This window comes from Alteromonas infernus (assembly GCF_902705815.1).
In genome coordinates, this window is record NZ_CACSIG010000034.1 from 1 (window position 1) to 50,910 (window position 50,910).

Annotated in this window: 50 protein-coding genes, 1 tRNA gene and 2 rRNA genes; 22 read left to right on the forward strand and 31 right to left on the reverse strand. The window is 44.7% G+C overall.

Annotation, left to right across the window (positions count from 1 at the left end):
* Positions 1-99: 99 nt before the first annotated feature.
* Genes ACX5J7_RS09770 through ACX5J7_RS09780 form a run of 3 tightly spaced genes read right to left on the reverse strand, consistent with a single transcriptional unit; the run spans position 100 to position 3,450 of the window.
* The gene (locus ACX5J7_RS09770) at positions 100-1,773 is read right to left on the reverse strand and encodes a bifunctional protein tyrosine phosphatase family protein/NAD(P)/FAD-dependent oxidoreductase (RefSeq protein WP_498707003.1); all 1,674 of its coding nucleotides are present in this window, start codon (positions 1,771-1,773) and stop codon (positions 100-102) included.
* An 11-nt stretch (positions 1,774-1,784) separates the two neighbouring features.
* Positions 1,785-2,639, reverse strand: a complete 855-nt coding sequence (locus tag ACX5J7_RS09775) for an MBL fold metallo-hydrolase (protein WP_012516607.1) — start codon at positions 2,637-2,639, stop codon at positions 1,785-1,787.
* 10 nt (positions 2,640-2,649) lie between these two features.
* On the reverse strand, positions 2,650-3,450 hold the full coding sequence (locus ACX5J7_RS09780; protein WP_485165384.1) for a sulfite exporter TauE/SafE family protein: 801 nt from the start codon (positions 3,448-3,450) through the stop codon (positions 2,650-2,652).
* Between the two features lie 129 nt (positions 3,451-3,579).
* On the opposite strand from ACX5J7_RS09780, the gene ACX5J7_RS09785 reads away from it, so the two are divergent.
* From ACX5J7_RS09785 to ACX5J7_RS09795, 3 genes are all read left to right on the forward strand, one after another.
* The gene (locus tag ACX5J7_RS09785) at positions 3,580-4,032 is read left to right on the forward strand and encodes an RrF2 family transcriptional regulator (protein WP_071950432.1); all 453 of its coding nucleotides are present in this window, start codon (positions 3,580-3,582) and stop codon (positions 4,030-4,032) included.
* 89 nt (positions 4,033-4,121) lie between these two features.
* Complete coding sequence (locus ACX5J7_RS09790) at positions 4,122-4,550, forward strand: YeeE/YedE family protein (protein ID WP_498707007.1); 429 nt, start codon at positions 4,122-4,124, stop codon at positions 4,548-4,550.
* Positions 4,551-4,570: 20 nt separating this feature from the next.
* Positions 4,571-4,990, forward strand: a complete 420-nt coding sequence (locus ACX5J7_RS09795) for a YeeE/YedE family protein (RefSeq protein WP_012516603.1) — start codon at positions 4,571-4,573, stop codon at positions 4,988-4,990.
* A gap of 105 nt (positions 4,991-5,095) precedes the next feature.
* Here ACX5J7_RS09795 and nhaC read toward each other — a convergent pair whose 3' ends face one another.
* Positions 5,096-6,493 carry a Na+/H+ antiporter NhaC gene (gene nhaC / locus ACX5J7_RS09800; RefSeq protein WP_278384372.1) on the reverse strand — a complete coding sequence of 466 codons (1,398 nt, stop codon included), beginning with the start codon at positions 6,491-6,493 and terminating at the stop codon, positions 5,096-5,098.
* Between the two features lie 301 nt (positions 6,494-6,794).
* On the opposite strand from nhaC, the gene ACX5J7_RS09805 reads away from it, so the two are divergent.
* Positions 6,795-7,085, forward strand: coding sequence for a helix-turn-helix domain-containing protein (locus ACX5J7_RS09805; RefSeq protein ID WP_012516600.1), 291 nt, complete (start codon positions 6,795-6,797; stop codon positions 7,083-7,085).
* A 189-nt stretch (positions 7,086-7,274) separates the two neighbouring features.
* The gene (locus tag ACX5J7_RS09810) at positions 7,275-8,267 is read left to right on the forward strand and encodes a type II toxin-antitoxin system HipA family toxin (protein WP_498707010.1); all 993 of its coding nucleotides are present in this window, start codon (positions 7,275-7,277) and stop codon (positions 8,265-8,267) included.
* Between the two features lie 17 nt (positions 8,268-8,284).
* Here the strand turns inward: ACX5J7_RS09810 and ACX5J7_RS09815 are convergent.
* Positions 8,285-8,361 (reverse strand) — tRNA-Arg (locus ACX5J7_RS09815).
* 280 nt (positions 8,362-8,641) lie between these two features.
* On the opposite strand from ACX5J7_RS09815, the gene ACX5J7_RS09820 reads away from it, so the two are divergent.
* Positions 8,642-9,049 carry a c-type cytochrome gene (locus ACX5J7_RS09820; RefSeq protein WP_012516598.1) on the forward strand — a complete coding sequence of 136 codons (408 nt, stop codon included), beginning with the start codon at positions 8,642-8,644 and terminating at the stop codon, positions 9,047-9,049.
* Between the two features lie 103 nt (positions 9,050-9,152).
* Positions 9,153-11,753: a sensor domain-containing phosphodiesterase gene (locus tag ACX5J7_RS09825; protein ID WP_015065864.1), complete on the forward strand. Its 2,601-nt coding sequence runs from the start codon at positions 9,153-9,155 to the stop codon at positions 11,751-11,753.
* Between the two features lie 43 nt (positions 11,754-11,796).
* On the opposite strand, the gene rep is transcribed toward ACX5J7_RS09825, so the two are convergent.
* Positions 11,797-13,812, reverse strand: a complete 2,016-nt coding sequence (gene rep / locus ACX5J7_RS09830; protein ID WP_474370022.1) for a DNA helicase Rep — start codon at positions 13,810-13,812, stop codon at positions 11,797-11,799.
* Between the two features lie 111 nt (positions 13,813-13,923).
* Here rep and ubiK point away from each other — a divergent pair, with 111 nt between their 5' ends.
* Positions 13,924-14,175: a ubiquinone biosynthesis accessory factor UbiK gene (gene ubiK, locus ACX5J7_RS09835; protein WP_012516595.1), complete on the forward strand. Its 252-nt coding sequence runs from the start codon at positions 13,924-13,926 to the stop codon at positions 14,173-14,175.
* Positions 14,176-14,285: 110 nt separating this feature from the next.
* Here ubiK and ACX5J7_RS09840 read toward each other — a convergent pair whose 3' ends face one another.
* The 4 genes from ACX5J7_RS09840 to ACX5J7_RS09855 form a co-directional block, all read right to left on the reverse strand.
* A complete protein-coding gene (locus ACX5J7_RS09840) occupies positions 14,286-14,591 on the reverse strand; it encodes a helix-turn-helix domain-containing protein (protein WP_012516594.1) in 306 nt (101 codons plus the stop codon).
* Position 14,592: 1 nt separating this feature from the next.
* Positions 14,593-14,967 carry a type II toxin-antitoxin system RelE/ParE family toxin gene (locus ACX5J7_RS09845; protein ID WP_012516593.1) on the reverse strand — a complete coding sequence of 125 codons (375 nt, stop codon included), beginning with the start codon at positions 14,965-14,967 and terminating at the stop codon, positions 14,593-14,595.
* 194 nt (positions 14,968-15,161) lie between these two features.
* Complete coding sequence (ubiA, locus tag ACX5J7_RS09850; RefSeq protein WP_012516592.1) at positions 15,162-16,022, reverse strand: 4-hydroxybenzoate octaprenyltransferase; 861 nt, start codon at positions 16,020-16,022, stop codon at positions 15,162-15,164.
* Entirely contained in the window at positions 16,019-16,588 is a 570-nt protein-coding gene (locus tag ACX5J7_RS09855; protein WP_015065863.1) for a chorismate--pyruvate lyase family protein, read from the reverse strand. The genes ubiA and ACX5J7_RS09855 overlap by 4 nt, the downstream gene beginning before the upstream one ends.
* A gap of 148 nt (positions 16,589-16,736) precedes the next feature.
* Between ACX5J7_RS09855 and ACX5J7_RS09860 the strand changes: the two genes are divergently transcribed.
* The gene (locus ACX5J7_RS09860; protein WP_012516590.1) at positions 16,737-17,150 is read left to right on the forward strand and encodes a flagellar basal body-associated protein FliL; all 414 of its coding nucleotides are present in this window, start codon (positions 16,737-16,739) and stop codon (positions 17,148-17,150) included.
* Positions 17,151-17,270: 120 nt separating this feature from the next.
* Here the strand turns inward: ACX5J7_RS09860 and glpG are convergent, their stop codons facing one another.
* The 8 genes from glpG to ACX5J7_RS09900 form a co-directional block, all read right to left on the reverse strand.
* Positions 17,271-18,134 carry a rhomboid family intramembrane serine protease GlpG gene (gene glpG, locus ACX5J7_RS09865; RefSeq protein WP_012516589.1) on the reverse strand — a complete coding sequence of 288 codons (864 nt, stop codon included), beginning with the start codon at positions 18,132-18,134 and terminating at the stop codon, positions 17,271-17,273.
* A gap of 172 nt (positions 18,135-18,306) precedes the next feature.
* Positions 18,307-18,618, reverse strand: a complete 312-nt coding sequence (glpE, locus tag ACX5J7_RS09870; RefSeq protein ID WP_012516588.1) for a thiosulfate sulfurtransferase GlpE — start codon at positions 18,616-18,618, stop codon at positions 18,307-18,309.
* Complete coding sequence (gene tdh / locus ACX5J7_RS09875; protein ID WP_498707016.1) at positions 18,618-19,643, reverse strand: L-threonine 3-dehydrogenase; 1,026 nt, start codon at positions 19,641-19,643, stop codon at positions 18,618-18,620. Before tdh ends, glpE begins: the two co-directional genes overlap by 1 nt.
* A complete protein-coding gene (locus ACX5J7_RS09880) occupies positions 19,640-20,836 on the reverse strand; it encodes a glycine C-acetyltransferase (RefSeq protein ID WP_012516586.1) in 1,197 nt (398 codons plus the stop codon). Before ACX5J7_RS09880 ends, tdh begins: the two co-directional genes overlap by 4 nt.
* Before the next feature lie 158 nt (positions 20,837-20,994).
* Complete coding sequence (locus tag ACX5J7_RS09885; protein ID WP_020742591.1) at positions 20,995-23,439, reverse strand: putative bifunctional diguanylate cyclase/phosphodiesterase; 2,445 nt, start codon at positions 23,437-23,439, stop codon at positions 20,995-20,997.
* A gap of 9 nt (positions 23,440-23,448) precedes the next feature.
* On the reverse strand, positions 23,449-24,624 hold the full coding sequence (locus tag ACX5J7_RS09890) for a TonB-dependent receptor (protein ID WP_462835243.1): 1,176 nt from the start codon (positions 24,622-24,624) through the stop codon (positions 23,449-23,451).
* Complete coding sequence (locus ACX5J7_RS09895; RefSeq protein WP_012516583.1) at positions 24,621-25,094, reverse strand: hypothetical protein; 474 nt, start codon at positions 25,092-25,094, stop codon at positions 24,621-24,623. The genes ACX5J7_RS09890 and ACX5J7_RS09895 overlap by 4 nt, the downstream gene beginning before the upstream one ends.
* 89 nt (positions 25,095-25,183) lie before the next feature.
* The gene (locus ACX5J7_RS09900) at positions 25,184-26,188 is read right to left on the reverse strand and encodes a glycosyltransferase family 9 protein (RefSeq protein WP_012516582.1); all 1,005 of its coding nucleotides are present in this window, start codon (positions 26,186-26,188) and stop codon (positions 25,184-25,186) included.
* A 93-nt stretch (positions 26,189-26,281) separates the two neighbouring features.
* Between ACX5J7_RS09900 and ACX5J7_RS09905 the strand changes: the two genes are divergently transcribed.
* Together ACX5J7_RS09905 and coaD are read left to right on the forward strand one after the other, a co-directional pair.
* The gene (locus tag ACX5J7_RS09905; RefSeq protein ID WP_012516581.1) at positions 26,282-27,007 is read left to right on the forward strand and encodes a 3-deoxy-D-manno-octulosonic acid kinase; all 726 of its coding nucleotides are present in this window, start codon (positions 26,282-26,284) and stop codon (positions 27,005-27,007) included.
* Positions 27,008-27,112: 105 nt separating this feature from the next.
* A complete protein-coding gene (gene coaD / locus ACX5J7_RS09910; RefSeq protein ID WP_012516580.1) occupies positions 27,113-27,601 on the forward strand; it encodes a pantetheine-phosphate adenylyltransferase in 489 nt (162 codons plus the stop codon).
* A gap of 26 nt (positions 27,602-27,627) precedes the next feature.
* Here coaD and mutM read toward each other — a convergent pair whose 3' ends face one another.
* From mutM to radC, 9 genes are all read right to left on the reverse strand, one after another.
* Positions 27,628-28,437, reverse strand: coding sequence for a bifunctional DNA-formamidopyrimidine glycosylase/DNA-(apurinic or apyrimidinic site) lyase (gene mutM, locus ACX5J7_RS09915; protein ID WP_012516579.1), 810 nt, complete (start codon positions 28,435-28,437; stop codon positions 27,628-27,630).
* Positions 28,438-28,902 (reverse strand): hypothetical protein, encoded by a 465-nt coding sequence (locus tag ACX5J7_RS09920; protein ID WP_015065859.1) that lies wholly within the window; start codon positions 28,900-28,902, stop codon positions 28,438-28,440.
* 265 nt (positions 28,903-29,167) lie between these two features.
* Complete coding sequence (rpmG, locus tag ACX5J7_RS09925) at positions 29,168-29,323, reverse strand: 50S ribosomal protein L33 (RefSeq protein WP_012516577.1); 156 nt, start codon at positions 29,321-29,323, stop codon at positions 29,168-29,170.
* Between the two features lie 11 nt (positions 29,324-29,334).
* Complete coding sequence (gene rpmB / locus ACX5J7_RS09930) at positions 29,335-29,571, reverse strand: 50S ribosomal protein L28 (RefSeq protein WP_012516576.1); 237 nt, start codon at positions 29,569-29,571, stop codon at positions 29,335-29,337.
* 327 nt (positions 29,572-29,898) lie between these two features.
* On the reverse strand, positions 29,899-32,001 hold the full coding sequence (locus tag ACX5J7_RS09935) for a YjbH domain-containing protein (protein WP_015065858.1): 2,103 nt from the start codon (positions 31,999-32,001) through the stop codon (positions 29,899-29,901).
* The gene (locus ACX5J7_RS09940; protein ID WP_015065857.1) at positions 31,998-32,747 is read right to left on the reverse strand and encodes a capsule biosynthesis GfcC family protein; all 750 of its coding nucleotides are present in this window, start codon (positions 32,745-32,747) and stop codon (positions 31,998-32,000) included. The genes ACX5J7_RS09935 and ACX5J7_RS09940 overlap by 4 nt, the downstream gene beginning before the upstream one ends.
* Entirely contained in the window at positions 32,747-33,436 is a 690-nt protein-coding gene (locus tag ACX5J7_RS09945) for a YjbF family lipoprotein (RefSeq protein ID WP_015065856.1), read from the reverse strand. Before ACX5J7_RS09945 ends, ACX5J7_RS09940 begins: the two co-directional genes overlap by 1 nt.
* A 93-nt stretch (positions 33,437-33,529) precedes the next feature.
* Positions 33,530-33,889: a hypothetical protein gene (locus ACX5J7_RS09950; RefSeq protein WP_012516571.1), complete on the reverse strand. Its 360-nt coding sequence runs from the start codon at positions 33,887-33,889 to the stop codon at positions 33,530-33,532.
* A gap of 92 nt (positions 33,890-33,981) precedes the next feature.
* On the reverse strand, positions 33,982-34,659 hold the full coding sequence (gene radC, locus ACX5J7_RS09955) for a RadC family protein (RefSeq protein ID WP_012516570.1): 678 nt from the start codon (positions 34,657-34,659) through the stop codon (positions 33,982-33,984).
* Positions 34,660-34,864: 205 nt separating this feature from the next.
* On the opposite strand from radC, the gene coaBC reads away from it, so the two are divergent.
* The gene (coaBC, locus tag ACX5J7_RS09960; protein ID WP_012516569.1) at positions 34,865-36,088 is read left to right on the forward strand and encodes a bifunctional phosphopantothenoylcysteine decarboxylase/phosphopantothenate--cysteine ligase CoaBC; all 1,224 of its coding nucleotides are present in this window, start codon (positions 34,865-34,867) and stop codon (positions 36,086-36,088) included.
* A 121-nt stretch (positions 36,089-36,209) separates the two neighbouring features.
* Positions 36,210-36,797, forward strand: a complete 588-nt coding sequence (gene slmA / locus ACX5J7_RS09965; RefSeq protein ID WP_012516568.1) for a nucleoid occlusion factor SlmA — start codon at positions 36,210-36,212, stop codon at positions 36,795-36,797.
* Positions 36,798-36,908: 111 nt separating this feature from the next.
* On the opposite strand, the gene ACX5J7_RS09970 is transcribed toward slmA, so the two are convergent.
* Both ACX5J7_RS09970 and ACX5J7_RS09975 read right to left on the reverse strand, forming a co-directional pair.
* Complete coding sequence (locus ACX5J7_RS09970) at positions 36,909-37,676, reverse strand: glycosyltransferase family 2 protein (protein ID WP_012516567.1); 768 nt, start codon at positions 37,674-37,676, stop codon at positions 36,909-36,911.
* 289 nt (positions 37,677-37,965) lie between these two features.
* On the reverse strand, positions 37,966-39,603 hold the full coding sequence (locus ACX5J7_RS09975) for a M28 family metallopeptidase (RefSeq protein WP_278384394.1): 1,638 nt from the start codon (positions 39,601-39,603) through the stop codon (positions 37,966-37,968).
* A gap of 188 nt (positions 39,604-39,791) precedes the next feature.
* Here ACX5J7_RS09975 and ACX5J7_RS09980 point away from each other — a divergent pair, with 188 nt between their 5' ends.
* From ACX5J7_RS09980 to ACX5J7_RS10020, 9 genes are all read left to right on the forward strand, one after another.
* Positions 39,792-40,127, forward strand: coding sequence for a DUF1820 family protein (locus tag ACX5J7_RS09980; protein ID WP_020742584.1), 336 nt, complete (start codon positions 39,792-39,794; stop codon positions 40,125-40,127).
* A 39-nt stretch (positions 40,128-40,166) separates the two neighbouring features.
* On the forward strand, positions 40,167-41,918 hold the full coding sequence (locus ACX5J7_RS09985) for a DUF885 domain-containing protein (RefSeq protein ID WP_012516564.1): 1,752 nt from the start codon (positions 40,167-40,169) through the stop codon (positions 41,916-41,918).
* Positions 41,919-41,920: 2 nt separating this feature from the next.
* The gene (locus ACX5J7_RS09990; protein ID WP_278384395.1) at positions 41,921-42,433 is read left to right on the forward strand and encodes a hypothetical protein; all 513 of its coding nucleotides are present in this window, start codon (positions 41,921-41,923) and stop codon (positions 42,431-42,433) included.
* 249 nt (positions 42,434-42,682) lie between these two features.
* Complete coding sequence (locus ACX5J7_RS09995; RefSeq protein WP_015065854.1) at positions 42,683-43,387, forward strand: recombinase A; 705 nt, start codon at positions 42,683-42,685, stop codon at positions 43,385-43,387.
* Positions 43,333-44,844, forward strand: a complete 1,512-nt coding sequence (locus tag ACX5J7_RS10000; RefSeq protein ID WP_278384397.1) for a Y-family DNA polymerase — start codon at positions 43,333-43,335, stop codon at positions 44,842-44,844. Before ACX5J7_RS09995 ends, ACX5J7_RS10000 begins: the two co-directional genes overlap by 55 nt.
* A 28-nt stretch (positions 44,845-44,872) precedes the next feature.
* Entirely contained in the window at positions 44,873-47,962 is a 3,090-nt protein-coding gene (locus ACX5J7_RS10005; protein ID WP_474376258.1) for an error-prone DNA polymerase, read from the forward strand.
* A gap of 140 nt (positions 47,963-48,102) precedes the next feature.
* A complete protein-coding gene (locus ACX5J7_RS10010) occupies positions 48,103-48,894 on the forward strand; it encodes a transporter substrate-binding domain-containing protein (RefSeq protein WP_015065850.1) in 792 nt (263 codons plus the stop codon).
* 1 nt (position 48,895) lies between these two features.
* Positions 48,896-49,705 carry a substrate-binding periplasmic protein gene (locus ACX5J7_RS10015; RefSeq protein ID WP_012516557.1) on the forward strand — a complete coding sequence of 270 codons (810 nt, stop codon included), beginning with the start codon at positions 48,896-48,898 and terminating at the stop codon, positions 49,703-49,705.
* A gap of 133 nt (positions 49,706-49,838) precedes the next feature.
* Entirely contained in the window at positions 49,839-50,369 is a 531-nt protein-coding gene (locus tag ACX5J7_RS10020; RefSeq protein WP_012516556.1) for an acyloxyacyl hydrolase, read from the forward strand.
* A gap of 91 nt (positions 50,370-50,460) precedes the next feature.
* Here the strand turns inward: ACX5J7_RS10020 and rrf (ACX5J7_RS10025) are convergent.
* Together rrf (ACX5J7_RS10025) and rrf (ACX5J7_RS10030) are read right to left on the reverse strand one after the other, a co-directional pair.
* Positions 50,461-50,576 (reverse strand): 5S ribosomal RNA (gene rrf, locus ACX5J7_RS10025).
* A gap of 142 nt (positions 50,577-50,718) precedes the next feature.
* Positions 50,719-50,834, reverse strand: a 5S ribosomal RNA gene (gene rrf, locus ACX5J7_RS10030).
* Between the last annotated feature and the right edge of the window lie 76 nt (positions 50,835-50,910).

Here is a 50,910-nt window from a genome sequence, read left to right on the forward strand (position 1 = left end):
GTTTCTTTCAACCTGACGGGTTTGCCAGCTTCGCTGGGCAAACAAAAAAGCTTTAGCCTTTCTAACGGGCTAAAGCTTCCTGTCGAATTTAATGGCGAGTTACTTATTAATATGCTGAGTTTCTGGTTTAACCAGCCATTCTCTGCCTTTCAGCATACCTTCCCAATAAATGGGGGGCAGCAACTTTTCTTTTAAATACCATGCTAGGCGTGACGGCTTCGTGCCATCGAGTACCCACGTTGGCATGCTGTTAAGTATTTTCCCGCCATAGCCAAATTCGGCTAATATCACTTTACCTCGCTCTACAGTTAGCGGGCAGCTGCCATAACCGTTGTAAATGGCTTTATCTGTTTGTACACCACGCTCGTAAAGCAAGTTGTTGGCAACCACCGGCGCTTGCATACGCGCAGCTGCCGCCGTTTTTGCATTAGGGGCGTTTATTGCGTCACCGAGGGCAAAGATGTTTGGGAACGACTTGTGTTGTAGCGTTGACTGGTCGACATCAATCCAGCCATTAGCATCTACAATAGGGCTGACTTTAATGAAGTCAGGCGGAGACTGGGGCGGAACCGCGTGCAGCATGTCGAACTCAGTTTCAACAAGCGGTGCGTCTGGGTCTGCCACCTTCTTGAATGAAGCCACTTTTGCTTTGCCATCAACCTTTACCAACTGGTGTTCAAAGTTAAGGTTTGCGTGGTACTTCTTAATGTATTCCATAAGTGCAGGCACGTATTCTTTTACACCAAAAAGTACGGCACCCGTGTTGTAGAATTCAACGTTAATATTATCTAGCACGCCTTCTTTAAACCAGTGGTCGCAAGACATATACATGGCTTTTTGCGGCGCACCTGCACACTTAATTGGCATTGGCGGTTGTGTAAATACTGCCTTCCCTTTTTTAAGGTTTTTCACCAATTCCCATGTGTATGGCGCCAAGTCAAAACGGTAGTTTGATGTCACACCATTTTCGCCTAGGGTTTCGCTTAAGCCTTCCACCTTATTCCAATCAAGCTTAATACCTGGGCATACCACTAAGTGTTCGTATTTAATGGTGCGGCAGCCGTCTACCACTATCATGTTTTCTTTTGGCGCAAAGGCTGCTACGCCGGCTTTAATCCATTTAACATCATTAGGAATAATGGAAGCCACGGTGCGCACCGTGTCGTTGGCGTTAAATACGCCCCCGCCTACTAGCGTCCAGCCTGGCTGGTAGTAGTGCACTTCGTTAGGCTCTACTATGGCAATATCTAAATCTGGGCATCGCGATTTCAAACTTGATGCTACAGCAACACCACCCGCGCCCGCCCCTACTATCACTACAGCATGAGAGTGATCGGCATGATCACTGGGCGTTTCGCCGCCGTTTTTTAGGCGTCGCACTACCCCGCTTAGGTCGTAGCCGGCTTTTTGTGAAAGACCGAGTATCTCTTCATAAGAAAGGGTTTTGGTTGCGGTCATTGCCCATAGCGTAATAGAGCGCGTGCCTGTTCTGCAGTAGGCAAATACCGGGCCTTCTAACTTTTGTAAGTTCGCTTCAAATTTTATTGCGTCTTGCTGAGTTACTTTTCCGCTAACTACTGGCTGATACACGCAGGGCATGCCCAATGAGGATGCTTTTGCTTCTATTTCAGCAAAGGTGGGCTGGTCTGCACCTTCACCGTCAGGGCGGTTACAAATAATAGATTTGAACCCTGCTGCTTTTATTGCCTCAAGCTCATCCACTGAGATTTGAGGGCAGACAGATAGCTGTTGTGTTACGTTGGCGTATTGCATAACTCACCCCTTCAAATGGCATTTACAGGAATTTTAATGAACTGCTTACCGCCTTCAGATTTCTCGCCAAACTGGCCGTTTCGAAGGTTTGCTTGAATAGCGGGTAACAGTAGTTTGGGTACCGCAAGGGTTGCATCTCTTGCCTCGCGTTTTTCCACATATTCCTGAAGCGTAACTTCTGGGCGAATTTGCTTGTTCGTTTCCTTGGCTTCTTTGATAGATACTGTTGATAGCGGCGCTGTACCTTCTTTGGGATAGTCGTGACCAAGATAAACAGTGGTGTCGTCAGGCAGGGTGAAGAAGCGCTGAATGGTGTTGTAAAGTTGCTCTGCACTGCCACCCGGGAAGTCGCATCGTGCTGTACCTAAGTTGGGGGCAAACATGGTGTCGCCCACAAATATTTTGCCGTCTACTAAGAAGCTTGCACAGGCTGGGGTATGCCCCGGCGTATGCCATACTGTCACTTCATATTCGCCGATATTGAACGTGTCGCCTTCTTCGAACAGCACATCGAACTGACTGCCATCGCTTGGCGTGTCGTTGGCCGTTTCAAATACATCTAGCCAGGTATTTAGCACCGTTTTAATACCTGAGCCAATACCAATTTTGCCGCCAATTTTAGACTTTAAGTAGTGCGCAGCCGTAATGTGGTCGGCGTGTACGTGGGTTTCTAGAATCCACTTATTAGTAAGCTGTTTTTGGTTGATGAAGTCGATAACCTTGTCGGCGCTTTCCATTGACGCGCGACCCGAAAAGATATCGTAGTCAGCAACCGAGTCTATCACGCCACACTCTTTGGAAGCGGGGTCGAATAGCACGTAGGTAAACGTGGCCGTTTTGTTATCGTAAAATGTTTCAACGTTCATGGGTGTTCTCCTAAAGAAGCTCTTTGGTCATGATAAAAACGGCAATAACTAGAGTGAAAAATGCAAAGAACTTCTGCAAAGCTGCACCATCTAGTTTTCCCGCTACCTTCGTGGAGACTGCCATCCCAATAAACGTGGCTACCAACATAAGCGGCAGCAAAGGCATCTCCAATTGAATTCCGGTTTGTAGGTCGCCTACGAAGCCAAGCAACGACTTTAAGGCGATAATGAATAAAGACGCGCCCACCGCGTTTTTCATGGGCATGCCTAAAATAAGTACCAAAGCAGGTATGATAAGAAAGCCCCCACCCGCGCCGAGTATGCCGGTGATAATTCCCACCACTGCGCCTTCAATAACTATCAACCCTACGTTAGGTTGTTTTTTCTCAACGACATCTGCTACCGGGCCCGATTTGCTATAAGCCTTTTTCAACATCATGGCGGCCGAGGCCAACATCAGTGCAGCAAAGAGCACCATGATGCCCAGGTTCTTATCTATGGTTAGCGATTGAAAAGAAATAGTTTCGGGAATGGCGGGCATTAGGTAGGCCCTTGAAAGATAAACAGCAATGATGGAAGGCACGGCAAATAAAATAGACGCTTTAACGTCTACTAGACCTTCTTTGAAATACCTTACTGCGCCGAATGCGGCTGTGGCACCCACAATAAGCAAAGAATAGCCGGTAGCGATATCAGGCGTGACGCCCATTAAGTAAACGAGGATAGGCACGGTGAGGATAGAACCCCCTCCACCTATTACGCCTAAAACCATTCCCATAAGAACAGCAGCGATGTAGCCAAGAATAATCATATCGACACCTTATTTCATTTTGTTATATGATAGAACAAAATATACAATAAAGTATATTCCAAATATATATTTAATTTTCAGGGTGCTGTAAAATTGCTAGATTACGTTAATCGTTTTTTTAGATATCCCATGAAAATCAATACTTTTACTAATTTAGCGTTTCGCGTTTTGATCTATCTCGCGCTACGCAAAAACCAAACTGTAAAGACCAGTGAAATAGCAGACGCGTACTTTGTGTCTTTCAATCACTTAAAAAAGGTCATCACTTTGCTAATTGACCAGGGATATATCATTGGTACGAAAGGGCGCGGTGGCGGCATTCGGTTGGCGAAAGAAGCCAACCTAATAAACATAGGCGAGGTTTTTAGATTAACTGTTGAAGATGTAGCGTTAGCTGAGTGTTTTGCATCGCCAACGAATAAATGTGTTATTTCGCCAACATGTCGCTTGAAGACAATTCTTCAAGACGCTGCGGATAAATTTATAAGCGAGCTTGATCAATTTACGCTTCATGATTTGGTAAAAGACAGAGAAGGTGCATTAGCGATGCACCTTGCCATCGATTTTATAGAAGTTGAGTAGAAGTTTTTTAAGGCTTCTATTTGTACTGTGTTTATTCGCGATAGCGTCATTTAACTTGGGCATCGCACGGGTAGATTTAGGAGAGAAAATTGGAAAACTGGACGACAACACCCTTTGAGCCGTTAGGCGGTTTGGCCGGCGGACTGCTTATTGGTGCGTCAGTGGTATTGCTGCTATATACCCTTGGTCGTATTGCAGGCATATCAGGTATTGCAGCAGGCGCGATGACGCAACAAGGTTCAGAGCGTTACTGGCGGCTGGCCTTTTTAGCAGGCATTGTTTTGTCTGCCGTGCTTTATATTGCCTTTACCGGCGGTATGCAGGTACAAACTCAAATGGGGTCGGCGTGGTTGGTAGTAGCGGGCTTATTAGTAGGCTTCGGTACACGCCTTGGCTGTGGCTGTACGTCGGGCCATGGCGTGGCAGGCTTATCGCGATTATCCCCCCGCTCTATTGTGGCAACGCTTACCTTTATGGGTGCGGCAATTATTACCACCACAATTATCAGACACCTGTAAGTTAACTGAGGAGACAACCTATGAGAGTAATTATCGCCTCGCTAATTTGTGGGCTTTTATTTGGCTTTGGCCTTCTTATATCGGGTATGAGCAACCCTGCCCGCGTGCTTAACTTTTTAGATTTCAGTTCAAATTGGGATGCCACATTAGCGTTTGTAATGGGCGGCGCTATTTTAGTTGCAGCGCCAGGTATGTATTGGGTGCGCAAGCGCAACAAGCCTTTGTTTGCCGATAAGTTTGATATTCCAACCAGCACAACTATCGACGCTAAGTTAATTTTAGGCTCTGCGGCTTTTGGTATTGGCTGGGGTATTAGCGGCTTTTGCCCAGGCCCCGCCGTGGTTGCCATCGCGTCGCTTCAAACTGATGTGCTGTTGTTTGTAGGTGCTATGGTTGTTGGCATGTTGGCGCAGCATTGGCTGAAGCCAAAAGCGGCTTAAAGCATAACTGCCTTTGCGGCTTTATCCCCTAGTGGGTATAAAGTCGTAATTATCCCTTTAAGGGGATAAACGTGGCAGCCACTCACAAAAGTGAAAATAGCTCATTTAACGATTTGCAGTTTTTCCTTTCAATAAACCTACCCCCAGTGCGGCCATGATCACTGCAATAACGCCGTTTAGGTAATTGAAAAAAGCATAGGGCGCGTAATCGAGCACGTCAACGCCTAGGGTAGCAGAGTAGAACGCTCCGGCGGTTGTCCACGGAATAAGCCCTGTGGTCATGGTTGCGCCTTCTTCTACCGACCTTGATAGCACGGCAGGGTCAAGGTTCTGCTGTTCATATTTTGGTTTAAATAGTTGGCAGTTTAAGATGATTGAGATGTAGGCTTCGCCCATAGCCACATTGCCCAAAAAGCCAGAAGCTATGGTTACCGCTATTAAGCTTGCTGTTCGCTTCACCTTGTCGATAATGCCTGCCAGTAAAGCAGCTAAAAAACCTGCGCCGTGCAATATGCCGCCTAGTGCGATTGCCATTAGGGCAAGGAACAGCGTCCAACTCATGCTGCTGATGCCGCCCCTACCTAAAAGCGCATCTAAGTTTTCGATACCCGTGTTTTGTGGGGTGTTTTCCCACAGTACATTGAGAACGCTAATGGTGTTGGTATCTTGGTAAAAAATAGCGATGATTACGGCAAGCAAAATGCTGCACGACATGGTTACTTCAGCAGGTACTTTTTTGATGCTTAGCACTGTAAGCAATACCAAGGGTAACAGTGTTATGTAGGGTGCAAGGTTATAGTGGCTGGCAAGCGCGGCTTTAATTTCAACTACATGTTCCACATTTAAATTCTGGTTTGCGTAACTGAACCCTAATGCCAAGAAAATAACGAAGGTGAGAAGAAAGCTAGGCAGTGTAGTTAACAACATGGCGTACATATGCCGATAAAGGTTAGTGCCCGCACTCATGGCCGCAAGGTTGGTAGTATCAGAAACCGGTGACATTTTATCGCCAAAGGTTGCACCGCATACCACCATGGCCGCCACAATGGGCAGTGGTATGTTCATGGCTTCGCCAATGCCCATTAGCACTACGCCCATAGTCCCCACCGTACCCCACGATGTACCCGTTGACACCGACATTATCGCACACAGTATTAATCCCACCGCTAGAAACACACTGGGATTTAGCCAACTTAACCCATAATAAATGAGGGTTGAAATAGTGCCGCTTTGCATAAAGCTGGCGATAACCATACCAATTAAAATGAAGATATAAATTGCCGGCATCGCCCGCGTTAATGCGCTTGTCATTAATTCGCGAATTTGCAGGTACGTGTACCCCAAACTAAAGGCATTACCCCCAGCCCAAAGCAGACACAGGAAAATTAATGCATGTAAGCTTATGCCTAAGCCAAACAGACCGCCTGCTATTAGCGCGACAATAACGCTAAAACAAAGCAGTGACTGAGCAAAACTGGGGGTATTCGATGGTTGAGGCGACATGAAAGACCTGTTGAACCGCTTTAAAAATGAAAGTAGTGAAAAACAGTATAGCGACTTTGCTATGCGTTGGTATGACTTTGATGTTGCATTAGATTGGAAAGCGCACTGAGTATTAGAAAGAAATAGTCCTTCGGTCAATAAGTGCTGCCTAGAGGAGGAAAGTGAAGGTTCTGACCGCAATCAATACATCAAATTTGGAACTTTATTACTTTAAACACCATATATGATTAGTTAATTGACATTTATGATTAAATAGCCATACTTAAAGAATTACGTCACTAATAGCTATATTTGGTGTTTTATGAGTAAAGTTGAATACACGAAAAAACTACTCGGCAACCTCGTAAAGCAAGCGAGAGCCGCTTCTATGGATCAAGAAGAGTTAGCGCTTAGAACCGGCACAAGCAAAAATACCATTAGCAGGTTAGAGCGAGGAAAAGGCATTAATTCCGATACATTGTTTACCGTGTTAGATCAACTCGAAGTGCTTGACCCCCTTATTGAAACTATTGAGAAAGAGTACGAGTTAGTAAGCAATAACCCGTTGAGAAAAAGCTCACTCGTAGAAAAGGAACTGCCTAATGACTTCTAGAGCTTATGTCTTTATCGATGGACTCGAAAATAACCCGGTTATATGTGGCGTTGTTGAGTTAGATCCGAAGACTAATATCGGGAAGTTTCGATATGGACAAAGCTACCTACAAAGGGATGATGCATTCCCTCTAGATCCACTTCCCTTCCCCTACTTAGCAATCAGTTTATTACTAGAGTAAATAAAGGAATGTTTGGCGCTATCTTAGATGCTGGTGCAGATAGCTGGGGTAAAAGGCTTATTTTGTCACTGCACTCAACTAAGCCTAACAATGACCTAGAACTCGTTCTGGCTGGTTCTGGGATGGGTGTTGGCGCACTTACTTTTAGCTTATCTAGAAGTGCAAGTAAGCCAAAGAAGAATAAGAATACGCTTGGCGATATCCCTATGCTTTTGCAGGGAAAGAGGGCAATTTTAAAAAATGAAGACATTCCTAAGGAAGTCAAAAAAGCATTTGAATACGGGTCCAGTATGGGTGGCGCCCGACCTAAAACACTGGTTGAAGACAGTGGTATAAATTACTTAGCGAAATTCAACCGTCCAGATGATTTATACAACGTATGTTTAGTAGAACATGCAACAATGACAATGCTAGAAGAACTGGACGTTAGAGTTGCAGCCACGTCTATAGTGAACAGCCAACAAGAAGACATATTATTAGTAGAGCGCTTCGACTGTGACGCTGATAGACCAACACACCATTTCTTAAGTGCTAATTCCCTAATCAACCAAGAAAAGTTGACGAATCAGGCATTAACTGAGAATTATAGTTATGGTGCTTTGGCAGAGTTTATAATGAAGCATGGAGCAGAGCCGAGAGATGCCCATGAACTGTACACACGCATGGTTTTTAACATCTTAATGGGTAACACTGATGACCATTCCAGAAATCATGCGTTCTTGTATTCCTTCTCAGATAAAAACTGGCGCTTATCTCCAGCCTACGACGTATTGCCGATAAACAATTCCCGCCAACATGGAATTGGAATAGGGATTCACGGCAGAGAAGGAACGCTTGAAAATGCGCTGTCTCAATCTAAAAGGTTTGGACTTTCTCAAGCAAAAGCCAAAACAATCATTTCTAGTGTGCAAGCGTTAACTAATGAATGGATATCTTATTTTACCGAGGCTGGTGTACCCGATACCGATATAGAAACGCTTAAGGGGATTATTCCTTTATAGGTCATTAGAAAAGGTAATGGCCCGCCCTAGAGGATTCGAACCTCTGACCTCGGCCTCCGGAGGGCCGCGCTCTATCCAGCTGAGCTAAGGGCGGTTTGTAGAACCAGTGAGATAATCACCGAGCGTTTACTGTGATGCACTCTTGCATCAAGAGCGCTGCGTCAACACATATGCTGCAAACGGGGCGTAATAATACTTAGGCCAAGGGTTAGCTTCAACTCATTTATTAAAATCTCTTCGGGTAGCTTGGCTTGATTGTTAAAAATCCTTACTTTTTATAGGTAATTGGCTTCAAATAGTTGTTCAGCCCCAATTTACCGTTATAATCTGGCCAGTTATATTTTAAACAAATTCATCATTGCCTGGAGACAGATGTGAAATTAAAGACTTGGTTAACTGTTGCTGCTACTGCGCTAACTGTTTTTGCAGCACAAGCACAAGAAATGAGTAACGATGAAATTGCCGATCGCATTAAGCCGGTAGGTCAGGTACACGTTGCAGGCGCGGCGGCAGAAGGTAGTGCTGGCGCAGCTGGCGGAGCAAAGTCTGGTGAAGACGTTTACAACTCAGCGTGTGTAGCATGTCACGCAGCAGGCGTATTAGGCGCACCTAAGCTTCAAAACGCTGCAGACTGGCAACCTCGTTTGGACGAGCGCGGCCTTGATGGCGTTTGGCAAAACGCACTGAACGGTATTAACGCTATGCCACCTCGTGGTACATGCGGCACCTGTTCTGATGACGAAATTAAAGCGGCTATCGAGTACATGATTGAAGGTATTTAATACCTACACAATCACAACAAGTTGATGGAAAAAGTAGCGTTTTACCTGCTTATCGGGTAATTTAATTGGTTGGGTAAACGTTACTTTTATACTGGCGAGCGGAATGTCACAAGATTCGACGCAACACGAGTTGACGGAAGAAGAACTGCGCGAACTTATACCGCAGCTTCAGCAACTCACCGATAAATATAAGCGCGCTGAACGTGTTCAGAAGGCGCTTTTTGATATTTCCGAGCTTGCCAGTTCCGTAAGTCACCTCAATCGCCTTTATTCTGCCATTCACGAAATCATTGCTGATTTTATGAATGCCGACAACTTCTTTGTTGCCTTCTACGAACCTGAAAACCACGTTGTCGACTTCGCTCATTTTGTAGATGAATTCGACGAGCAAACGGTTCACCAATTGCCCGCCGAGTCGTTAATGGATGGCATGACGGGGTTCATTCTTAGAACCGGTAACCACCTTTTCTACAAACGTGTCGAAGAAGAAATTTTTGCGTCTGAACACGATATTAAATTTATGGGTTCACAACCCTATGAACTTTTAGGCGTACCTTTAAAACGAGGAAGCCAAGTTATCGGGGCGATGGTGGTGCAAACCTACGATGAGGGCGTGCATTACACACAAGAAGATTTAGAAGTTTTGCTTTTTGTCTCTCAGCACATTGTTACCACCGTTGATAGAGTAAAGAACCGAGAACTTACCGAAAGTACCATCCGCGAACGCACCCGCCAACTTCGAAAGATAAACGACGACCTTCAAGAAGAAATTTTAGAACGACAAAAAGTAGAGTCGCTACAGCAAGCACTTTTTGAAATTTCTGAACTCGCCGCCAACCTTGAAGGGGATATGAATGCATTCTATTCGAGCTTGCACGAGATTTTGGCAAGGCTGATAAGCGCACCTAACTGCTACATAGCCATACACAATAAAGAAAAAGACCTTCTTGAGTTTCCTTATTTCAGCGATGCAAAGCAAGACCAGATTAATGCTAGGCCGCTTGGTTTAGGGCTAACTGAGTTTGTATTGCGAACGGGGCAAGCGGAGTTAATAAACCCGCCTAAAGTACTGGAGTTAGCTGAGTCTGGCGATTTGGATGTGTCTGTTGCTCAGAACATGTTAAACAGTGCGAACTCGTGGCTGGGCTCTCCCCTAGTTGTAGACGGCGAAATTGCCGGGGTTATTGCCGTGCAAACTTACGGCAAACACGCAAAGTACAACGCCCGCGACCAAGAGCTTTTACGCTTTGTGTCGCATCATATTGCTGTTGCCATAGAGCGCAAGCGCAATACCGAGTCGATGCAGCGGTATAACGTAGAGCTTGAAGAACGCGTAAAAGAACGCACTGCCGAGCTTAACCGCACAAACAAATTTCTAAAGCAGCAAATTGAAGAGCGTAAAGAGATTGAGCTGAAGCTTATTCACGACGCCCATCACGACTCGTTAACCGACTTACCCAACCGCGCTATGTTTACCAGTCGCTTAGAGCTTGCTATAGCAAGCAAGCAGCGCTACAGCGAAAACATGTTTGCGGTTTTATTCATCGATTTAGATCGCTTTAAAGTTATTAACGACACCCTAGGCCATCATGCTGGCGACGAGTTCTTAATTGAAGTCGCCCGTCGTATTGCTCTTTGTATTCGCGGGCACGACCTGTTGGCCCGTTTAGGCGGCGATGAGTTTGTGGTATTGCTCGACAATTTTGAAGATGAAGACGACGTTGAAGAGGTGGCCAGCCGTATTATTTCATCTATCTCTGAACCCTTCTTATTGGATGGCCGAGAGATGTACTCCGGCGCTAGTGTAGGTATTGCACACATTGAAACCTATTATCGCAGTGCCGATGAAGTACTACGTGATGCTGACGCCGCCATGTATCAAGCGAAAACCCTTGGTCGCGGCCGCTTTGTTATGTTCGATAAGAGCATGCGCGACAGACTTATTGAAGAGCTAGAACTTGAAAATGAGTTTCGACGGGCGCTGCGTGAAGAAGAATTCGACTACTTTTTGCAACCTGTTATTAAACTAGACGATAAAAGTACGCTATATAAAGAAATGTATGTTCGCTGGTCGCACCCAGCTTACGGCAAAATAGCCAGAGAACAGTTTAGGCAAGTGGCTGAGCACAGCGGCTTAACGCTAGATCTCGATTTATTTCAGCTAACCAAAGCTTGTGAACTCATTAACTATTATCAAGGCACCGACGATCCTATTAACAAGATTGCGGTGAATGTGTCGATTAATCATTTGCTACAGGCCTCAATGGTTAATCAAATGATTGATGTTATCGAGTCGGCCGATATAACGCCAAGCCAACTGGTGTTTGAGTTTGATGAGAACGACTTAAACCGCCGTTCACAGTTTATTCTTCCCGCTATTAAAAAGTTAAAACGGGCTGGCGTCACCCTTGTGCTTGATAACTTTGGCAGCGGTTTAGCCTCACTTAGCTATCTGTTCGCCTACCCCTTCGATTTCATAAAGATTGATCACCGCTTCGTTAAATCTATTCCTCGCTCGCAGCGCAATTTAAAACTGATTCAGTCGGTAATGCTTATTTCGGAGCACTTGAAGTTTCAGGTTATTGCAGAGGGCGTAGATTCACAGGCGCAGTTAGACGCGCTTAATGAAATCGAATGCATTTACGGTCAGGGCAAAATACTCAAGCACGCCAAAGTGCTGGATATGACGTCGCTAGCTAGTTAAAAGTAAGTGCTTACTCTTAACGGTAGCGCTTTATATTTAGACTTTACTTCTTTCCCAAAATGCCGCGAAGATTAGCGATGCCCACTTGAGCTTTTTGCTGGCGCTCTTCTTTTGTCGCTTTTGGCTTCTGGTTTTCCCACTGCACGTCATCGGCCGGCAGTTCAAACAAAAAACGACTTGGCTCAGGGCTGATGACTTCACCAAATTGACGGCGCTCTTTGGCTAAGCTGAAGATAAGTTCGCGCTGGGCACGGGTAATACCTACATACGCCAACCTGCGCTCTTCCTCAACGTTGTCTTCATCAACACTGCTTTGGTGGGGTAACAAGCCCTCTTCCATCCCTACTAGGAACACAATCGGGAACTCCAGGCCTTTCGATGCGTGCAAGGTCATTAACTGAACTTGGTCCCCTTCCCCATCATCTTCACCACGCTCCATCATATCGCGCAGAATAAGGCGATTTACCACTTCGGTAAGGGTCATGGGCTGGTCTAGGTCATTGCCCTCAAGCATGTCGTTCACCCAACCAAATAGCGTACTGACGTTAGCCATTGCCATTTCAGCCGCTTTGGGGCTAGCGCTGGTTTCATAAAGCCATTCTTCGTAGCCCATGGTGCGGATCATAGTACGCACGGCGTCTGCTGTATTGCCTCGCTCGGCGTTGTCTGAAAGCTCAACTATCCATCGCGAAAAACTCGAGACTGCGTGAAAGGCTTTATCTGGCAATACGCTGTTTAAGTTAGGGTGCGTGGCCGCTTCAAACATAGACACACCTAAGCTATTAGCAAAGTTGCCCAATTTTTCTAGCGTAGCACGGCCTATACCGCGCCCTGGCGTGTTGATTATGCGAAGTAAGGCATTATCGTCGTCTTGGTTTACCAATAGCCGTAAATAGGCCATAACGTCTTTTACTTCGGCCCGTCCGAAGAAACTCATGCCGCCACTAATTTTGTAGGGAATGCGGTTGCTCATTAGCAGTTTTTCAAAGATACGACTTTGGTGATTACCACGATACAAAATGGCGTAGTCTTTAAACTGGGTGCGGTTCATAAACTTGTGCGCCAGCAGTTCTGCCACTACACGCTCGCCTTCGTGTTCTTCGTTTTTGGCTTCTATTACTTTAAGCGGCTCGCCGTATTGAAGCTCGGAGAACAGGGTTTTATCGAACAAGTGCGGGTTGTTCTGAATAAGAATGTTGGCGCAATGTAGTATGCGCCCCGATGAGCGATAATTTTGCTGTAGCTTAATGACATTTAAGCGCGGAAAATCTTGTTGTAGCAGATGCAGGTTTTGCGGCTTAGCCCCCCGCCATGAGTAGATAGACTGGTCATCGTCGCCAACCACGGTGAAGCGTGCACGCTCCCCTACCAATAGCTTAACTAACTCGTACTGACTGGTGTTGGTATCTTGGTATTCATCCACCAGCAGGTAGCGAATTTTACTTTGCCATTTTGCTCTAATGGCCTCGCTGCTTTTTAAAAGCAGCGTGGGCAGTAAAATAAGGTCGTCAAAATCTAGTGCGTTATAGGCTTTTAGATTGTCTTGGTAGCGCTTATAGGCCTCTGCAAATTCTCGCTCGCCCGTACTGGTTGCCGACTTTAATAAAGCATCGGGCAAGATAAGGTCGTTTTTCCAGTTCGAAATGCAGCTTTGAAGTAGCTGAAGCTGATCTTTATCACCATCGAGTGTGTCAGACGTTAGGTCGTTAAGCAGAGCAAACGAGTCTTTATCATCGAACAGCGAGAACCCGGGCTTTAGACCGAGGTCTTTCACATGCGCTTTGATAATGGTTAAGCCCATGGTGTGAAAAGTTGATACTTTTAACCCGCGCGCTTCGGGCTTACCCAAAGTTTGTGCCACACGCTCTTTCATTTCACGTGCTGCTTTGTTGGTAAAGGTTACCGCTGCAATATAGCGTGCTGGCATATCGCAGTTTCTGACTAAATGAGCAATCTTGTTGGTAATTACACGGGTTTTACCACTGCCCGCCCCTGCCAGCACCAAACATGGGCCCGACACATAGGTTACGGCAGATTCTTGAGCTTCATTTAGTTTCATTTAATTCCTAAAACAACGTACATTTGGGCACAACACGGTTTTCATTGCATGTCGTGTCGATACCGATAGAATAGCTTTCACATTTTGAGCTGCGCATTATAAGGGAATTCCATGTTGGATCCGAAGAAACTCGAAGATTTAGCGAAACAAATTGCTGATGCTGTACCACCAGGCGTTAAAAACATGGCTGAAGAAGCGGAAGGCCGAGTGAAGACGGTTTTGCAATCGCAGCTGTCGAAGCTAGATTTAGTGACTCGCGAAGAGTTCGACATTCAAAGCCAAGTGCTTATTCGCACTCGCGAAAAACTAGACGCAATGGAAAGCCGCATTGCCGAGCTTGAAGCGAAACTAGCAGAAAAGTAGTACTTACTACTTTCAAAAATACAATGCGCCTTTACGGCGCTTTTTTGTTGGGATCGATGAAATAAAGAAATGCTCTTCTGCCTTTGCAAAGGCGCAGAACAAAAGAAACGTTACATCAAGATCTCTAAACCTTTCTGCTCAACAAGACTCAAGAGCTTTAAAGAAGTACCTCGAGGCTTTTTGCTCCCCTGCTCCCACTGCTTAATTGTAGATGGCGTGATGTTTAAATAGGCGGCAAAAACAGCTTGGCTTACTCTTGCTTTCTCACGTATTGCTTTTATCCGCTGTCCATCGTATTGCTTGAGTTTGGGTAAACATAATGCATCGAACTGATGCATAGTCTGCTTATCCATTACTCCGGCTTCGCTTAAATCTTTTGCAGTACTGTGTACCACATCTAAAATGCTTTCTTTCATGTTATCTCACCTCTTCAACACTACCTGAATCAATAGCTTTCTTAAGCTTTTCCTCGCTATAGTTCAGTAGCTCTTTAGCTAGGAGTTTTAAAGACTTCATTTCTTTAACACTAACATTCGAGCGGGCGCTTTTGGAAAAGCCATAAATAAAAAAGGCTTTATTATCCACTTGAAAAGCTATGAGGGTTCTTAAACTTCCACTTTTGCCTTGCCCCAAAAGAGGTATTCGCTTTTTATATACGTTTGCACCTAAATCGGCGTCAACTAACCCCTCTAGCATTTCCGCAACTGCTAATTTTATCAAGCTGTCTGATAAACCTTCTTTATTCGCCCACCTCTTGAACCACTTCAATTTATATATGCGTATAGATTCCATTTGACACCTAAAGTATAACACTTAGTAGCACATTTTGTGCGCGACTTTAAAAACATTTAGTGAGTAAATACTTTAGACTGGCTATAAATAAGTTATAAGGGGACGTGGGTACAGATTGGAGTAGGCTTTTAGTACTGTAATTTCTTAAGGCCATACCAGCGCTAAATAGCTACTAAATTTGCTGTTGGTAAGTTTTACCAAACCAAATAAAAATGCAGCGCCGTACCAAGCGTAATGGCTAAACCAATGTAGTGGTTTTCAATAAACGCGGTGAAACAACCCTCACGCTGACGGCGTTTAATAAGCTGATATTGGCGCACGCATAGCAAAGCGGAAAACAGCACGGCTGTATAGTAAGGCCAGGTAGCATTAATTGTGCAGCCTATACACCACAATATTATTAGCGCGCAGGCCTGCAACAACATCACAATTAGCACGTCGTTTTTACCGAACAATATAGCGGTAGACTTAACGCCTATTTGCAAATCGTCGTCGCGGTCTACCATGGCGTACATGGTGTCGTACGCGACTGTCCATAGTAAGTTAGCAATGAACAACCACCAAGCGTACGTTGGTACAGTTTCTTGCACGGCCATAAAAGCCATAGGTATGGACCAGCCAAACGCTGCGCCTAATACTACCTGCGGCAAGTGCGTATAGCGCTTCATGAAGGGATAGCTTGCTGCAAGCATAAGCGCGACGACAGATAACGCGATAGTTTGCCAGTTAAGAAACAGCACTAAGATAAATGCGATTACGATAAGTGCGCCAAATAACTGTAGCGCTTGTTTTGGTGTAGCTTCTCCTGTTGCCAGCAGGCGCTGTGTAGTGCGTTTTACGCGCCCGTCTACGTTTCTATCAGCATAGTCATTTATAACGCACCCTGCAGAGCGCATAACAACCACACCGGCTACAAAAATTACGGTTATCTCCAATGGCGGTAAACCTTGGGCAGCCATCAATAGTGCCCACAGCGTTGGCCATAGTAGCAAGTAAATACCTACGGGTTTGTCTAGGCGCATAAGTTGCGCGTATGCCTTCCAATTGTGCTTCATAACTGTTTTTCGCTTTCTACTTTACTTGTGACACTTTCGCCATACGCAGGAGATGCAGGAAGAAAAACTTCTGCCACTATCATGCTGTAATTATCTAACGTAAACAACGAACGCCTTCCCCACAAGGTTTGGTTGCCGCCCATACCAAATTGAGAGGCGGGCATAGTACATAATTGAAATGCTGACCGTGTAAACCTAGTGTCGTTAAACAATCTTTTACCTAAAGGCTCTCGACCCAGACCTGAAAGCTCACTATCTACAAACGCTTGAGGAATAATAGAACGGGCAAACACCCACTGCTGATGATCGCCACATAGCAAAATTTCTCGGGCTTGATAGCTGGTTTCACCGTTAGCGTGTAGTAACGATAGTTCGTTATCGTGGGGTATTTGCGTATGCTGGCCTAGTAGCTCTAAAGAGAAGTGATTACTTAAAGACTGCACCCGCTCAGTTAAAGAACCGGTATCAAGCAGCCAGTTTTTCAGCTGCGCATTAGGAATTGTGATGCCAGAAGGTGCTTGCCAGTTAACCGCCAAACCCACTGGAAAAGTGGCATTAAAACTCACACGAAAAGCCCGAATAATAAATCTGTGAGTATGATAACACGTCGTGTTTAAATATTTTCACTCGGTTAAACTTTTGCAGTAGTGTGTTTAATCAGAGTTTTGCTACACTATCCAGTGAATTTATTACTTTGGTGTTTCGGACTTCACTATGCTTAAGCCTTTAGTTTTACGTGTATTTGCGCTTAGCTTCTTTCTTTTTGGTGGAAACTTGGCAGTGGCTCAAGATAACGCCAATTATGCCTATTTAGGTTTAGAACCAGAAATTGTTACCAACTACATTAGCGATAGCGCTCAAAAATTAGGTTACGTACGGGTATCGGTTGAGCTAATGATTCACGATGTGAACGAGCTTGAAATTGCGGAACACCACATGCCATTACTGCGCTCTACCGCCATTGAAATATTTGGCCAACAGCCAGCAGAAAAAGTGAAGTCGCTTACCGGGCGCGAAGATATTCGCCGCGCCATTCTTAAAGCCCTTCAAGAGCATATGCAACAAGAAACCGGTGGTGAAGTTATAAAGAACGTTATCTTTACCAAGTACTTGTATCAGGGCGGCTAGTGCGCTGAGTAACGGGTAAGTAAAAATAGAAAGCGAGCCGGTGTAATGCGCTCGCTTTTTAGTATGAATGGTTCAATGATGTGCTATTAGGCATCCGGCTCTCATTAGAGAGTTTGGTAATTAACGCTTGCCCGAGCCAAGGCTTAATGTTGCCGCCAATAGGCAACCCGAAATCAGTCCTGCGGTATGCGCCGCGTTCGCCATGTTTACCCATAAGATATCGGCATAACCGAGCACCAGCCACACCAGCATAAACCCCACAATAGAGTTAGGTAGCGACAAGCCCCAGCTTGGGCGTAGCCACCCTAACCACCACACAAACCCCATTACAGCGTAAACCACGCCTGACAAGCCGCCAAATAGATACAAGTTACCCTGCACCGGTTCGCTAAAAATAGCCTGAGCCGCATTGGATATAGTTGCCGATACGATAAACACAATGAGCAACATGCTCATGCCAAGGGTCCGTTCAATTTTGGCCCCTAGCATGGCCCACCAAAGCAGGTTAAATATGATGTGTAATGCCGAAAAGTGTATGAACGCCGGACCGAGTAAACGCCACCATTCTTGATTTTGTGCCAAAACAGAAAACGGCTGCATAAGTAAATGCTGGGCAATAGGCGCGAACATGCCAAGTAACGACAAGCCATACACCGCTACGCACAGTATAAACACCACTGACGTGAAAGGCGCTTTGACCGCATCGGTAATAATATTGCCCATAGAAAAGCCGCTGCCTGAGGGCGCAAGCTGCACATTCTTACCGCTGTCCCACGCAGCCTGCTGATACTTAGGGTGAGTAGGATTCGCTAAGAAGTCTTCCGCTATGATTTTTGCGCGGTCGATATGCGCATCTTCGTTAAGTACTACCACGAATTCTTTATCGCTTTGAACAACGTTGGCCGTAATGTTCTGACTGGTTAAGTAGTTAGCGAGAAGGTGCGCTGGACTTTGTTGATTAAACGCAATTAAAGGATGACCCATAGACTTTTTGTTACCCCGAAAGCAGAAAATAGATAAACGCAATGTTACGTATAATGTGGGTGCGGTGCGTAACACCTTTATACTGGAATGTATTAGTTCTGCAAAGCATAAAACAAAGGTGCACCGTGTGCACCTTTGTTATGTTCTTACGTCACATCCTGCATGATGTAACTTATGCCGTTACCACCGGATTCGCCAGTCGCCACGCTTCGAAACCACCGTCCATACTATAAACGCTTTCAAAGCCCTGCTGTGCGATCACTTGTGCTGCCTGTTGGCTACTAACGCCGTGGTAACACACTACAACCACTGGGATGTCTTTGGGCGTTTGTTCGATAAACGCGGCAAAGTTGTCATTGTTTAACGGTGCCGCGTTCGGCATGTGTCCATTAGCGAACGATTGAGGATCGCGTATATCCACAATGGTTACGTCGCCTTGAAAGTTAGCAACGTCGTTGACGCTAATGTGTGAAAATGTTGTCATTATTGCCAGTCCAGAATAACTTTACCTGAGTGTCCTGACCCCATAGTATCAAACCCTTTCTGAAAGTCATCAATAGAAAAGGTATGTGTGATGATAGGCGACAGGTCTAAACCGCTCTGCAGCAAACTTGCCATTTTGTACCAGGTTTCAAACATTTCACGGCCGTAAATACCTTTTATTACCAAGCCTTTGAAAATAACTTGGTTCCAGTCGACAGCCACATCCTGTAGCGGTATACCTAGCATGGCTATTTTGCCGCCGTGGTTCATTTTGTTCAGCATGTCTCTGAAGGCTACCGGCACGCCCGACATTTCTAGGCCTACATCAAAGCCTTCTGACATGCCCAGCTCATCCATAACGTCTTGTAGGTTTTCTTTACTGACATCAACAGTGCGAGTAGCACCCATTTTTTTAGCAAGCTCAAGGCGATAACGGTTGATATCGGTAACCACAACATGACGCGCACCAACGTGCTTGGCGACCGCAGCCGCCATAATGCCGATAGGTCCTGCACCTGTGATAAGTACGTCTTCGCCTACTAAGTCGAAACTTAGCGCGGTATGAACAGCATTACCAAATGGGTCAAATATGGACGCTAGGTCGTCGCTGATATTGTCTGGAATTTTAAACGCGTTGAAGGCAGGAATAACTAAATATTCGGCAAAGGCCCCCGGGCGGTTTACACCCACACCTTCGGTGTTGCGGCACAAATGTACGCGGCCAGCACGGCAGTTTCGGCAATGACCACAGGTAATATGACCTTCACCGGACACACGGTCACCTACTTCGAAGCCTTTTACTTCTTGCCCCATACCCACTACTTCGCCTACGTATTCGTGACCGACGACCATAGGCACGGGAATGGTGTTTTGTGACCATTCATCCCAGTTGTAGATATGCATATCGGTACCGCAAATAGCGGTTTTGCGAATCTTAATCAGCAGGTCGTTGTGCCCGACTTCCGGCTTTGGCGTGTCTTGCAGCCAAATGCCTTTTTCCGCCTTCGCTTTTACTAGCGATTTCATGAAATTACTCCCATTTCACGGCCTACTTCGATAAATGCATCTATGGCTTTATCAACGTGTTCAAGGCTGTGACCTGCCGACATTTGCGTACGAATTCGGGCTTGGCCTTTTGGCACTACAGGGTATGAGAAGCCGATAACGTAAATGCCTTTTTCCAGCAGTTTGTCAGCCATTTCACTGGCTAAGCGAGCGTCGCCTAGCATGACAGGAATGATAGCGTGATCTTTACCCGCAAGGGTGAAACCCGCTTCTTCCATGCGCTTGCGGAAGTGGTTTGCGTTACGCCATAGGTTTGCGCGTAGCTCATCGCCTTCTTTCATCATTTCAAACACCTTAAGTGACGCTGAAACAATAGGTGGCGCAACTGAGTTAGAGAAAAGATAAGGGCGCGAACGCTGACGCAGCCATTCCACTACTTCTTTTTTACCTGACGTATAGCCACCAGACGCACCGCCAAGGGCTTTACCTAAAGTACCGGTGATAATGTCTACACGGCCCATTACGCCGCAGTATTCGTGACTGCCTTTGCCGTTTTCGCCAAGAAAGCCTGTCGCATGACAGTCATCGACCATTACCATAGCGTCGTATTTGTCGGCTAAATCGCAAATAGAAGCGAGGTCGGCAATAACGCCGTCCATTGAAAAAACACCGTCAGTGGCAATGATTTTGAAGCGCGCGCCATCGGCATTGGCCTGCTTAAGCTGCTCTTCTAGCGCCGCCATGTCGTTATTCGCGTAGCGGTAGCGTTTAGCTTTACACAAGCGTACGCCGTCAATGATACTGGCGTGGTTAAGCGCGTCAGAGATGATGGCATCTTCTGGGCCAAGTAGCGTTTCAAACAAGCCCCCGTTGGCGTCGAAGCACGACGGGTAAAGAATAGTATCTTCTGTACCTAAAAAGTCGCTGATTGAGGTTTCTAGCTGCTTGTGGATGTCTTGAGTACCGCAGATGAAACGTACAGATGCTACACCAAAACCATGGCTATCTAGGCCGTTTTTCGCTGCTTCAATTAAGCTTTCGTTATTTGCTAGACCAAGGTAGTTGTTCGCACAAAAATTAATGACGTGTTCGCCGCCAGCAACGCCAATATCAGCTTGCTGTTGTGAGGTAATTACACGCTCTTTTTTGTACAAACCATCTTCTTTCGTGGCTTCAATTTGCGATTGCAAATGAGAAATAAACGCCGCAGACATGCCATTCTCCGAATATAGGTATAAAACGCGTAGTTTAATGAAAGCACATTAAAGGGTACACACCCTTGCGCTGTATTTAATGGGTTTGTCGACCAAGTTTGTAAATTATTCAGCACACTTGCGCGAACAGGGTTTACGGGCAAGGTGTTAACGCATAGCTAGGTGAAGTCTTTCCAGACGTTATATTCCACTTTGTCATTTAACACGTCCCAAATATTAGTTTCTGAAATGGGCTTACTTATAAGGTAGCCTTGTCCGATATGACAGTCGAAATGACACAGCAGTTCGTATTGCTCACTGGTCTCTATGCCTTCGGCTACCACCTGCATTCCCATGTTGCACACCATGGAAATGGTGGAATGAACAATGTTCCTGTCGTCGGCACTGCTAGCAATATTCGCAACAAACGAGCGATCAATTTTAATATAGTCAGCCGGTAGCGATTTTAAATAGCTAAGCGAGGAATAACCGGTTCCGAAGTCATCAATGGCCAGCATACACCCCATTTCTCGAATGGTTCTCATGATGCTCGTTGCACGTTTAATGTCGGACACCAGCACCGTTTCGGTAAGCTCTAGGCAAACTTGGTTGGGCGCTATATCGTTTTTAATGATTTGCTGTTGTAAAAACTCAGGCAAAGTGGGGTCTAAAAACTGCCCGGCTGAGAGATTAATAGCAATCTTAATATCGGGATAACCACTGTTTTTAAAATCGCGAACTATGCGAGTAGAGCGTGCTATCACCCAATAGTCTAGCTCTAGCATAAAAGACGTATTTTCAAGCAGCGGTATAAACTGAGCTGGTGAAATGTGCCCTTTTTTAGGGTGATACCAACGCAGTAACGCTTCAAACCCTATCAGCTTCCCAGTGTGCATTTCGATTTGTGGCTGAAAAGCCAAGCTGAATTGGTTATCCCTTAACGCTTCGCGCGCCTCAGACTCCAACTCAACTTTTTGCATCACTTTTAAGTTCATTGTGGCATTGTAGACCTTAAACGCAGCGCCTTTTTTGGCTTTCGCTTCATACATGGCGATATCTGCATGACGTAACAGTTCTACCGGCGTTGCACGCGAGTGACTAGTGATAGCAATACCGATACTGATAGACACATAAAATGTCACGCCATCCACAATGATTGGATCTATGAATTCATCGATAATTTTTTGTGCGACTTTATCGACGTGCTGTTTACTTTCTATGTTTGATAGCAATATAACGAACTCATCACCGCCGAAACGCGACGCGATATCAGAATCTCTAATGGGACGAGAAATACGCATGGCTGCCGCTTTTAATAACTTATCGCCCACATCGTGGCCGTGGCTGTCGTTAACTTTTTTGAAGTCATCTAAGTCCATGAACATTAACGCCACTAACCTGTCATCGCGGATAGAGCTGGCCAACTGCTTTTCAATTTGAAAAGTCAGCATATTTCGATTGGGCAGGCCAGTAAGCACGTCAAACATAGCCATCTTTTCGAGCTTCGCGGTATTTATTGCCATTTGACCGTCAAAGCTTTCAAGCTGACGAGCTAGGTTATTCGCCGCCTCTTCTACGACATCGAGTTCATCAGTAATCCTAAAAATAGGCGATTTTCTGCGTTTTGCTGCAATAGTATAGAACTCTTTAAATTTATGCTCCGCCAGCATTGGTAAGCGTTCACTTATATTTAATAACCTGATTCGGTATTGATTTAGAAATACGTAAAGCAGTGATGAGAACAGCAGGAATAACCCAATGGCACTTGAAATAACCACATATTGATACTGCTCGTTTTGTCGTACCATAGCCGATACATCTTGTACTATCAGCAAGTAAGGATGATCGCCAGAGGCATGGTCAAAGGGCAATAAGCTTACAAGCAGTTGCTGGTTATCAAGCACTACATTTAAGCCTTTTATCACTAAATCATCGATACGCCATTGCTCTGGCAAGACATCAAAAAGCGATTGCAGATACTGTCGATTTGCCGCAGAAACTTGGCTAGCTACAGCTAGTTTTGTTTCCCCTGCCGGCATTTTTTTAGCTTGGACAATGGCAACTTTATGCACATCTGTTGCGCGGCTGAACAAATACAAAAGCTCACGCATTGATGTGGAAACTACAATGATAGGAATTGTGTCGCTGTCCGCCATAACAGGAATGGAGATGTAGTGTGTACATACATTGTCACAAACCAATAGCGAGCGACTTTCAAACGTTGCTCGTGTTGTATCGACAAGCCGTTCAATTGTGTTGTCTATTGGACGATTTGGTGTGCCTACCACGCCAAACTCATCGAATAATAAAAGCGACTCTACTTGAAAGTTGAGGGTTAAATACTCGCTTAAATTACTCAATGACTGCTGCAGTTCGTTTAGGTTATTGGAATAGGTGCCTTTTTTACGACTAATAACATCAATAAGCGTGATCATACGCCCGTGAAGAATATCTTCGAAAAGCTGAACCCGTCGCTGATTGCTGATTTGGCTTTCCCGCTGCTCGAGCAACACCCGAGCTTCGGACTCTTGGATCAGCACTGTCGAAATGACAATAGCAACGGTTAATACCATCGCCAATAAAATAAGGATGGTTTTGGTGGTAAAAGATACCTGGACCTTCATTTTTTACCCTTAGAACCAGTACATCAGCTGCAGTGACCACATTTCCCAATATTTGTCTGCATGAGATACCACGTCCCGATTTAACAAACTGACCACGCGAGTTGCCCCTTCTACCCAGTGATATTCGCCCTGTAATCGCCATTTTGGCGCGATATCCCATCGCAAGCCTATGGTGTAGGTGTCTTGGTAGCCAAAATAGGCTGGGATCGTTCCACCTGACAGTGCTTCTAACTGTTTGCCCTGTCTGTCTGATACGTCGTTGACGTAGGTATCAAAGCCAATAAGACCACTTAGGTCGTTATTAAATAGATACCTAAACTGTACAAAGCCTCCCTCGCCGCGTCGCTTCTCGGCAAAGTCGGGGGCAAATAGCCCTTTACTGTCTTGGATTTCTCGTAAAACCTCAGCGGACACCTCCCAGTTTTCAGCAAAATACTGCGCAGACAACATTAAACGCTCGATATTCGCCTCGCCAGAAAGACGGTTGTCATTTAATGAAGGCGTATAGCGAAAATCTGAGTTAAGCCAGCTAGCCCCTACTTTCCAGGTGAGTGATGAGGGCTGTAAAAACACGCTCGCTTGGTGCACAAAGTCTTGTTTTATTTTGCCGTTTGCATCGCTCCCTAAAAGAAAGTCTCGCTGGGTGTCGTTGATATGAGAGCGGCCATAGCTCCAGTTTAGATCCCAATTGTAGTGAGAACCTAGGTGAGAAAAGTTTGCTTGGATGCCGTTACTGCCCAAGGCCACGTCGCGAAAACCATCGAAATAAACCGATTGAGGAAGCACCGACGTATAGCGCGTTTGAGGCACATCACGGGTTACTGAGTACAACCAATGCTTGTTTTTATAGCGACCTATATGAATTTGCCCACGCCAATTTTCCGATAAATCCGGTAACTTCCAGTCGACAAATAGATAATCTAGGCGCGCACCTTGTTCAAAGCGATTGCCACCGTCGAGATAATTGATTTGCCCGGCAATAGATACATTTTTAGCTAGTTGATAATAGCCATTTAGGCCGATTTCGGTAAGCTCACCCGTTATTTTATCATCGTCAGTCATAAAGCTACTGCCTTTCGACTGCGTCACGCCTTGCGCAACATAGCCGTGCCATGAGAAGTCAGAGTGGGAGGCTGCGGCGCATGAACTCATTAACCAAAGCGCAAAAGTAATGGTCTTTTTCATTTTAAATCTACCTCTACGCGTCGTAGCTTCACAATATCAGTACGCTCTACATAACCAATTGCACCGGTGGTATTTTCCAATGCGTCAATCAACGCTTGATACGAGGTTACCCTAACAGGCGTGAGGCCCTGTCCAGAGTAGGTTATTTGATCCCACAGACGAGACAATTGATAGGGAAACATTTGGAGTATATCGCGACAAAACTGTTTATGCAGTTCGTCTCTGTCTTGCAGAACAAATACGGTAATTTTTGTGCCGTCGCTCCAATACTGTCTTTGCCCAGTAAAAATCTGACGAAGCTCAGAGCGGCTAAGCTCTGCTACCATCACACTTTCGTTCACCATGACATTAAGTTCTGAAGCCTTTACTTTATGCCCTGCCATAATAGGCCCTGCCAATACTAGCAGTACAAGTGTAAGGCGGTTATAAGCAAGAACTTTGGATAGCCATCGCAAAGCGGGCTTTTTCATTCAGTAACGACTCCCTGTTGTTTCGGAGGTTCACTTAGCAACGCTAAGTGTAGATAATAATTGGTTGTTTTACCTTACAGTAAAATAAATTAAGCGATAAATGGTTCAACTTTTTGCTTTACCATCTCCACAGATATTTTTTCCATTAACTCGCTACCTTTGGCCCGTGTTCCCCATGGCAGGGCTTTCCAAGGCTTTCCTTTTTGCACTTCGATACACTCATCGTAGACTGACACCACCCTTTCAAGGTTGTGATAAGGCCCTGTTCGCCGTGGGTTAGAGTGTGCATAAAGCCCAATAACCGGTGTTCCTACCGTGGTTGCCATGTGGGCCGGCCCTGTATCTGGCGCAATCACCAAGTGAGCATGCTTTAACAACATGAGTAGCTGATGAAGTGACGTTTTCCCAGTGAAGTCTTTCACCGGATGTTTGACCTCTGCTTTAATCGCATCGGCGGTTTTGCGATCTAATTCACCCGGGCCGCCGCATAGTATCACGTTGACGCCAGACTCTTGGATATAGTCAGCAATACTGGCGTATCGCTGCGGTAACCAATTTCTTTCCGCCTTACTGGCAGCTGGTGAAATAACCACATATTTTCCAAGCGCCTTTGCTTGTTCCTCTGCCCACCGCGCATCTTCAGGGGTGACAGGAATATTCCACGTTAACGTGTCAGATTTGGGTACACCCAGTGCATCGGCAAAATCCATGAAACCTTCAAGCACATGTGCGTGCTTTGTCGCAGCAACCCGTTTGTTGGCAAATAGCCAATGCAGCTCTTTACTGCGCGACCAGTCAAACCCAATGCGCTGCTTTGCTTTAATAACGCGCGAGGCCATATTAGCCCGAAGCGCCACCTGCATCATAAGTAACGCGTCGAAGGTTTCACCTGCCACAGCCGCTTTTAGCGATTCAACAGCAGCTTTGCCCTGTGATTTATCGAAAATAATAAACCGCACGTTTGGCATCAGCTTAACGAGCTGATACTCCACTTTTCCGATTACCCATGTAATTTCAGCATCGCGCCACTGTGATTGAATTCGAGTTACCATGGCAACGGCGTGACACACATCACCTATGGCTGATAAGCGCATTAAACAAATCTTTTTTCCCACAGAAGCTCTATCGTTGCTGAAAAACCAAAATAAATCATTAGAATGTGAAATTTACCATAAGTTGTGGGCAACATGGCGACAATACGACGAGACATAGGTGCTGGGCACCATTTTATTTTCGACGACACCTTGGTCAAACAGCCCCACGCGGAAATGTTTAACCCCGAGTTTTGGCAACAGCAAAACAAAATAACAGGTCAAGCGAAAGGACGTGGTACAACCATTTTCATTGAGCATGAAAACCAGCGCTGGGTTTTGCGCCATTTCATGCGTGGCGGCCTAGTTGGAAAGATACTTAGCGACCAATATTTGTTTTTAGGTGTTGAACGTTCACGCCCATTCGAAGAGTTTAGGCTACTTGAACACATGCAATCGCAAGGTTTGCGCGTGCCTGTGCCGGTTGCTGCACGTATTCATCGCAGAGGCCTCATTTATCGGGGCGACCTTATTACCCTAAACATTCCTGACAGCCAAGACCTACACCATGTACTGTGTAACCAGCCTTTGTCTGAAGAAGCGTGGCACAAAGTAGGCCATGCACTTGCTGCTATGCATAATTGCCAAGTTTATCACCACGATGCAAACGTACGAAATATCATGATTGATAGTGATAAAGAGATTTGGCTTATCGATTTTGACCGTTGTTCAAAGCGCCAAGGGGATAGCTGGAAGCAAAGTAACCTTGACCGCTTATTGCGCTCGCTACACAAAGAGAAAGCGAAAAACCCCGTGTTTCATTGGGAAGAAAAGCATTGGGCTTGGTGCATGGACGGCTATCGAAATGCAGTTTCTCGATAGTGGCACACGGGAAGCCTTTGGCAGCCCGCTCTACTTTCGTCATTATTGTGGTACATTAACCTTTGTTGAACACATAAACCCTCTACAACGATAAGATTCGACTTTATGCACACACGAGCACTTTACCCTGGTACTTTCGACCCTATAACAAATGGTCATGCAGACCTTATTGAACGCGCATCTCAGTTATTTTCTCATGTGATTGTTGCTATTGCTTCAAACCCGAGTAAGAAGCCACTATTTACGTTGGAAGAACGGGTAGAAATGATTAAGAAGGTAACGGCAGATTTACCTAATGTCGAAGTTGTGGGTTTTACAGGCCTGTTGGCTGATTTCGCCGATGAGCAAAATGCGACTATTTTGATTCGAGGCCTGCGTGCAGTATCGGACTTTGAATATGAATTTCAATTGGCCAACATGAACCGTCGCTTGAACCCAAAATTAGAAAGCGTGTTCCTCACCCCTGCTGAAGAAAACTCGTTTATTTCTTCAACGCTAGTAAAAGAAGTGGCCCTTCATCGCGGCGCGGTAAGCGGTTTCTGCCACCCTGTAGTAGAGCAAGCGTTAAGAGACAGGTTAGGTAAGAAAAACTAAATGCCTGTAACAGGCATTTATCGGTATTAACGTTGGCAGCGAGTACAAAAGAAGGTATTGCGCTGCCCGATTACTTTGCTTTCTATCGCCTTACCACACGCCTCGCATGGCTCTCCTTTTCGGCCATAGACATTAAGGTGTTGGGCGAAATAGCCAGGCTTGCCATCTGTTTGCGCAAAATCTTTTAACGTAGTGCCGCCCTGTTCAATGGCTTTTGCCAACACTTGCTTTATTGTAGCGGTTAACGACTTGTAGCGGGCTGCACTGATATTACCGGCGGCACGCCTTGGATCGATACCCGCTAAAAATAGCGCTTCGTTTGCATAGATATTTCCAACCCCCACCACAATAGCATTATCCATAATGAAGTTTTTCACTGGGCCTTTGCGGTTGCGTGACAGGGTAAATAAGCGCGTATCGTCAAAATCGTCTGTAAGGGGCTCAGGCCCAAGATTATCAAGCATGGGAATGTGTGTATCTGGCGCTTGATACAGCACGGCACCGAAGCGTCTAGGGTCGTTAAAGCGCAGACATTTACCCGTGCTAAGCACAATGTCCACATGGTCGTGCTTAATCACTGGGGTAGAAGCGTCGATAACCCGTAGTTTACCCGACATGCCCAAGTGTAAAATTAGCGTACCCTGCGCTGTCTCAATCAATAGATATTTAGCGCGGCGCTTTACGGCCGTGACCTTTTGCCCCTCAACCTTGGCCACCTCTTGTGGAATAGGCCAACGCATTCTTCGCTCGCGAACCACAACACGGGTAATCGTGTTGCCAATAAGATGTGGTGAGACGCCCAAACGGCTTACTTCAACTTCGGGTAATTCAGGCATTTACAATGTCCAAGGTAATAAATTATCGATATCTGTATTAGTTAATGTGTACCAGTTATTTTCGAATTTGATCACGGTAGGTCTGGTATTTGGGTAGATAGCGTAAACCAGCCCGTTGCTGTTACCCGCCAGCCAAGCAACCACAATGTAGGGCTGTGTCTGGCTAAGATCGGCCGGCACCTTTGTGACCGGGTTAAGTACACCACGCTGCCAATGAGAAAACTGCACGTCAGGTGTAATGGCAAGGCTTTCGGTATGCCCTTTCTGACGCCACTGTTGCCCTATGCGCTCTAAGCTATGTCCATCGTGCTCAATTTTTAACACATAAGCATTTTCGGGTAGCAAACTGCGGGTTTCCACAACGTTTTTTTGTGGACGTAAGCTATCTAAATTAAACAATGCAATCATGACAAGCATAGCTATGATGACCACGTTATTCATTGCTCGCTGTGAAATTCTAGCCACGTATTATACCCGCGAAATATGAACCCAAAGATAATGCAATATAGTAATACCTCATTCGTGCATTAGCTAATTCAATTCAGTAAAAGGCTATAGGCGTTAAGTAATACACTGACTTACCGTACTGCGATCGTTGAAAAACGTGGGATCATTCATGTATGGCTAGGTGGATCGCGCTAGATCAAAGTCTACGCTTGGGAAGGTAAAAGTATCAAAAAGCAAAAAACCCAGCAAAGGCTGGGTTTTCGTGGAGACAAAAGCAAGCTAATTACTTGATTTTGGCCTCTTTGAACATAACGTGCTTACGCACAACGGGATCATACTTTTTGATCTCCATTTTGCCAGGCATGTTACGCTTGTTTTTATCAGTGGTGTAGAAGAAACCTGTACCTGCTGAAGAAACTAGTTTAATTTTATCACGCATTGTCGGCTTCCTTAGATTTTCTCACCACGGGCACGGATATCAGTTAGTACTGAATCGATACCTTTTTTATCGATGATACGCATGCCTTTAGCAGACAAACGTAGTTTAACAAAACGGCTTTCGCTCTCAACCCAAAAACGGTGTGTTTGAAGGTTTGGTAAAAAGCGACGACGAGTCGCATTTCGTGCGTGTGAACGGTTATTACCAACCGTTGGACGCTTACCTGTTACTTGGCATACTCTTGACATTGTATTTGTCTCCAGAACAACGATAACTGTCGCGTCAGTTAATCCCAAGCGCTCAAACAGTGGTTGGGTCAAATGACGTATTACTATAAATTAGAGGGCGCATTTTATACAGCAAAGGCAGGATCATTTCAATAAGAAAGTACAAAAAGGTTACTTTTACGTACTATTTTTGCGCAAAATACCACCACCCCTCTTTTTTTGCGTGCTGTATTGTACTTTTCCTTTCGCATTTAGGCTATGAATAAATACGCTATTTGAATTTATATTTTAGCGTGGCGGTGCCCAGAAAAAACTAAAAAAACGCCACATGAAGTGGCGTTTATTTCGTTAGTCGTAAAAAGGCGACCTTGTTTCTGTTAAATCAATTAAACGAGATGGCCTGCGAAGCATTTGCCCACCATCACGTGAAATAGGTACCCAAGGGAATAGACCACGGCCTTTCGACGGCTCCAATAGGAACAAGTCGGTAGGAATGGAAATATAGAAACCTTTGGTGAAACTGCCTTCGCCATACTCTTCTGAAGATACATCGGTAAATGCCGCATACGCACCCACGATAATGCCGCTGTCAAAGCGCTTGGCATAGTCGATATTAACGCCTTTGTCTTTCGCCAAAAATTGACCTGCGCTTACCGTAATTTGCGTATCATCAAGAAATTCCGGCTGCCAATACACACTGGCGTGACCGGTTATGGCGTCGTAATCTTCTAACCCTGTTTGGCTATAAGGGTCACGCTGTTTCACGTAATTGATATCTATACCATAGGCGACATTGCTATCTACAGGGCGATAGAGCACTTCGCCCCCCACACCTGCGAACATCGTTTCTAGGTAACCTGCATACGCCTGGAAATACGTATCTTCAGCAACATTGTCTTTGTAATGTAAAAATGCCGTGTCTAACCACACATCGTTTTCAGATACATACTCACGTACTCGGGTACGTACACGCGGTAAGGATACGTCTTCACCGTCTACCAAGTAATTAAACTTATCGAAGTTATCAAGTAGCGTTACTCGCGCGCTACTCATAACCGAGAAGTTTTCATTAAACGCATAGCCGCCGTTTAGCAACAACCCGGTTTGATACAAATAGAAATCTTCGGGGTTACCGAACGACTGGGTGAAGAAGAAATCGGCGCTGTAAAAAAGCCCTGACGTATTTTCAGGGTCATACGCTTCCAATACCTCTTTAGAAGGCGACGTTCTTACGTAGGTTTCGGTTATGTCGGCATCTACTGACTCATAGCGCGCGGCAGAGATAAATGCTTCGGCATCTATTTGCGTGTCGACCATTGGCAGGCCGCCGCGGTTATCTACCATGTGATAAGTTTTTACGCTATCAGGCAGTTCTGATGCAGCTACGCGACCTACTCGCTCAATTGCTTCATCTTGATCGCGATATTTAACCTGCGTTCCGTAGAAAGTCGCACTGTCTTCTTTAATTTCGGCATCGGACAAGATAAAACCGCCCGAGTTGTACAAATCGTTATAGAGTCGAGACTTATTCACGTCTTTAACATCAGAAGGGGCGTTTCTACCCATCAGGTTTCGCGGGTCGTCGTCAAACTTGATTTGCGATGCCGTATTCATGTTGAATCGATAGGTAACACCAAAGCCGATGGTATTGCCTCGCTGATAGTTTAGCGAGAAGTCAAAATCTTTGTAGCGGTAAACCGCGCCCACATTCCAGCGTGAGTCTTGCTCTAGTCGCCCAGCTCTGTCACGAGAGTAATCATTACCTTCGAACTCCAGCTTTAAAGTTAGTGGCTCCCAAGGCGTTTGGTACTCTACGCCACCAAAGAACGCTGTAGTACCTTTAAAAAACTGGTCGTAATCGACTTTACCACCACGGCCTGAGAATCCGCCAGGGCGTTCACAGAAGCTATCTTTAACCTCACAAAATGGGTTAGTGATATCGTCGGCGGTTCCTAAATAACCCCAGCCAACACCTAAGTGAAAGTCAAACGGGCCTACCGATTTACTGGCATTTACGTATTCACTTTCAAAAAAGCCAGTACCGCCGAAATCTCTAAAGCCCACGCTAATGTCGGGTAAATAGTAGCTTTCTTCCCACAGCCTAAATTTGACATCTAAACCTTTATCTTTAAGGGTTTGATCGCCACTGAACGAATCAACTTGGCTATATAATCGCGTACGCACGTCGGTATAGCGCGCTGTTGCTTCCATCCAGTCGTACAGCTGAATATTGACCGACCAAAAACGGTATTCGCCATTGTCGGTATAGTTAATGGCCATGCCGCCTTCTTCACGCATACGTGCGGTAGGCGTTTGAATAAGACCGTTCCCCCCCTGCACCATTTGAGATGGCGTAACGCGAAGTTGCGTATCGGCGAGCGTGGTAGAAGAAAGTGCGCTTCCAATTACAAGCGCAAGTGTTGTTTTCTTAGAAAGTAGTGGCGCACTCATTGAGGTAAAACCCTATGTACTGCTAACGCGGCAACGCGCTCATTAAGTTGCTTTAGTTTGTCGCTGAAAAGCTCTGAAGAAATAGGCACGTAAACCTGACTGCCTGGCATAAGCTGAGCAAAGTCTAAATTCCAGTAAGCAATACCTTTCTCTTCAATGTTGCCTCTTGGATCAATCACATAGACATGGCTTCTGTCTGCATCTACTGCCTTTTTAACAGTGTGTACTGCGGTATAGACCGAGGTATCGCTTTGATGCTTATAGGCGCCTGGTTTTACTACAGCGCCAGAGAAATGCACCACATTCGGTCTGCCGTTTAAGCGAATCCAATACTTACCCGGTTGAAACATAGGGTTGTCTTCAAAGAACAGTCTGGCCCGGTTGTAGGAAATGGGCATGTCGATACGGGTTGACACTGTCCATGACGCCACTTGCTCGTATAAATTCTGTAACGCAACGTGAGTTTCAGAGTCTTTATCAAACTGTGTGAGAAGCGTTCTAATTTGGGACAACGCGATTTCTTTTTCGCGCTCGGCTTTAGGGTTAGTTAAGTCAAACGCAGATGCACTAGGCCAGTACCAGTCGCCGTTATCAGCAACGATAGACAGCGCACTCGACAGTCTTATTGGTCTATCAAACTGATACGTTTGCTTGTTAATCATAATGCTAACGGTATCTTCGTCAGCCAATAGCGACCCCGATATAGTGATACTCAATACCGCAATAAGCGTAGAGATAAACTTCATTATTGCGTCGCTCCTTGCTTGTTCATTTCACGCACAATTCGACTTAGGTAGACCATATCGTATACGTCTCCCTCTGGACTAAATTGCTGCTTAGAGGCCAACAACTCTTTGGAGTACTTATGCAAAAAGTAGGTATTTTCCCACGATAGCCCCACGTCGATAAAAGGGGTGTATTCTGAAAATGATACGCGCTCAACAACCTTAATTACAGGCACAGAGTACCCAAGGTATTCGCGAGTTTCCTCACCCTCAATTCGCCATGACGAGTCTACAGGTATGCCATAACCGATAGTTGCGATATCGACCTTGCGCTTCCAGTTAAATGGCAAAACATTATTCGTTGCCAGTGGATTGTGCTGTAAGTTGCCGGTGTAGTAGATGTCGCTGTCTAAGCCTTCTGTTTTAACGATGATACCGTGGTGCATTGTGAAGATAACTTTATCACCTGATACCCATTTGTATTTGTCGCCGTCGATGTACGCCAAAGCTAAAGATGCTCCGTCGCGCTCACCGGCTTTTATCTGCATAAGATCGGCTTTACTGGCAGCAATTTCTTCAACAGTATAAGTAACGGTTCTGTCTTTTAAAGCGAGTTTGAGCGTATTGTAATAGGCGAGTGTTGTAGTGGAACACCCAGAAAGAGAAAGGCAAATAAAGCCTAGAATGGCCGATAGAATGTGTAGTTTCATTAAGGTACGCCGACTAAAACTAAAAACAAATTATTTTGCGATACAAATAAAAAAAGCCGCTAATAAAAGCGGCTTTTTCGAATACTCTTAAATTTACTGTACGGTCGGCGCGTAAGTAAATGTAACAGGCACAGTAATTGTTTTAGTTACAGTGCTTGTACCAGAAGTAGTTACGGTAACAGTATTAGTTGTACCAACACATACGCCGTCTACTAGTGGATCGTCGCCTTCACAAGTAGGTTGACCTGGAGTAGTACCACCATTTCCTGGCGCGTCTGCCGAGTTATTGTTAGCAACACCAGCGATAATACCAGCAGCAACAACACCAGTAGCGATTAGTCCACCGCTTACTGCGCCCGCACCACCTGCACCAGCACCACCTTCGCCATCTTGTGCGTTAACACCTGCTGCCATAGTGGCAGCTGCAAACAATGCAATAATTGACTTCTTCATAACAGTCCTTTAATAAAATTACCCACTAAATCCTATACTAAATCATTTTCAACCATTTGACTAGATTGTAATCGATAAATGACTTAGATTTCTTATGTTAGCAAGCCTCGCTGTGCGAATGAAATAGTTTCTTTGTCTCCAACCACAAAATGATCGAGAACAGGCACATCGATCGATGCCATTGCACTTTTGATCTCTGTTGTTAGACGAATATCCGCATGGCTTGGTTCTGCTACGCCTGAGGGATGATTATGGACTAAAATGATCGCGGCTGCATTGTCGATCATTACTTGTTTGATCAATTCTCTGGGATATACCGCCGCGCTATTGATCGTTCCGTTGAACATAGTGCGAAATGCGATGAGTTGATGCTGACTATCTAGCATTAAAAGCGCGAATTTTTCCCGCTGGCAGTCTCTTAATTTGGCTTGTAAGTAGCGCTTAGTATCATCCACATTATTAAACACGTCTTCCCGCTGAAGCTTAATTTCTAAATTGCGCTTAAATATTTCAAAGCCAGCTTGAAACTGGGCATATTTACACGGGCCAATGCCTGTTACTTTAGCAAACTCGTCTTTCGTTGCCGTTACCACACCGCGCAAGCACCCTAATTCATTGAGTAATTCATGTGCTACAGATACTGCGTTTTTTCCTTTAACTCCTTTACCCAATAACACGGCAATAAGCTCAGCATCACTTAAGTTCTCTGCACCATACTGCAATAGCTTTTCTCTTGGCCTTTCACTTTTTGGCCATACTTTTATCGACATATTTGACGGTCCACCAGCTCAGTAAAACTGTGGTTATAATTGAATCTCGCCACGCTGACGACTGAATAAAAGGCCAGTTTGTTCTTTGCGGTAAATAAGCGATGTATAAATACCGTGCATGAAAGAAGGATCTACTTTTGTTCAGCTATCCGATTTTTTATCCCCATGGTAGGCTATGGGTAATTTCTAGATTTAGTATTCTTTTATGTCTATTGCTAATAAAAACATTTTGCTAGGCGTTACAGGCGGCATTGCTGCTTACAAAGCCCCCGACTTGGTGCGAAAGCTTACTGCACTTGGTGCAAATGTACGCGTAGTGATTACCAATTCTGCGGCAGAGTTTGTCAGCCCCCTTTCACTACAGGCCGTGTCGGGCAACCCTGTTCACCAGCACCTTTTAGACCCGGCTGCAGAGGCGGCCATGGGGCATATCGAATTAGCCAAGTGGGCCGACATACTGCTTATCGCGCCAGCTACCGCCAATACACTGGCTAAGCTAGCCCACGGCATGGCAGATGATTTGCTTACTACTTTGTATCTAGCAACAACAGCCAAGCTGTATATTGCGCCGGCTATGAACCAGCAAATGTGGAAAGCTGTGGCTACGCAGCGCAATATTGATACGCTGAAAACCGACGGCGTTACATTTATAGGCCCAGCGAGTGGTGAGCAGGCATGCGGAGATGTGGGTTCTGGGCGAATGGTAGAACCCGTCGATATTGCAGAAATATTGAACAGTGATAGCAAAAGCTCACCGTCAACCTCTCACACGCTAAACTCTCTTGTTGGCAAAAACCTTACTATTACCGCAGGGCCAACAAGAGAACCCTTAGACCCTGTACGTTATATTTCAAACCACAGTTCGGGCAAAATGGGGTTTGCGATTGCGCAAGCGGCCGCGTTGGCGGGGGCGAAGGTGACTTTAGTGGCAGGGCCAGTGACACTTGATACACCTTACAGCTGCGCTCGTGTTAATGTAACCACAGCCGACGAGATGCTCAATGCCTGTGAAAAGCTAGCACCTGCTACAGATATTTTTATCAGCACTGCAGCGGTTGCCGATTACAAAGCTGTGAGCATTGCTGACAACAAAATTAAGAAAACAGGTGATGAGTTAACACTTACTTTTGTTAAAAACCCTGATATTCTAGCAACGATATCCAACAGACAAGACAGACCATTTTGCGTTGGCTTTGCAGCGGAAAGCCAAAATGTGGAAAATTACGCGCGCTCAAAACTCGCTAAAAAGAAATTAGATATGATTGCCGCTAACGACATCACCACAGAAGGTCTTGGGTTTAACAGCGATAAAAACGCCTTACATGTTATTTGGCAAGATGGTGACAAACGCTTGCCAGCTACCAGTAAAGATGAGCTAGCGGGTCAACTGCTCGCTCTTATTGCAGAACGTTTCGCTTTAAACAATTAAAACTAACAGATGCTTATTAAGTGTCGATAATAACAACGATAAATATAAACGCTTTGGCGTAAGCCAACTTAACATGGAGCCCGAGTTGCGTTAACTCGGTAGCGGAGGAAATACTTTCGTCATGCCTGCTGTCAAAAAAACCAATCGCAGAGCGCAAATTCTGCAAGCACTTGCTGGAATGTTAGAAACCAGCCCAGGTCAACGTATCACTACGGCTAAATTAGCGGAAAAAGTTGGCGTGTCTGAAGCTGCGCTTTATCGCCATTTTCCCAGTAAGGCGCGAATGTTTGAAGGGCTTATCGAGTTCATCGAAGAAACGCTTTTCACGCGTATTAATAAAATAGTGAATGAAGAAAAAGATTCACTAACACGCTGCCAGCTTATACTGCACCTAATTTTAGGCTTTGCGGAAAAGAACCCAGGCATAACCCGCATATTAAATGGTGATGCGCTAATGGGTGAGCAAGACCGATTACGTGCACGCATTGCAAAACTGTTTGAGCGTTTAGAAACCCAGCTTAAACAGGTGTTAAGAGAGCGCAAACTGCGCGAAGGGAAAACCCTTTCAGCAGATGAAGCAATTATTGCTAATATGATGATTTGCTACACTGACGGTCGCATTAATGGCTTTATTCGCAGTGGCTTTACTCGTAAGCCTACTGAACAGTTCAACGAACAATGGGCTGCGTTTAAGCAGATGTTTGTTTAAGTAAAACAAACACAAGAGCTACTAAAATGAAAGGCGCATGTAAGTGCCTTTTTCTTGTTGCAGTCAACTTTTGGTAACTGCTTTAGCATCTAGCGTGGTTACTTCTAGTAGTTATTGTTTACTCTGTTGCTCGAGAGACCACAAGCCTGCATACTTATTAAAAGTATACTGTGCATAAATAACGGCGTACAAAAGCCCTCTGCCACCATCTAAAAAGCCAAGCCTGAATACATATATTTGTATGAAAGTGATTAGCCCTCTAAGAACCGCAAGCGGTATTCCATAACTCTTTTTGCCTTTGGCGAATTTCTTTTCAGCCATCAATACTGCGTAGAGTCTATTTTTATACAGCAGGTGCTCAAAATCTCGGATAGAGTAATGATTTAAGAAGCCCTTTTTAATTACGCCAGTCTCACCTTCGAAAAGTACCTTTTCATGAACAATAGCCCCATCAAATCTAGAGCCATGCCTTCTGAACAACCGAGTACACGCTCTCGCAGTTCTACCAAATCGGGTGGGTTTACCGAAGATGATGTTTTTCCACCTCACCTTATAGGCATTGTGTTCAATAACGTCTTGATTTAAAAGGCTTGTTATTTCTTGAGCAAGTTTTGAATCTACTTCCTCATCTGCATCGATTGATAAAACCCAATCGCACGCTGCCTTATCCAACGCTCTTTGCTTTTGGATTCCATAGCCTTGCCAATCGGTAACAAACAACTTATCAGTGAATTGTTTAGCTATTTCAACGGTCTTGTCGGTGCTACCGCTATCAAAGACAATTATTTCATCAGCAATGTGTGTTACTGAGCTTAAACAACGTGATATTCGATCTTCTTCATTCTTTGTGATCACAATGACAGAAAGCGTATTCTTCATGATTTAACCCTTAAGTATTGCTATGCGTTATTTCTTTGTGTTCATAAGTGATCTTTAGAAAAGCGCCAAGCCGATATGGAAAGTTCCGTCAGTTTATATTTTGACTATTTTTACTGAAGTCAGTTTCAGCGCGAAAAAGTAGCACTTTCTGTTGGGCTTTGAAAGGTTAATGCCAGCGATAGATCAGTCATCGCCAACGCATAAACGAGCTCGCTACGACTGTAATATCTGCTTGAGAGGAAAAAAGCAGCACAAAAATGCTGCTTTCCTAATTTAACCTAAGTAATCACTACTTACTAAACGTATTCCCAAAGAAGTCGCCGCTGTTCCATTGAGGCTTGTTCTTCTGGTTTGCTAATGTCCAACCAATTTGTGCATTAACCTTTGTGAAGGTTTCTGCCGCATTCCAGTTAAATGGCTGATTAATATCATCGCTAGGCTTGTGGTAGTGCGTAGATAAGAACTGGCCGAACACCTTGCTGCCATCTACGTTAGGATCTTTTGATTTAAGACCTGGCACCATAAATACTGAAGGTACACCCTGTTTCACAAACGCGTAGTGATCTGAGCGTGTGAAAAGTGCCTGCTCTGGCCACGGATCTGGGCTTAGCTCGATATCTGCATTCGCCGCCGCTTTTTCCACAGAGTCTTGCAAATCACTGTGGTTCGCGCCAAAGGCAATAACGTCAGCAAACTCGTAGGTCAGAATTGGCATATCTAAGTTTACGTTTGCCACCATTGAAGTAACAGGAACGGTTGGGTTACGGGCGAAATAGTCTGCACCTAGCAGGCCTTTCTCTTCACCGGTTACCGACACGAAAAGAATTGAGCGCTTTGGCTTTTCTTTCATTTCGCTAAACAAGCGTGCGGTTTCCAACATTACCGACGTGCCAGACGCGTTGTCCATTGCGCCATTGTTGATATTGTCCTTTTTCACGGTTTTGGCAAAACCAATGTGATCAGAGTGCGCAGAGAAAACCACGTACTCATCTTTAAGCTCTGGGTCTGAACCTTCTAGTACACCCACAACGTTCGGGCTTGTGATGGTGTCGTGAACGCTCTTCTTGCTGATATCTACCACGCCATTTAGCGCAAAACCTTGTGGTACTTTGTCAGCTTCAAGCTGTGCGTATACGTCATCAAGGCTTTTCTCTGCACCTTTGAACAGCTTACGTGCAGCCCCTTCGCTCATGTAAGCGCCGCCTTTAAGCTGAGAAAAGCTGTTCGCAGGTTGACCGCTGCCATCTAACCACGCCATGCGCGGCGTATGAATGTAGTTCAAACGGCTTTGATAAGGGCGTACTTTCTCGTTTTTAGGCGTAGTAATGGTAATCATGCCAATAGCGCCATTATCTACAGCGTATTTCTGCTTTTGATAACCCGACGCAAAATGTGCACCTTCCTCTGAGGGGAAGTCATTTGGCTTACCCGCAAGCGCAACGACAATTTTACCTTCTACATCAAGGTCTTTGTAATCGTTGTGCGATAATTCATCTGCCACAATACCGTAACCTACAAATACCATTTCGCCTTTTACATTGGCATCAGTATTAAGCAAGCTCGGGCCAGCTAAGTATTCTTTCGGGTAATCAAAGTTTACCGTTTCACCGTTTTGTGTGAAGGAAAAGGTTGGCGATTCTTGTACCAGGTTGGCTTTGCGAAATGTTACGTTCTGCATATAGCCGTCGGTGCCCGCTGGGGTTAAACCGTACTTTGCAAACTCAGTAGCGATGTAAAGGGCCGCAATTTCATGGCCTCGAGAGCCAGTGTCACGACCTTCAAGCAAGTCATCTGCTAGAAAAAACAGGTGAGACTTAATTCGCTGTGTATCAGGGTTGAAAGCATTATCTGTCGATGTGTGGTTATGTGCTGTTGCAGCAAATGTCATTGCCGTCATTGCACTACCTATAAGGAGTTTTTTTATCATTTTAATTTCACCGTATAACTAAGTGGGTACAATGGTAACGCAGATACTGGGCGTAATACCATTAAACTCCTTACGTTTACCATGTGTTTCCTACCGTTGCTCGCATTTTAGGAGCAAGGTAAAATTGTTAGCCAAACGCCGGATCAGATTCCGGGAGTATTTTTATTTTTTAGTGAAGAGCAGCATCCATGTCGAAAGACGATATTCTTTATCGCGTAAAGTTCATCAGCAATGGAGAGCATTACGAGTTATATGTAAAAACCCTTATGCAAGGTGCTTTATTTGGCTTTATCGAGATAGGCGACTTTGTGTGGGATACCCACACGAGTGTTGTTGTCGATCCCAGTCATGAAAGACTAAAAAATGAATTTTCAGAAGTAACAAAAACTTACGTTCCTATGCACAACGTTTTACGCATTGACGCCGTAAATAAAAAAGGAACGGCCAAAATTACTAAATTGGAGAATAAATCTGATAAAGTAACGGCTTTCCCTAGCCCAATATATACACCAACGAAAGAGTAGCCGCTGGAGTCTATCCGGTAAAGGTTACCGGAGACCCTTATGTATCGCTATCTATTAGCAGCATTACTACTAATTTGCAGTGCCAGTTCACCGGCAAAAGTCCTTAATGATGAAAGCTTGTATCAACTGCTTGATGACATTTGGCAATACGAGCTTTCCGTTTCTCCCCTATTGGCTTCCCGTCAAGGCGATAACACACTAGCACATGCTTTACCTGATATTTCACCTGAAGCATTAAAAGCCAAAAACGAACAATGGCGTGCATTTCAAAAAGCACTAAGTCAGTACAAAAAAGAAGACATTTCTACCGACGGGTATATTGCACTACTGATGCAACAATACCGGTTGGCTAACTATGTAGATGAATACACCTATCGCTCTCATTTAGTGCCCATTAACTCTGAATACGGTTTTCACGGTGCCATGGCATCTTTACCGAACGTGTCCACATTTAAGCGCGTGGAAGATTATCAAGCTTACATTAGCCGCTTAAATGCTTTACATGACTACTTTGATCAGCAGATAACATATATGAAGCAGGCATTAAAAGAGGGCTATACGCAGCCTAAAGTGGTGCTTGAAGGGTTTGAAAATTCGGTGGCGTCATACATTGTAGAAAATGCCGAAGACAGTGGTTTTTATTCTCCGTTTACCCGCTTTCCTGAGTACTTTACTGCCGAACAAAAGTCAGCATTAATTGAACAAGGCAAAGCAGCGATAAACACGAGTGTCCTTCCCGCATATCAAGCGTTTTACGACTTTATGGTGAATGAATATATTCCTAATGCTCGTGAAGATATTGCTGCCAATAACTGGCCTGATGGCGTAGCGTATTACGCCAATCGCGCAAAGCATTATACGACTACTGATATGACGCCCCAAGAAATCCACGACCTGGGGCTGTCAGAAGTCAAACGCATCCGCGCGCAAATGCAACAAATTGTAGATGAACTTGACTTTGATGGTACGATTAACGACTTCATCACTTTTTTGCGCAAAGACCCTCAGTTTTACGCCACCAGCGCAGAAGACTTATTAAAAGAAGCGTCGTTTATTGCCAAGAAAATGGACGCTAAGCTGCCTTCATTATTTGAATATCTACCGCGAACGCCCTACGGCGTTGCTCCTGTGCCTGACGCCATTGCGCCTAAGTACACCACGGGCCGTTACATCCACCCTAGCCGCGATGATCAACCAGGCTATTACTGGGTAAATACCTATGCCCTTGATAAGCGCCCTTTATATGCACTACCTGCGCTAACATTACATGAGGCCGTGCCGGGTCATCACCTTCAGATATCACTGGCAGCAGAACTTGAAGACTTACCAATGGTACGTCGTAATACTTATATTTCAGCGTTTGGTGAAGGCTGGGGCCTGTACTCTGAGTTTTTGGGTATTGAGGCCGGTATTTATGAAACGCCTTACGACAACTTTGGCCGCTTAAGCTATGAAATGTGGCGCGCATGCCGCTTAGTTGTTGATACTGGCATGCACACTATGGGCTGGAGCCGCCAGCAAGCCGTAAATTATATGATGGAAAATACTGCCCTTTCTGAGCATAACGTGAATACGGAAATTGACCGCTATATTTCATGGCCCGCGCAAGCGCTGTCTTACAAAATTGGCGAAATCAAAATTAAAGCGCTACGAGAAAAAGCAGAAAGTGAATTAGGAGAACGTTTCGACGTTCGCAAATTCCACCGCGCTGTTTTAGAAAATGGCTCGGTTCCACTATTCATTTTAGAACAACATATCGATGCGTTTATAGAAGAACAAAAGGCTAAATAAACATGATCGTTGCATTTGGTGTTATTGGATTACTCATCCTGTTTTTAATTTACTTTGTGCTGCGAGCGCAGAACTTACAGAAAGAGTTGGCGCTGTTGCGCCACTCGAATAAGCAAACGAATAGTAAGGTGACTTATGCTTATCGCAACTTGGTTCTTGTTACAGATGCATTAGAAAAGAACCTAACATCACGTATTGAAAGTGCCTATAAAAGTCGTCTTATCGATCAGGTTCAGTACCAAGCGCTACACCCGCTAATGCAAAACTTCTCGACCATTATTATGGCGTGCTGTGAGAAGGGTATGTCACTAGAAGAGTCGCTGAATAAGGCGTTGCTTAACGAAGTAGTTAGCCTTGAAGACATTCGCGAGGTGGTAAAGGCGCTGCCTAGCAATGTACGCATGGTATGGTCAAAAAATACCGCGGATGGTTTTATTGCCTTTTGCCAAATGGTTACAGCAACGGTAAATGGCACTACAGCAAAACCAACGAAAACGCCGACAGCTGAAGGGTAGCGCTAAAACTCCGCGGTTTAATTTACATTATTACTGCATTACCTATGTGCTAGGGTGTTGATCTTTCATGCATTGCAAAGGTTAGCACCCTTAGCCACTCTTCCTCCCATTTTTCAAAGTTTAATCTTCTACCTTTTCAAACTAATCAGTGAGTTAGCATTCAAAACAATGGGGCGAAAGCCTTTTGGCTTGAAAAGGCTTTTTGCTGCACTATAATACTGTATAAAAATACAGTTTATTTTGAGTGTCATGAACAAACCGTTATCTGTGCTTAACAACCACCCGCATATCTGGCGGGCCAGAGAAAAAAAGCAAAGTGAAGCAAAGTTTTCACTAGGCTTTCCGCATCTCGATAAAGCGCTTAACGGAGGCGTTGCGTCTACTGGCCTTGTACGTATAGCTTCATTAACGGGGGTCGGTGAACTTTCGTTATTCAAAGAGGTTATCTGTGGGCACCGCACGCATAAACTTGTCGTGTTTATTAACCCACCAGGGCTGTTACAGTCACCTTGGTTAGAAAATTTAGGGTTAAACGCGCAGCAAGTGCTTGTAGTAAAGGCAAGCTCACAGCAAGAGTCATTGTGGGCGGCAGAGCAATGTTTAAAAAGCTCCGCCTGTCATTGTGTAGTGTTATGGAGCAATGCCGTAGGACAAAAAGCAGCGCGACGTTTACAGGTAGCCGCAACACATAACGATGCATTGTGCTTACTTTATACGCCACAGCAACAGCGTATATCACAGCAAAATACCAACGCTAGTGCTTTACCGATTGCTTTAGATCTCGCTTTGTTAGGGGAGCCGCACACCTTGTCAATAAGCATACGCAAGCAGCGCCATGGTTGGCCTAAAGATAACATTGTTATATCCCATCAGTGGACACCTGACAATCGAGCGATCAAATGGGCGATGGCACACAATACGCTTTCCGATCAGGCGCTCCACTCTGTGAGTTAACCATGCTGTGGGCCTATATTCACTGCTATCAACTCACTCTTGATGGCCACAATCAAGCAACTAACAATAAAACGTTGAATAGCAAAGTGTCTGGGCAACTTGATAGCAGTGCAGACTCATCGCTGCCTTTAAGTACACCAGTAGCTGTGTATAGCAGTAAAGCGAGCAAAATAATTCAATGTAACGAGGTTGCGAAAAAAGAAGGTATTGAAATAGGTCATGGGTTAGCTCAAGCGGCTGCGCTGTGCCCTTATGTACACATTTTGCCTTTCAATGAAGAAAATGAAAAACATATGCTAACTCAGCTGGCGCATAGGCTTTATCCGTTGGCGTCTGATATTGTGCTAGACGCTCCTGATGGTTTGGCTATAAGGTTAGATAATCTCAGTCACTATTATGGCGGTCATGAGGCACTCTGGAAAACATTAACTCAGGCGTTATTTGAGGCCAATGTTCGTTACCATTTCGCTAGTGCATGGACAATAGAAGCCGCCAAAGTACTTGCGCTTCACAAACACAATACCTACTTACATGCGCAACAAGAAATTAAACAGGCGCTTGGTGCTTGCCCTCTTTCTACCACGGCGCTTGCGTCAAAAGTTATAGAATCACTGACCAGAGTAGGTATTACTCGTGTACATGAGTTACTGGCAATGCCAGTTCAAGAGCTAGGCAAGCGCTTTGACAATAATACGATTGTGTACCTTACCGCACTTAGGGGGGAGACCTTTCCTCGGGTTACGCTGTTTAGGCCGCTAGAGCACTTCGATAATTTTACGCTGTTACCTTTTGATATAGAAAATACACAACACCTAACCCCTTTTGTGACCCACCAGTTCGAGCACTTATCGCACTATTTACGCGCAAGAAACTTATACACATCCAGTATAAGTGTGCATATTCATTTTAGAGAAGCACCCGTTTTGGATATTAATATCCGCTCTGCGCTTCCTCAGGCATCCGTTAAAAGCTGGCTACCTTTATTCACACTTAAAACAGAGAACCTTGAGTTACCGGAACCGGCCACCGCCATTGGCGTTCGGTGCCAACAGTTTGAAGAAATAGATAGCAACAATGGCGACTTTTTTAGCGATAGATTTAACGATGTGGCACAAAAGCAACTAATTGGTCGCCTAAACGCTAAGTTAGGCGATCACAGTACTTTTCAGCCTTGCGCTACCAATAGCCACCAGTTTGAATATATGACGGTGTCAGAACCAAACGGCAGTGGCTATTCCTACGGCAGTGATATCACCCCAACCTTCACCTTTGAAGCGCCTAAACCGCTTATTCAACCATCACAGATATGCTTCGGACCGGTACGCCTGCATAGCGAGTGGTGGCGAGATACCCCTACAAACCGTGACTACTTTATAGCGCAAACGCCTCAAAGTGTAAGGCTTTTAGTGTTTAAAGATGCGCAAAGTCACTGGTGGGTACAAGGTATTTTTTGTTAGCCCTAAGCGCTTAAGATAAGGCAATACCATGAAGTACAGTGAACTCTTTTGCCAAAGCCATTATAGCTTTCTCTGCGGCGCCTCTTCCCCAGCAGAACTAGTAACCACGGCCTCTTTTCTTGGTTATGAGGCTATAGCAATAACCGATGAATGCTCAGTGGCAGGAGTGGTACGCGCTTTCGATGAAATTACACACCAAGGGTTGCCCATTAAGCTTATCGTAGGCAGCTATTTCATATTTGATAAGACATTATCTTTTGTATTGCTGTGCCCAAACAAAGCGGCCTACAGCGAACTGTGCCGTATTATCACTAACGCCAGAAGACGCTCTGAAAAAGGGGAGTATCAGCTTGCCGAGTGGGACTTACGCACCATTCGCCACTGTAAATTCATCTGGCTGCCTAGCGGTGAGGTGAATGAGGATAAGTATTGGGCACAGTGGCTACAGAAACACCCCAATATAGACGCCTTTATCGGCGCGCAACGCCTGCTAGACGGGCGTGACCATCATAGGTTTGCGCATTATAATCACTTACAGTCTACCTACGCTTTTCCTGTCATCGCCTGTACTGGTGCATTAATGCATCATGCAGATAGACTACCGTTACAGCATATTTTGCACGCCACCAAAGTGCACACCAGCGTACACGAGATAGGAAGAGAAGCGCTAAGCAATGCAGAGCGTAGTTTGCGTACAACCCATAAAATCAAAAAGCTTTATCCTGAAAAGTGGCTGGCTAATACCCATAGCCTTGCCCAACAATTTACCTTCTCTTTAGAAGAGTTGCGCTACCAATACCCTGCTGAACTTGTGCCTGAAGGCTATACACCCACCTCATATTTAAGAGAGCGCGTGGAAGAAGGCATTAAGATTCGCTTCCCTGAAGGCATTACGTCAGAGATAAGGCAAACAATAGAAAAAGAACTCAGGCTGATTGCTGAGCAAGAGTATGAGTACTTCTTTTTAACGATTTACGACATTGTTCAATTTGCCAAACAGCAGCGCATTTTATACCAAGGCCGAGGCTCAGCCGCTAATTCGGTGGTTTGCTATTGTTTAGAAATAACCGCTGTCGACCCAAGGCAAATTAGCGTGCTGTTTGAGCGGTTTATTTCCAAAGAGCGTAATGAACCGCCAGACATTGATGTAGATTTTGAGCATCAACGCCGAGAAGAAATTATTCAATACATCTATAAAAAATATGGCAGAGAAAGAACTGCAATTGCAGCTACTGTTATCTGCTATCGCTTTAAATCAGCGTTTAAAGATGTAGGGAAGGCCCTTGGATTTAGCGAGTCTCAGCTAGACTTTGTGGTTAAACAAATAAACCGACGGGACAGCGTTATTCCTTGGAAGTCCCAATTGGCAGACCTTGGGTTAAACCCTGAAGAAAAACGTGTACAGCAGCTAATTAGCTTAACTGAAGCGCTATTAGGAACGCCCCGACATTTATCGCAGCACGTAGGCGGCTTTGTAATTAGTGCTGGGCCCCTGTATGACCTAGTTCCTGTAGAGAATGCAGCAATGGAAGCGCGCACTATTATTCAATGGGATAAAGACGATATAGAAACCCTTGGCTTATTAAAAGTAGATGTTCTGGCCCTTGGCATGTTAAGCGCCATTCGCCGCGCATTCTCCTTAATCAATAAGCAATACCCCGTCGAGACAAGCATTCCTTTTATCACCAAGCTTGGCGATGACAAGCAAGTATTCGACATGATATGTCGCGCTGATACCGTTGGGGTTTTCCAAATAGAATCGCGGGCACAAATGTCTATGCTTCCGCGGCTTAAACCCCGCCGTTATTACGACTTGGTAGTGCAAATAGCTATCGTACGACCAGGCCCAATTCAGGGGGATATGGTACATCCTTATTTAATACGCCGGCACGGCAATGAAACTATTAGCTACCCATCAAAAGAAGTTGAAAAAGTTCTGTCGCGCACCATGGGAGTACCTATATTTCAAGAGCAAGTTATACAGCTAGCCATGGTAGCCGCAGGGTTTAGCGGAGGGGAAGCCGATCAGCTACGCCGCGCAATGGCGAGCTGGAAAAAAGATGGCAGAATTTTCGAGTTTAGAGACAAGTTAATTAAAGGAATGACGAATAAAGGCTACGACAGTACGTTTGCACATAACTTGTTTGAACAAATTAAAGGGTTTGCAGGTTATGGTTTTCCAGAATCTCACTCAGCGTCTTTCGCAGTATTAGCGTATGTGTCTTGCTGGCTAAAGTTTTACTTTCCCGTGGAATTTTACGTAGCGTTATTAAACAGCTGGCCAATGGGTTTTTATACGCCGTCACAGTTAGTTCAAGATGCGAAGCGACACAATATTTATGTAGAAGCCCCCTGTGTAAACAAGTCAGACACTGAGCACACTTTAGTTACCAAGGGTGAAGATAAATATATTCAATTAGGGCTTAAGCTGATTAAAGGGTTAAGTGAAGTAGCGTCACACAAGATTGTGAAAAACCGCCCGGCAGCAGGCTATACCCATATAGAGCAAATTCAGCATTTATCGATTAAAAGTAACGAGCTAGAGGCGCTAGCGAGCGCCGATGCGTTTCGCACTATTTCCGGCAACCGCTACGAAACACGCTGGCGAATAATGGACACGCAAACACGCCTGCCGCTTTTCGACACTGTAGAGGTGAATACTAAACAAGGCTATTCGCCTTTAAAAAATAAACCATCAGATGCGCAAAATTTACTCGAAGACTATGCATCGACAGGTTTGTCAGTTAACAACCATCCTATTTCGCTGCTTAAACGCCAGCATAAACTCAATGATATCAGCTGGTCTAACACGCTTATTAACAAGAAGAATAAGTCGGTAGTTAAAGTGCTAGGTGCCGTGACCGGACGTCAAGCCCCTGGTACAGCCGCAGGCGTTACCTTTCTTACATTAGAGGACGACATTGGCAATATAAACGTGGTTGTCTGGCAAGCCACAGCACGCGCTCAGCAAAAGACTTTCTTAAAAGCAAAGCTTCTGCAAGTTAACGGTATTATTGAACGCTCTAAAGAGGGGGTAATTCATATTATTGCCGGCAAACTTATCGATAGAACACCCTGGCTGGAAAGTATTTCGCTCAATTCGCGAGACTTTCATTAGGGGTTTAACGCCTTGGTACTTATAGTCTAATGTATACTAAAAAAAAGCTATATTTTTTGTAATGATTGGCTTCATTAGGATCGCCAACCATATCAGTCAAATGCATATCGTAAATTTTAGTTATTATTTTGGGGTTTAACATGAAGCGATGGGTTGCGCTTTTATGTGGCTGTTTGGCCAGTATTAATATAAGCGCAGGGAAATACATTATCGGTGCACAGAGCTTAGCATATTTCCCTCATTATGATTTTTCATCTACGGTTGATAAAGGTGTAGCTTGGTCAATATTAGAAGCTTTTTCTGAAGCTTCCGGGCACAAATTTGTTTACGTAAGTCTACCAATTAGAAGACTTCAGCTTGAATTAGCTAAAGGTAATGTAGACTTTGTATATCCTGACAATAGAGGCTGGTATAACAGTATTACAACCTCTAAAGAAAAATACTTCTCTGCGCCAATAACACGCGCATTAACAGGAACTATCGTAAAGCGGGAAAACGCAGGCCAAGGCATAGATAATATAAAACACCTTGCCATGCCGTTAGGTTTTACACCTGTAAATTGGCAAGTGCGAATAGATAATCAGAGTACAGATATCACATGGGTTAAAGATATCCAACAAGGGCTAACCTTGGTGTATCAAGAACGTGTGGATGCGCTCGACTTGGAATATTTTGTCAATAAGCATTCTGCGCCTTATTATTTTGAGCAAGACGCATTTGTTTTAGATTTGACGCTTCCACATAATGACATTCCATTTTCTTTATCTACGCTTTATCACCAAGATATTATTACTGAACTCAATGATTTCATGTCCTCAAACCCAGAATTAATTGCTAATATAAAAGCCAAATATGAAATGACAGACACTGAGCGTTTATTTCAACAACTTTTAGAGCAACAAGGATTAGAAATTGAAGAGGTTTGGAAGTAGGGTGAACGGTTTAAGACATGTTAGATCATTTTTGTTCGCGCTGGCACTTTTTACCCCTGCCATTCAGGCCGAAACCTTTATCGTAGGCGCTCAAAATATTGCGTACGATCCTTACTACAACTTTTCTTCAAAACATGAAAAAGGGTTGGGCTGGGCCATCCTTGAAGCATTTTCCAAACAAAGCGGACATCAGTTTGTCTATCTAAGTATGCCAGCTAAACGCCTTCAAATTGAGCTGAAAAAAGGCAACGTTGACTTTGTTTTTCCAGATAACCCTCGATGGAACAACTCGTTAACGTATAACCTTAATAAAATCTATTCTCCCCCTTTAATCGAGACGTTTTCAGTAACATTAATCAAACCTGAAAACACAAATAAGGGCGTTAGTAGCATCGGAAAACTTGTTATTCCTGATGGTTTTTCACCGGTGAAGTGGAAGAAGCAAATTAGTGAAGGTACCGTAAATACTTTTACTGTTGCTAGCGTATACGAAGGCTTATCACTTCTTCACAATGGCGAAGTGGATGCTATGGACATTGAGTATAACGTAGCCCGACATATTATTCGCCGACACCCTCAAGTTGGGCCATTTAGCGCTGATTTAACCCTTCCCCACAATGCGGTCTCGTTTTCACTGTCTACGCTTAAATACCCCAACATTATTGAAGAGCTAAATGCGTTTTTACATTCAAAATCTGAAACTATAAATAAGATAAAAGAAAAATACGGTATCGAAGAGACGAAGCACTTAATTAAACAATTAATGAAAGAGCAAGAACTTCGAGACAACATGCTTTGGTCTCCTCTGTAAATCTTCCACAAAGTCAGTAAATAACACGATTATCGGTATAAAAAGAAACCCCAAAAAAATAAACCACTGATATTAAGTAATTTTATCAGATGGAAAACATTTTGCTTATTGATTAGCAGATCAAGGAGCAATTATGAAACAGGTAACATTACTTTTATTTTCTTTTTTTATCGCTTTTACTGCGACTACAGCACAAGCACGGCAAACCGTGAGCGTTGACTACATGCATGGATTCGATGACATTGACGGTATGCGCTTCGCATACCGACCGCTTGAACAAACATTAGCTACAGATTGGTTTGGCGACATAAAGCTTTACTGGGAAGTTAGTGCGGTTGTTTGGGAATATGGCGAGAACGATACGCACAGTACAAGCTATGGCGCGTCACTGACGCCTGTTTTTATGAAACAGATATCCACACTATATGACAAGTATCCTGTATATATAGAAGCAGGTATTGGCGCAAGCTACATTGGCGATCAAAAAGTGGCAGGTAAAGATATTGGCTCTAACTACCAATTTGAAGACAGATTGGGCGTGTTTGTAGAGATCAATAAGAAGCAACACGTTGCCCTGCGTTATATGCACTTTTCAAATGGTGGCTTTAATAACGACAACCCAGGACTAGACTTCCTAAACTTGTCATACTCCTACCACTTCTAACTAAATGGGGGCAGAGTTCTGACTCTGACCCTATTATTTTGTTTCTTCCAGAAGCAAAAAAACCGCCGGTAGGCGGTTTTCTTTTAATGGGACCTGGCAGTGTCCTACTCTCACATGGGGAAACCCCACACTACCATTGGCGCTAATACGTTTCACTTCTGAGTTCGAAATGGTTTCAGGTGGTACCGTATCGCTATGGCTGCCAGGAAAAACTGGTTTGCAGTAGCGTTTACTGCGTAAAGCTGGTTACTATCAACTTTACTAAATTCTGTTAGCACGTATACATAAAAGTGTAGCGGCTTCTATTTAAAGCAAAAAACCCGCCGTTAGGCGGGTTCTTCTTAATGGGACCTGGCAGTGTCCTACTCTCACATGGGGAAACCCCACACTACCATCGGCGCTAATACGTTTCACTTCTGAGTTCGGAATGGAGTCAGGTGGTACCGTATCGCTATGGCTGCCAGGAAAAACTTTTAGTGCAGAATCATGATGCTTTTTGTCGTGACTTCTGCGCAAGGAGGACCAACAGTACTCTTTAGAG

What these genes read in the sequence shown, in the direction of transcription:
- ACX5J7_RS09770 (WP_498707003.1), bottom strand. Translation starts at nt 1,773, where the DNA reads ATGCAATACGCCAACGTAACACAACAGCTATCTGTCTGCCCTCAAATC.
- ACX5J7_RS09775 (WP_012516607.1), bottom strand. Translation starts at nt 2,639, where the DNA reads ATGAACGTTGAAACATTTTACGATAACAAAACGGCCACGTTTACCTAC.
- ACX5J7_RS09780 (WP_485165384.1), bottom strand. Translation starts at nt 3,450, where the DNA reads ATGATTATTCTTGGCTACATCGCTGCTGTTCTTATGGGAATGGTTTTA.
- ACX5J7_RS09785 (WP_071950432.1), top strand. Translation starts at nt 3,580, where the DNA reads ATGAAAATCAATACTTTTACTAATTTAGCGTTTCGCGTTTTGATCTAT.
- ACX5J7_RS09795 (WP_012516603.1), top strand. Translation starts at nt 4,571, where the DNA reads ATGAGAGTAATTATCGCCTCGCTAATTTGTGGGCTTTTATTTGGCTTT.
- nhaC (WP_278384372.1), bottom strand. Translation starts at nt 6,493, where the DNA reads ATGTCGCCTCAACCATCGAATACCCCCAGTTTTGCTCAGTCACTGCTT.
- ACX5J7_RS09805 (WP_012516600.1), top strand. Translation starts at nt 6,795, where the DNA reads ATGAGTAAAGTTGAATACACGAAAAAACTACTCGGCAACCTCGTAAAG.
- ACX5J7_RS09810 (WP_498707010.1), top strand. Translation starts at nt 7,275, where the DNA reads ATGTTTGGCGCTATCTTAGATGCTGGTGCAGATAGCTGGGGTAAAAGG.
- ACX5J7_RS09825 (WP_015065864.1), top strand. Translation starts at nt 9,153, where the DNA reads ATGTCACAAGATTCGACGCAACACGAGTTGACGGAAGAAGAACTGCGC.
- rep (WP_474370022.1), bottom strand. Translation starts at nt 13,812, where the DNA reads ATGAAACTAAATGAAGCTCAAGAATCTGCCGTAACCTATGTGTCGGGC.
- ubiK (WP_012516595.1), top strand. Translation starts at nt 13,924, where the DNA reads ATGTTGGATCCGAAGAAACTCGAAGATTTAGCGAAACAAATTGCTGAT.
- ACX5J7_RS09840 (WP_012516594.1), bottom strand. Translation starts at nt 14,591, where the DNA reads ATGAAAGAAAGCATTTTAGATGTGGTACACAGTACTGCAAAAGATTTA.
- ACX5J7_RS09845 (WP_012516593.1), bottom strand. Translation starts at nt 14,967, where the DNA reads ATGGAATCTATACGCATATATAAATTGAAGTGGTTCAAGAGGTGGGCG.
- ubiA (WP_012516592.1), bottom strand. Translation starts at nt 16,022, where the DNA reads ATGAAGCACAATTGGAAGGCATACGCGCAACTTATGCGCCTAGACAAA.
- ACX5J7_RS09860 (WP_012516590.1), top strand. Translation starts at nt 16,737, where the DNA reads ATGCTTAAGCCTTTAGTTTTACGTGTATTTGCGCTTAGCTTCTTTCTT.
- glpG (WP_012516589.1), bottom strand. Translation starts at nt 18,134, where the DNA reads ATGGGTCATCCTTTAATTGCGTTTAATCAACAAAGTCCAGCGCACCTT.
- glpE (WP_012516588.1), bottom strand. Translation starts at nt 18,618, where the DNA reads ATGACAACATTTTCACACATTAGCGTCAACGACGTTGCTAACTTTCAA.
- tdh (WP_498707016.1), bottom strand. Translation starts at nt 19,643, where the DNA reads ATGAAATCGCTAGTAAAAGCGAAGGCGGAAAAAGGCATTTGGCTGCAA.
- ACX5J7_RS09880 (WP_012516586.1), bottom strand. Translation starts at nt 20,836, where the DNA reads ATGTCTGCGGCGTTTATTTCTCATTTGCAATCGCAAATTGAAGCCACG.
- ACX5J7_RS09885 (WP_020742591.1), bottom strand. Translation starts at nt 23,439, where the DNA reads ATGAAGGTCCAGGTATCTTTTACCACCAAAACCATCCTTATTTTATTG.
- ACX5J7_RS09890 (WP_462835243.1), bottom strand. Translation starts at nt 24,624, where the DNA reads ATGAAAAAGACCATTACTTTTGCGCTTTGGTTAATGAGTTCATGCGCC.
- ACX5J7_RS09895 (WP_012516583.1), bottom strand. Translation starts at nt 25,094, where the DNA reads ATGAAAAAGCCCGCTTTGCGATGGCTATCCAAAGTTCTTGCTTATAAC.
- ACX5J7_RS09900 (WP_012516582.1), bottom strand. Translation starts at nt 26,188, where the DNA reads ATGCGCTTATCAGCCATAGGTGATGTGTGTCACGCCGTTGCCATGGTA.
- ACX5J7_RS09905 (WP_012516581.1), top strand. Translation starts at nt 26,282, where the DNA reads ATGGCGACAATACGACGAGACATAGGTGCTGGGCACCATTTTATTTTC.
- coaD (WP_012516580.1), top strand. Translation starts at nt 27,113, where the DNA reads ATGCACACACGAGCACTTTACCCTGGTACTTTCGACCCTATAACAAAT.
- mutM (WP_012516579.1), bottom strand. Translation starts at nt 28,437, where the DNA reads ATGCCTGAATTACCCGAAGTTGAAGTAAGCCGTTTGGGCGTCTCACCA.
- rpmG (WP_012516577.1), bottom strand. Translation starts at nt 29,323, where the DNA reads ATGCGTGATAAAATTAAACTAGTTTCTTCAGCAGGTACAGGTTTCTTC.
- rpmB (WP_012516576.1), bottom strand. Translation starts at nt 29,571, where the DNA reads ATGTCAAGAGTATGCCAAGTAACAGGTAAGCGTCCAACGGTTGGTAAT.
- ACX5J7_RS09935 (WP_015065858.1), bottom strand. Translation starts at nt 32,001, where the DNA reads ATGAGTGCGCCACTACTTTCTAAGAAAACAACACTTGCGCTTGTAATT.
- ACX5J7_RS09940 (WP_015065857.1), bottom strand. Translation starts at nt 32,747, where the DNA reads ATGAAGTTTATCTCTACGCTTATTGCGGTATTGAGTATCACTATATCG.
- ACX5J7_RS09945 (WP_015065856.1), bottom strand. Translation starts at nt 33,436, where the DNA reads ATGAAACTACACATTCTATCGGCCATTCTAGGCTTTATTTGCCTTTCT.
- ACX5J7_RS09950 (WP_012516571.1), bottom strand. Translation starts at nt 33,889, where the DNA reads ATGAAGAAGTCAATTATTGCATTGTTTGCAGCTGCCACTATGGCAGCA.
- radC (WP_012516570.1), bottom strand. Translation starts at nt 34,659, where the DNA reads ATGTCGATAAAAGTATGGCCAAAAAGTGAAAGGCCAAGAGAAAAGCTA.
- coaBC (WP_012516569.1), top strand. Translation starts at nt 34,865, where the DNA reads ATGTCTATTGCTAATAAAAACATTTTGCTAGGCGTTACAGGCGGCATT.
- slmA (WP_012516568.1), top strand. Translation starts at nt 36,210, where the DNA reads ATGCCTGCTGTCAAAAAAACCAATCGCAGAGCGCAAATTCTGCAAGCA.
- ACX5J7_RS09970 (WP_012516567.1), bottom strand. Translation starts at nt 37,676, where the DNA reads ATGAAGAATACGCTTTCTGTCATTGTGATCACAAAGAATGAAGAAGAT.
- ACX5J7_RS09975 (WP_278384394.1), bottom strand. Translation starts at nt 39,603, where the DNA reads ATGATAAAAAAACTCCTTATAGGTAGTGCAATGACGGCAATGACATTT.
- ACX5J7_RS09980 (WP_020742584.1), top strand. Translation starts at nt 39,792, where the DNA reads ATGTCGAAAGACGATATTCTTTATCGCGTAAAGTTCATCAGCAATGGA.
- ACX5J7_RS09985 (WP_012516564.1), top strand. Translation starts at nt 40,167, where the DNA reads ATGTATCGCTATCTATTAGCAGCATTACTACTAATTTGCAGTGCCAGT.
- ACX5J7_RS09990 (WP_278384395.1), top strand. Translation starts at nt 41,921, where the DNA reads ATGATCGTTGCATTTGGTGTTATTGGATTACTCATCCTGTTTTTAATT.
- ACX5J7_RS09995 (WP_015065854.1), top strand. Translation starts at nt 42,683, where the DNA reads ATGAACAAACCGTTATCTGTGCTTAACAACCACCCGCATATCTGGCGG.
- ACX5J7_RS10000 (WP_278384397.1), top strand. Translation starts at nt 43,333, where the DNA reads ATGGGCGATGGCACACAATACGCTTTCCGATCAGGCGCTCCACTCTGT.
- ACX5J7_RS10005 (WP_474376258.1), top strand. Translation starts at nt 44,873, where the DNA reads ATGAAGTACAGTGAACTCTTTTGCCAAAGCCATTATAGCTTTCTCTGC.
- ACX5J7_RS10010 (WP_015065850.1), top strand. Translation starts at nt 48,103, where the DNA reads ATGAAGCGATGGGTTGCGCTTTTATGTGGCTGTTTGGCCAGTATTAAT.
- ACX5J7_RS10020 (WP_012516556.1), top strand. Translation starts at nt 49,839, where the DNA reads ATGAAACAGGTAACATTACTTTTATTTTCTTTTTTTATCGCTTTTACT.